At 64.9% G+C, this 49,577-nt stretch carries 53 protein-coding genes, 1 tRNA gene, 1 pseudogene and 1 riboswitch (1 of these 56 cut by a window edge); of the genes and pseudogenes, 34 read left to right on the top strand and 21 right to left on the bottom strand.

Annotated elements, in window-relative coordinates; translation table 11 throughout:
• On the top strand, positions 1–97 hold a 97-nt coding region (locus BMW66_RS20760), incomplete at its 5' end, for an EF-Tu C-terminal domain-related protein (RefSeq protein WP_139196161.1).
• 143 nt (positions 98–240) lie between these two features.
• Positions 241–316 (top strand) — tRNA-Trp (locus BMW66_RS11790).
• A gap of 49 nt (positions 317–365) precedes the next feature.
• Here BMW66_RS11790 and BMW66_RS11785 read toward each other — a convergent pair.
• The 3 genes from BMW66_RS11785 to BMW66_RS11775 form a co-directional block, all read right to left on the bottom strand.
• A complete protein-coding gene (locus BMW66_RS11785) occupies positions 366–2,612 on the bottom strand; it encodes a TRAP transporter permease (RefSeq protein WP_093118710.1) in 2,247 nt (748 codons plus the stop codon).
• A gap of 111 nt (positions 2,613–2,723) precedes the next feature.
• Entirely contained in the window at positions 2,724–3,704 is a 981-nt protein-coding gene (locus BMW66_RS11780) for a TAXI family TRAP transporter solute-binding subunit (protein ID WP_093118708.1), read from the bottom strand.
• Positions 3,705–3,855: 151 nt separating this feature from the next.
• Positions 3,856–4,317 carry an Lrp/AsnC family transcriptional regulator gene (locus BMW66_RS11775; RefSeq protein WP_093118706.1) on the bottom strand — a complete coding sequence of 154 codons (462 nt, stop codon included), beginning with the start codon at positions 4,315–4,317 and terminating at the stop codon, positions 3,856–3,858.
• 166 nt (positions 4,318–4,483) lie between these two features.
• Between BMW66_RS11775 and BMW66_RS11770 the strand changes: the two genes are divergently transcribed.
• The 7 genes from BMW66_RS11770 (at position 4,484) to rlmH (ending at position 11,360) form a co-directional block, all read left to right on the top strand.
• Positions 4,484–5,731 (top strand): thiamine pyrophosphate-dependent enzyme, encoded by a 1,248-nt coding sequence (locus BMW66_RS11770; protein ID WP_093118704.1) that lies wholly within the window; start codon positions 4,484–4,486, stop codon positions 5,729–5,731.
• A gap of 2 nt (positions 5,732–5,733) precedes the next feature.
• Positions 5,734–6,747 (top strand): alpha-ketoacid dehydrogenase subunit beta, encoded by a 1,014-nt coding sequence (locus BMW66_RS11765; protein ID WP_093118702.1) that lies wholly within the window; start codon positions 5,734–5,736, stop codon positions 6,745–6,747.
• A 1-nt stretch (position 6,748) separates the two neighbouring features.
• Complete coding sequence (locus tag BMW66_RS11760; RefSeq protein ID WP_093118700.1) at positions 6,749–8,020, top strand: dihydrolipoamide acetyltransferase family protein; 1,272 nt, start codon at positions 6,749–6,751, stop codon at positions 8,018–8,020.
• Positions 8,021–8,024: 4 nt separating this feature from the next.
• Positions 8,025–9,398, top strand: coding sequence for a dihydrolipoyl dehydrogenase (lpdA, locus tag BMW66_RS11755; protein ID WP_093118698.1), 1,374 nt, complete (start codon positions 8,025–8,027; stop codon positions 9,396–9,398).
• A gap of 14 nt (positions 9,399–9,412) precedes the next feature.
• Entirely contained in the window at positions 9,413–10,294 is an 882-nt protein-coding gene (locus BMW66_RS11750; protein ID WP_093118696.1) for a branched-chain amino acid aminotransferase, read from the top strand.
• A 177-nt stretch (positions 10,295–10,471) separates the two neighbouring features.
• Entirely contained in the window at positions 10,472–10,852 is a 381-nt protein-coding gene (gene rsfS, locus BMW66_RS11745) for a ribosome silencing factor (protein WP_245729462.1), read from the top strand.
• Between the two features lie 37 nt (positions 10,853–10,889).
• Positions 10,890–11,360: a 23S rRNA (pseudouridine(1915)-N(3))-methyltransferase RlmH gene (gene rlmH, locus BMW66_RS11740; protein WP_093118734.1), complete on the top strand. Its 471-nt coding sequence runs from the start codon at positions 10,890–10,892 to the stop codon at positions 11,358–11,360.
• 188 nt (positions 11,361–11,548) lie between these two features.
• Here the strand turns inward: rlmH and BMW66_RS11735 are convergent, their stop codons facing one another.
• Together BMW66_RS11735 and BMW66_RS11730 are read right to left on the bottom strand one after the other, a co-directional pair.
• Positions 11,549–12,418 (bottom strand): class I SAM-dependent methyltransferase, encoded by an 870-nt coding sequence (locus BMW66_RS11735; RefSeq protein ID WP_093118692.1) that lies wholly within the window; start codon positions 12,416–12,418, stop codon positions 11,549–11,551.
• A gap of 34 nt (positions 12,419–12,452) precedes the next feature.
• Complete coding sequence (locus BMW66_RS11730; RefSeq protein ID WP_175483226.1) at positions 12,453–12,923, bottom strand: nuclear transport factor 2 family protein; 471 nt, start codon at positions 12,921–12,923, stop codon at positions 12,453–12,455.
• Positions 12,924–13,029: 106 nt separating this feature from the next.
• Here BMW66_RS11730 and BMW66_RS11725 point away from each other — a divergent pair, with 106 nt between their 5' ends.
• Positions 13,030–14,040: a GlxA family transcriptional regulator gene (locus BMW66_RS11725; RefSeq protein ID WP_093118688.1), complete on the top strand. Its 1,011-nt coding sequence runs from the start codon at positions 13,030–13,032 to the stop codon at positions 14,038–14,040.
• Between the two features lie 84 nt (positions 14,041–14,124).
• Here BMW66_RS11725 and BMW66_RS11720 read toward each other — a convergent pair whose 3' ends face one another.
• Positions 14,125–15,210, bottom strand: a complete 1,086-nt coding sequence (locus BMW66_RS11720) for a GGDEF domain-containing protein (protein ID WP_093118686.1) — start codon at positions 15,208–15,210, stop codon at positions 14,125–14,127.
• 382 nt (positions 15,211–15,592) lie between these two features.
• Here BMW66_RS11720 and BMW66_RS20335 point away from each other — a divergent pair, with 382 nt between their 5' ends.
• Together BMW66_RS20335 and truA are read left to right on the top strand one after the other, a co-directional pair.
• Positions 15,593–15,802 carry a hypothetical protein gene (locus BMW66_RS20335; RefSeq protein WP_175483225.1) on the top strand — a complete coding sequence of 70 codons (210 nt, stop codon included), beginning with the start codon at positions 15,593–15,595 and terminating at the stop codon, positions 15,800–15,802.
• Positions 15,803–16,164: 362 nt separating this feature from the next.
• Positions 16,165–16,947 carry a tRNA pseudouridine(38-40) synthase TruA gene (gene truA, locus BMW66_RS11715; RefSeq protein ID WP_093118732.1) on the top strand — a complete coding sequence of 261 codons (783 nt, stop codon included), beginning with the start codon at positions 16,165–16,167 and terminating at the stop codon, positions 16,945–16,947.
• A gap of 2 nt (positions 16,948–16,949) precedes the next feature.
• Here the strand turns inward: truA and BMW66_RS11710 are convergent, their stop codons facing one another.
• Positions 16,950–17,405 (bottom strand): hypothetical protein, encoded by a 456-nt coding sequence (locus BMW66_RS11710; protein ID WP_093118684.1) that lies wholly within the window; start codon positions 17,403–17,405, stop codon positions 16,950–16,952.
• A gap of 117 nt (positions 17,406–17,522) precedes the next feature.
• Positions 17,523–18,473, bottom strand: a complete 951-nt coding sequence (locus BMW66_RS11705) for an L-threonylcarbamoyladenylate synthase (protein ID WP_093118682.1) — start codon at positions 18,471–18,473, stop codon at positions 17,523–17,525.
• A gap of 123 nt (positions 18,474–18,596) precedes the next feature.
• Here BMW66_RS11705 and BMW66_RS11700 point away from each other — a divergent pair, with 123 nt between their 5' ends.
• From BMW66_RS11700 to BMW66_RS11685, 4 genes are all read left to right on the top strand, one after another.
• Positions 18,597–20,318 (top strand): acyl-CoA dehydrogenase, encoded by a 1,722-nt coding sequence (locus BMW66_RS11700; protein WP_093118680.1) that lies wholly within the window; start codon positions 18,597–18,599, stop codon positions 20,316–20,318.
• A complete protein-coding gene (locus BMW66_RS11695; protein WP_093118678.1) occupies positions 20,315–21,361 on the top strand; it encodes an MBL fold metallo-hydrolase in 1,047 nt (348 codons plus the stop codon). The genes BMW66_RS11700 and BMW66_RS11695 overlap by 4 nt, the downstream gene beginning before the upstream one ends.
• Positions 21,362–21,486: 125 nt before the next feature.
• Positions 21,487–21,627 (top strand): aa3-type cytochrome c oxidase subunit IV, encoded by a 141-nt coding sequence (locus BMW66_RS11690; protein WP_093118675.1) that lies wholly within the window; start codon positions 21,487–21,489, stop codon positions 21,625–21,627.
• A gap of 40 nt (positions 21,628–21,667) precedes the next feature.
• Positions 21,668–22,297, top strand: a complete 630-nt coding sequence (locus BMW66_RS11685) for a hypothetical protein (protein WP_245729461.1) — start codon at positions 21,668–21,670, stop codon at positions 22,295–22,297.
• A gap of 13 nt (positions 22,298–22,310) precedes the next feature.
• On the opposite strand, the gene BMW66_RS11680 is transcribed toward BMW66_RS11685, so the two are convergent.
• Both BMW66_RS11680 and BMW66_RS11675 read right to left on the bottom strand, forming a co-directional pair.
• Complete coding sequence (locus tag BMW66_RS11680) at positions 22,311–22,637, bottom strand: AzlD domain-containing protein (RefSeq protein ID WP_093118673.1); 327 nt, start codon at positions 22,635–22,637, stop codon at positions 22,311–22,313.
• On the bottom strand, positions 22,634–23,350 hold the full coding sequence (locus BMW66_RS11675; RefSeq protein WP_093118671.1) for an AzlC family ABC transporter permease: 717 nt from the start codon (positions 23,348–23,350) through the stop codon (positions 22,634–22,636). The genes BMW66_RS11680 and BMW66_RS11675 overlap by 4 nt, the downstream gene beginning before the upstream one ends.
• Before the next feature lie 58 nt (positions 23,351–23,408).
• Between BMW66_RS11675 and BMW66_RS11670 the strand changes: the two genes are divergently transcribed.
• The 4 genes from BMW66_RS11670 to BMW66_RS11655 are packed head-to-tail and all read left to right on the top strand — an operon-like array spanning position 23,409 to position 27,506.
• The gene (locus tag BMW66_RS11670; protein WP_425441324.1) at positions 23,409–24,296 is read left to right on the top strand and encodes a formate dehydrogenase accessory sulfurtransferase FdhD; all 888 of its coding nucleotides are present in this window, start codon (positions 23,409–23,411) and stop codon (positions 24,294–24,296) included.
• Entirely contained in the window at positions 24,293–24,916 is a 624-nt protein-coding gene (gene mobA, locus BMW66_RS11665) for a molybdenum cofactor guanylyltransferase MobA (protein WP_093118666.1), read from the top strand. Before BMW66_RS11670 ends, mobA begins: the two co-directional genes overlap by 4 nt.
• Complete coding sequence (mobB, locus tag BMW66_RS11660; RefSeq protein ID WP_093118664.1) at positions 24,913–25,404, top strand: molybdopterin-guanine dinucleotide biosynthesis protein B; 492 nt, start codon at positions 24,913–24,915, stop codon at positions 25,402–25,404. Before mobA ends, mobB begins: the two co-directional genes overlap by 4 nt.
• 20 nt (positions 25,405–25,424) lie before the next feature.
• The gene (locus BMW66_RS11655) at positions 25,425–27,506 is read left to right on the top strand and encodes a molybdenum cofactor synthesis domain-containing protein (protein ID WP_175483228.1); all 2,082 of its coding nucleotides are present in this window, start codon (positions 25,425–25,427) and stop codon (positions 27,504–27,506) included.
• Between the two features lie 109 nt (positions 27,507–27,615).
• On the opposite strand, the gene BMW66_RS11650 is transcribed toward BMW66_RS11655, so the two are convergent.
• On the bottom strand, positions 27,616–28,647 hold the full coding sequence (locus BMW66_RS11650; RefSeq protein ID WP_093118662.1) for a hypothetical protein: 1,032 nt from the start codon (positions 28,645–28,647) through the stop codon (positions 27,616–27,618).
• A 29-nt stretch (positions 28,648–28,676) separates the two neighbouring features.
• The gene (gene greA, locus BMW66_RS11645; protein ID WP_093118660.1) at positions 28,677–29,147 is read right to left on the bottom strand and encodes a transcription elongation factor GreA; all 471 of its coding nucleotides are present in this window, start codon (positions 29,145–29,147) and stop codon (positions 28,677–28,679) included.
• A gap of 252 nt (positions 29,148–29,399) precedes the next feature.
• Between greA and BMW66_RS11640 the strand changes: the two genes are divergently transcribed.
• Positions 29,400–31,046, top strand: a complete 1,647-nt coding sequence (locus tag BMW66_RS11640; protein ID WP_093118658.1) for an electron transfer flavoprotein-ubiquinone oxidoreductase — start codon at positions 29,400–29,402, stop codon at positions 31,044–31,046.
• Between the two features lie 6 nt (positions 31,047–31,052).
• Here the strand turns inward: BMW66_RS11640 and BMW66_RS11635 are convergent, their stop codons facing one another.
• Positions 31,053–31,910 (bottom strand): LytTR family DNA-binding domain-containing protein, encoded by an 858-nt coding sequence (locus BMW66_RS11635; protein ID WP_175483224.1) that lies wholly within the window; start codon positions 31,908–31,910, stop codon positions 31,053–31,055.
• Between the two features lie 340 nt (positions 31,911–32,250).
• Between BMW66_RS11635 and BMW66_RS11630 the strand changes: the two genes are divergently transcribed.
• Together BMW66_RS11630 and BMW66_RS11625 are read left to right on the top strand one after the other, a co-directional pair.
• Positions 32,251–33,894 (top strand): tetratricopeptide repeat protein, encoded by a 1,644-nt coding sequence (locus BMW66_RS11630; protein ID WP_245729460.1) that lies wholly within the window; start codon positions 32,251–32,253, stop codon positions 33,892–33,894.
• The gene (locus BMW66_RS11625) at positions 33,884–34,732 is read left to right on the top strand and encodes a 4-(cytidine 5'-diphospho)-2-C-methyl-D-erythritol kinase (protein ID WP_093118653.1); all 849 of its coding nucleotides are present in this window, start codon (positions 33,884–33,886) and stop codon (positions 34,730–34,732) included. The genes BMW66_RS11630 and BMW66_RS11625 overlap by 11 nt, the downstream gene beginning before the upstream one ends.
• A 6-nt stretch (positions 34,733–34,738) precedes the next feature.
• On the opposite strand, the gene BMW66_RS11620 is transcribed toward BMW66_RS11625, so the two are convergent.
• Positions 34,739–35,740: a polyprenyl synthetase family protein gene (locus BMW66_RS11620; RefSeq protein ID WP_093118651.1), complete on the bottom strand. Its 1,002-nt coding sequence runs from the start codon at positions 35,738–35,740 to the stop codon at positions 34,739–34,741.
• 56 nt (positions 35,741–35,796) lie between these two features.
• On the opposite strand from BMW66_RS11620, the gene BMW66_RS11615 reads away from it, so the two are divergent.
• From BMW66_RS11615 to BMW66_RS11605, 3 genes are all read left to right on the top strand, one after another.
• Entirely contained in the window at positions 35,797–36,012 is a 216-nt protein-coding gene (locus tag BMW66_RS11615) for a putative signal transducing protein (protein ID WP_093118649.1), read from the top strand.
• Positions 35,990–36,784, top strand: coding sequence for a tRNA1(Val) (adenine(37)-N6)-methyltransferase (locus tag BMW66_RS11610; RefSeq protein WP_093118646.1), 795 nt, complete (start codon positions 35,990–35,992; stop codon positions 36,782–36,784). Before BMW66_RS11615 ends, BMW66_RS11610 begins: the two co-directional genes overlap by 23 nt.
• Before the next feature lie 286 nt (positions 36,785–37,070).
• Complete coding sequence (locus tag BMW66_RS11605) at positions 37,071–37,235, top strand: YdcH family protein (protein WP_093118644.1); 165 nt, start codon at positions 37,071–37,073, stop codon at positions 37,233–37,235.
• Between the two features lie 3 nt (positions 37,236–37,238).
• On the opposite strand, the pseudogene yddG reads toward BMW66_RS11605, so the two are convergent.
• The 6 genes and pseudogenes from yddG to BMW66_RS11575 all read right to left on the bottom strand — a co-directional run bounded on the left by yddG (position 37,239) and on the right by BMW66_RS11575 (position 42,575).
• Positions 37,239–38,101: pseudogene (gene yddG / locus BMW66_RS11600) on the bottom strand (aromatic amino acid exporter YddG).
• A gap of 74 nt (positions 38,102–38,175) precedes the next feature.
• The gene (gene phbB, locus BMW66_RS11595; protein WP_093118642.1) at positions 38,176–38,898 is read right to left on the bottom strand and encodes an acetoacetyl-CoA reductase; all 723 of its coding nucleotides are present in this window, start codon (positions 38,896–38,898) and stop codon (positions 38,176–38,178) included.
• A 216-nt stretch (positions 38,899–39,114) separates the two neighbouring features.
• A complete protein-coding gene (locus BMW66_RS11590) occupies positions 39,115–40,290 on the bottom strand; it encodes an acetyl-CoA C-acetyltransferase (protein WP_093118640.1) in 1,176 nt (391 codons plus the stop codon).
• A gap of 129 nt (positions 40,291–40,419) precedes the next feature.
• Positions 40,420–41,262: an EAL domain-containing protein gene (locus BMW66_RS11585; protein ID WP_093118638.1), complete on the bottom strand. Its 843-nt coding sequence runs from the start codon at positions 41,260–41,262 to the stop codon at positions 40,420–40,422.
• A 285-nt stretch (positions 41,263–41,547) separates the two neighbouring features.
• Positions 41,548–41,937, bottom strand: coding sequence for a hypothetical protein (locus BMW66_RS11580; RefSeq protein ID WP_093118636.1), 390 nt, complete (start codon positions 41,935–41,937; stop codon positions 41,548–41,550).
• A 62-nt stretch (positions 41,938–41,999) separates the two neighbouring features.
• Entirely contained in the window at positions 42,000–42,575 is a 576-nt protein-coding gene (locus BMW66_RS11575; protein ID WP_093118634.1) for a TlpA disulfide reductase family protein, read from the bottom strand.
• A gap of 21 nt (positions 42,576–42,596) precedes the next feature.
• Between BMW66_RS11575 and argH the strand changes: the two genes are divergently transcribed.
• The 4 genes from argH (at position 42,597) to gltX (ending at position 46,084) form a co-directional block, all read left to right on the top strand.
• A complete protein-coding gene (gene argH, locus BMW66_RS11570) occupies positions 42,597–43,988 on the top strand; it encodes an argininosuccinate lyase (RefSeq protein ID WP_093118632.1) in 1,392 nt (463 codons plus the stop codon).
• Positions 43,985–44,137 (top strand): argininosuccinate lyase, encoded by a 153-nt coding sequence (locus BMW66_RS20030; RefSeq protein ID WP_139196160.1) that lies wholly within the window; start codon positions 43,985–43,987, stop codon positions 44,135–44,137. Before argH ends, BMW66_RS20030 begins: the two co-directional genes overlap by 4 nt.
• Positions 44,138–44,371: 234 nt before the next feature.
• Positions 44,372–44,689, top strand: coding sequence for a DUF2834 domain-containing protein (locus BMW66_RS11565; protein ID WP_093118630.1), 318 nt, complete (start codon positions 44,372–44,374; stop codon positions 44,687–44,689).
• A gap of 69 nt (positions 44,690–44,758) precedes the next feature.
• Positions 44,759–46,084: a glutamate--tRNA ligase gene (gltX, locus tag BMW66_RS11560; RefSeq protein WP_093118628.1), complete on the top strand. Its 1,326-nt coding sequence runs from the start codon at positions 44,759–44,761 to the stop codon at positions 46,082–46,084.
• A gap of 56 nt (positions 46,085–46,140) precedes the next feature.
• On the opposite strand, the gene BMW66_RS11555 is transcribed toward gltX, so the two are convergent.
• Entirely contained in the window at positions 46,141–46,704 is a 564-nt protein-coding gene (locus BMW66_RS11555) for a gamma-glutamylcyclotransferase family protein (RefSeq protein WP_093118626.1), read from the bottom strand.
• A gap of 93 nt (positions 46,705–46,797) precedes the next feature.
• Between BMW66_RS11555 and BMW66_RS11550 the strand changes: the two genes are divergently transcribed.
• The 4 genes from BMW66_RS11550 to gcvP all read left to right on the top strand — a co-directional run.
• On the top strand, positions 46,798–47,244 hold the full coding sequence (locus BMW66_RS11550) for an RrF2 family transcriptional regulator (protein ID WP_093118724.1): 447 nt from the start codon (positions 46,798–46,800) through the stop codon (positions 47,242–47,244).
• Positions 47,245–47,292: 48 nt separating this feature from the next.
• Positions 47,293–47,380: riboswitch (glycine riboswitch) on the top strand.
• A gap of 128 nt (positions 47,381–47,508) precedes the next feature.
• Entirely contained in the window at positions 47,509–48,633 is a 1,125-nt protein-coding gene (gene gcvT, locus BMW66_RS11545) for a glycine cleavage system aminomethyltransferase GcvT (RefSeq protein WP_093118624.1), read from the top strand.
• 20 nt (positions 48,634–48,653) lie between these two features.
• Entirely contained in the window at positions 48,654–49,013 is a 360-nt protein-coding gene (gene gcvH / locus BMW66_RS11540) for a glycine cleavage system protein GcvH (protein ID WP_093118622.1), read from the top strand.
• Between the two features lie 133 nt (positions 49,014–49,146).
• Positions 49,147–49,577: the beginning of an aminomethyl-transferring glycine dehydrogenase gene (gene gcvP, locus BMW66_RS11535; RefSeq protein WP_093118722.1), read on the top strand. It continues 2,422 nt past the right edge of the window; the window shows 431 of its 2,853 coding nt (coding positions 1–431); the start codon lies at positions 49,147–49,149; its stop codon lies off the right edge, out of view.

Raw genomic sequence — 49,577 nt, 5'->3', positions numbered from 1 at the left:
GATCGCGCCGATCGCCATGGAAGACGGGCTGCGCTTTGCCATCCGCGAAGGCGGCCGCACCGTCGGCTCCGGCGTCGTGTCCAAAATCCTTGAGTGATCACGGGACCATAGAGATGCAAAGACCGCCCTTCGGGGCGGTCTTTTTCGTTCGGCCCGCGCGCGCGGTCGCAGAAATTGCGGGAATTGCGCGAAAGAACCTTGCACTGGATCGGCAGGTGCCCTAATCCGGCACCCGGTCATAGGGGTATAGCTCAGTTGGTAGAGCGACGGTCTCCAAAACCGTAGGTCCCGGGTTCGAGTCCTGGTGCCCCTGCCACTCCTTGCGACATTGCGCCCGCTGCGGGGTGTTGGCGCGGCGGTCCGCGTCAGTCCGAGCCGCGCACCAGATCGGTGGGCCGGACAATCCGTTTTTGCACCACGAAGGCCAGAATGGCCACGGCAAGCCCCACGGCATCGGTCACGAAGCCGCCGGCGATCATCGCCAGAGCGCCCGCGATCAGCACCACGCGCAGCCATGCCGCCACCGGCCCGAAGAACCAGCCCTGCACCCCGGAGGCGAGCAGGAAAATCCCCGCCGCCGCCGAGACGAAGACATGCGCGATCTCGAACCATGTCCCCTGCATCAGCATGGCCGAGGAATAGAAGAACATGAACGGCACCACGAAGGCCGCGATCCCGATCTTGAACGACGCGATGGAGGTTTCCATCGGGTTGGCCCCGGAAATCCCCGCCGCCGCATAGCTGGCCAGCGCCACGGGCGGCGTGATGGCCGAGACCACCGCGAAATAGAACACGAAGAAATGCGCCGTGAGCTGCGGGATGCCGAGGTTCACGAGACCCGGCGCCACCACGGAGGCGGCCACCGCATAGGCGGCGGTGGTGGGCATGCCCATGCCCAGCATGATGGCGATGCACATGGCGAAGAAGAGCGCGAGAAGCTGGCTGAACCCGGCGAGCCCGAGCAGCAGGCTTGAAAAGCGCGCGCCCACCCCGGTCAGGGAGATGACGCCGACGATGATGCCCGCGCAGGCGCAGACCGCGATGATCTGGATCGACATGATACCGGCGGTTTCGAACGCCTTGCCGATGCTGAAAAGGCCCATGCGATAGGGCGTGAGCCAGGACACCACGGCGGCGGAGGCCGTCGCCAGCGTGCCGGCCCGGATCACCGAATAGCCCATGAAAAGCGCGGCGATCAGGATGATGATCGGCAGGAACAGGAAGACCTTGCGCATGAGATCACCCAGCTTGGGCAACTGGTCGCTGCGCATGCCGCGCATTCCCAGCTTGGCCGCCTCGAAATCGACCATGAAGAAGATGGAGAGAAAATAGAGGATCGCGGGGATGATGGCGGCCAGCGAGATCTCGACATAGGGAATGCCGGTGATCTCGGCCATGATGAAGGCGCCGGCCCCCATGATCGGCGGCATGATCTGCCCGCCGGTGGAGGCCGCGGCCTCGATCGCGCCGGAGGTTCTGCGGTTGTAGCCCACGCGCTTCATCAGCGGGATCGTGAGCGAGCCTGTCGCCACCACGTTGCCCGCCGATGTGCCGTTGATCATGCCCATCAGGCCGCTGGCGAAGATGGAGACCTTGGCAGGGCCGCCCCGCGATCGGCCCGCCGTGGCAAAGGCAAAATTGACGAAATACTCCCCCACGCGCGAGGATTGCAGGAAGGCCGCGAAGATGATGAACAGGATGATATAGGTCGAGGAGACCGCCGTTGTCGGGCCGAGGATGCCCGCGTCGGTGTAGACCTGGCTGAAGAACCGTTGCCAGCTTATGCGAGGCGAGTTCAGGAAGCCGGGCAGGTAGTGCCCGACAAAGACGTAGATCAGGAACACCACCGAGATGATCACCAGCGCCAGACCCGCCACGCGGCGGGTCAGTTCCATGATCAGAAGGCTGCCGGCGATCGCGGCCAGCGACATGCCGATGGGGGCGAACGGCGTGCCGGTGGAGTTGCGCATCAACGTGCCGAAAATGGTGATCAGGTAGGTCGCCACCGCCACGGCACAGACCAGCAGCACCAGATCCGGGGCCGAGAACCCGTGGCGCTGACGCTTGTGGAACCATGAGGCGACGATGCCGCCAACCGTGGCCACCAGAAGCGGCACGCCGAACCACCACGTCTCGTTGAACCGGATGCGCGCATCCATGCCGTTCCACATCACGCCGCTGGCAATCTCCATCTGGAAGGAGATCGCCGCCGCGAGGGACACGATGGCGGGCATCATCAGGATATAGGCGATATAGCGCAGAGTGTGCGTTTCATCGCGGGCGCTTTCGGCAAAGCTGCGCGCGCCGTAAAGCGTGAAGCCGAGCGCAAGCGCCCCGGCGATATGAACGATGCGGAAATTCCATGTCTCGAGCGGGAAGGACGGCAGAAAGCCGATATCGACAACCCCGCCGGTCATGTTCGAGATCGACAGACCGTTCAGGGCGGCCATGTGAAACATTGCGTAGAGCATCGCGGCCACGGCCACGACATTTGCGCCGGACCCTTCGAACAGGCGGCGGTTAGCCTCTATCGGGTCCACGTCCACATCCACGTTTTCCACGACAAGGGGCGCGTCGTTGCCGGTATCGGTGTCCTCGGTTTGCGTGCTCATGGCGAATGTCCCTTACCTGCGATTCGATGTCGCTTGCCGCCTGCGGAGGACCGCGCCCCGGCGAGGGGGGCGCGGCTCTTGATCAGACCCGTTTCAGGGTCGCCCGGCCGATCAGTTGCCGTGGATCATGTCGTCGGGGATGCTGGCGCCGTTCTCGTTGAACCACCGGGCCGCGCCGGGGTGCCACATCAGAACCTTGTTCTTGTCCCAGTTGTCGGGCGTGGTGGAGCGGGCCGCGCGGTGAATGGCCACCATCCGGTCATTGTCCGACATCACCACATTCGTGGCCTCGTAGACGAAGCTTTCCGGCAGATCGCAATTGGCGATGGCGAAGTTCCACATCGACACGGCGCGCGCCGGCTCGTCCAGCGAGGTGTAGGTGTCGGCCGGGATCGTGAATTCGGAGACGGGGAACGCCTCCAGGATCTGGGCCTGTTCCTCCTCGGTGAACTCGATGATGTTCACGTCGGTCTGCACCTCAAGCTGGCTGACGGCGGGAATCGGGATGCCCGCGGCAAAAGCGATCACGTCGAGCAGGCCATCCTGCAACTGCCCGCCAAGGTCGGTCCAGCCGCCATTGCGGCGATCGAAGTTGACGCCAAGCTCTTCCAGCATCCGCGGGAAGTAGGTGTCCGAAGTGGAGCCCGCCGGGCCGAAGCCGATCTTGGCCCCGTCGGGGATGTCGGAAATCGATTCGATCCCCGAGGAGCTGAGCGCGGTGACCGAGAAGGGCGTCTGGTACATCGGGAACATGGCGCAGGCCATATCCATTTCCAGACCCGGCGCGATCGGGTTCGTGCCGCCCAGCGATTCCGCCGCCGGACCCATCGTCGTCATGCCGAAGGCGGCCTCTCCGGTGTGGACAAGGGCCATGTTCTGCATCGGCCCGCCTGTCACTTCGCCGCCGCCGGACATGCCCAGCTCATCCGCGACAAGGTTGGCCCAGCCAGAGCCATAGGCGAAATAGGTGCCGCCCTGGCTCGCGGTGCCGACGGTGAAGCTCGAGGGCCAGTCGGAGCGATCTTGCGCCTGCGCGGCGACGGTGCTGCCGATCAGCATGGCAGCGATGCCAGCGATTCTGGATAGTGTCATTGTTTCCTCCTCCAGGTTTTGCGGCCGTCACTCTGTGCGACCGCCTTCGAAACTAGGGCTTTCGGGCGATCAAGGGAAGGATGAAACAGAAGGCGATGCTGTCTCGCCGGTCTATGGGGTGTGGGCCCCGGCCTTTTGCGGGTTGCTGTGGTTATGGCACGAAGCTGGTTTCGCTCTTGTAGCAGCGCAGCGAGAAGACCGAGCGGGAATGGCGGATTCCGGCGATGGAGTAGAGCTTGTCCTTGAGGAACTGCTCATACCCGCGCGTGCCGCTGACCGCGACCTTGATGAACACGTCGAACTCCCCAGAGGTGATATGCGCCTCCAGCACTTCGGGGAATTGCGCGAGGCGTCTGCACACATCCTCGAGCTGATAGCCTTCGTTGCGTTCCAGCGAAATCTCCACCAGCGCGGTTTCCGGCGCGCCCAGGGCGTCGTGATTGATGCGGGCAGTGTAGCCCTGAATCAGGCCCGATTTCTCAAGCTTGCGCACGCGCTGCCAGCATTGGCTGGCCGACAGGCCCACGCGTTCGGCAAGCTGTGCGTTGGGCTGGCGTCCGTCGCGGTGCAGTTCCCTGAGGATGCGGCGGTCGATTTCGGGAATGTTCGTCATTGGGTGTCCTGTGGCGAATTATCTTTCGAAAGATCCCGCAAGTTCCGAACGATCTCAAGAAATTTTGAACAGATCGCTGAATTTCAAAAGAACATTTTGCCGGTGTTCCCGTATCATCGACCCGAAGGCAGGCCGGAGCGGGCCCTGCCGGAAGGGGAGCAGCGGCATGAGTGAGAAGCAGCAAGACGGCCCGAGGTTGACGTTTCCGCATCCGCCCGCGCGCCCCGGTGAGCGCGCGGATTTCTCAAGCCTCGACATACCGGAGGCGGGCGCGCTCGACGTGCCGCCGCCAGAGATCGATTCCATCGCCTCGCGCCCCTATGCGAACGGAATGATCCGGGTGCTGAACGATGCGGGCGAGGCGGTCGGCCCCTGGGCCGATTATGTGGGGCAGGTGAGCGACGAGGCGTTGCTCGACGGGATGCGCGACATGATGAGAACGCGCGCCATCGACACGCGGATGCTCAATGCGCAGCGGCAGGGCAAGACATCCTTCTACCTGCAATGCACCGGCGAAGAGGCCATCGGCGTCGGGTTCCAGCGGCAGCTTCAGGCGGGAGATATGAATTTTCCCACCTATCGGCAGCAATCGCTTCTGGTGGCGGCGGGCTATCCGCTCGAAGCCCTGATGGGGCAGATCTATTCGAACGATTTCGATCCGTTGCAGGGGCGGCAGTTGCCGATCATGCACTCGGCGCGCGATTATGGGTATTTCTCGGTTTCGGGCAATCTGGGCACGCAGTATGTGCAGGCGGTCGGCTGGGCGATGGCCAACGCGCTGACGCGCAACGGACAGATCGCGGCCGGCTGGATCGGGGACGGGGCGACGGCCTCAAACGATTATCACAGCGGGTTGCTCACGGCTTCGACCTACCGGCCGCCGGTGATCCTCAATATCGTGAACAACCAATGGGCCATTTCCACCTATACCGGCGAGGCGCTTGGCGGGGCGCGGACCTATGCGTCGCGGGCGCGTGGCTATGGTATCCCGGCGCTGCGGGTGGACGGGAACGACTACCTCGCGGTGCTGGGCGTGGCGAAATGGGCCGTGGCGCGGGTGCGCGCGGGGCATGGGCCGGTGGCGATCGAGTGGTTCACCTATCGCGTGGCGGCGCATTCCACCTCTGACGATCCGAGCGCCTATCGCCCCAAGGACGAGGCCCGGTCGTGGCCGCTTGGCGATCCCATCGAGCGGCTGAAGACCCATCTGATCGCGCGCGGCGCATGGTCGGAGGAGCGCCACGCGCAGACGGAGGCGCAGATCACCGACGAGGTGCGCACGGTGCAGAAGGAGGTCGAGAGCCACGGCACGCTGGTCGATCCGCAACCGATGTCGTCGGCCTCGATCCTGAAGGGGGTTTATGCCGAGATGCCGCCGCATCTGATCCGGCAGCGGCAGGACATGGGGGTCTGAGCATGACGGCGATGACGATGATCGAGGCCCTGCGCAGCGCGATGGACGTGATGCTCGCACGTGATGAGCGGGTGGTGATCTTTGGCGAGGATGTCGGCTATTTCGGCGGGGTGTTCCGCTGCACGCAGGGGTTGCAGAAGAAATACGGCGAAGAGCGGGTGTTCGACACGCCGATCAACGAAAGCGCCATCGCGGGCATGGCGATCGGCATGGCGGCGCAGGGGATGCGGCCCTGCGCGGAAATCCAGTTCGCCGATTACATGTATCCCGCCTATGACCAGATCACGCAGGAGGCGGCGCGCATCCGCCACCGCTCCAATGGTGATTTCACCTGTCCGTTGACGATCCGGATGCCGACGGGCGGCGGCATCTATGGCGGGCAAACCCACAGCCAGAGTCCCGAGGCGCTGTTCACCCATGTTGCCGGGCTCAAGGTGGTGCAGCCCTCCACGCCTTATGACGCCAAGGGGCTCTTGATCGCGTCGATCGAAGACCCCGATCCAGTGATTTTCCTCGAGCCCAAGCGGCTTTATAACGGGCCGTTCGACGGCGATCACACCGCGACATCGCAGGGCTGGGCGCAGCATCCGGCGGGCGATGTGCCCGAGGAGTATTACCGCATCGATCTTGGCAAGGCGTCGGTGCGCCGCGAGGGGGCGGCGCTGACGATCCTGGCCTATGGCACGATGGTCTTCGTGGCCGAGCGCGCGGTGCGCGACACCGGGGTGGATGCCGAGATCATCGACCTGCGCACGCTTCTGCCGCTCGATCTGGAGACGATCCGCGCGAGCGTGGAGAAGACCGGGCGCTGTCTGGTGCTGCATGAGGCGACGCGCACGTCGGGCTTTGGCGGCGAACTGATCGCGGAGGTGCAGGAGGCCTGTTTCTGGCACCTTGAGGCGCCCATCGTGCGGGTGACGGGCTGGGACGCGCCCTATCCGCATGCGCAGGAATGGGACTACTTTCCGGGGCCGAAGCGCGCGGCGCGCGGGATCGCCCGGGTGATGGAGGCGTGACATGCAGACCGTGAGCGTGAAGCTGTCCGATGTGGGCGAGGGCGTGACCGAGGCGGAGCTTGTCGAATGGCACGTCAAGCCCGGCGACATGGTGCGCGAGGACGACGTGCTTGCCGCGGTGATGACCGACAAGGCCACGGTGGAAATCCCGTCGCTTTGCGATGGCAAGGTGGTCTGGACCGGCGGCGAGATTGGCGAGCGGATCGCTGTCGGCTCCGAGCTGGTGCGGATCGAGACCGATCAGGAGGTGGACCCCGAGGCGCAGGAGCCGCCCGCGCCCGAAGAATCGCCGACCGCGACGCGGGAGCCTGAGACGGAGCCGGAGGAGATGGAGGCGCGTCCCGCTCCCGACACCCCGACACGGCCCGCCGCCCCGCGCCCCGCGCAGGTGGGCGCGCCGCGTCCCGAGGGCGTCAGGCCGCTGGCCGCGCCGGCGGTGCGGGCGCGCGCGCGGGAGGCGGGGATCGACCTGCGGCAGGTGGCCGGGACCGGCCCGGCGGGGCGGATCACCCATGACGATCTTGATGCGGTGTTCGCCGTGCCCACCGGCGGGCGGGCGCCCAGGGCACGGCGCTCGGGCGCGCAGGAGGTGAAGGTGATCGGCCTGCGCCGCCGGATCGCGGACCGCATGGCGCTGGCCAATCAGCGCATCGCCCATATCACCGTGGTCGAGGAGGTCGATGTCACCGCGCTGGAGGAGCTTCGGGCGCAGATGAACGACACGCGCGGCGACAAGCCGAAGCTGACGATCCTGCCGTTCATCGTCGCGGCGCTGGCGCGCGCGGTGGAGGATCACCCCGAGATGAACGCGCATTTCGACGACGAGGCCGGGGTGATCACGCGGCACAACGCGCTTCATGCCGGGATCGCCACGCAGACAGACGGCGGGCTGATGGTGCCGGTGCTGCACCACGCGGAGGCGATGGGGATTTATGAGACGGCGGCGGAGATCGCGCGGCTGTCGCAGGCGGCGCGCGACGGCAAGGCGACGCGTGATGACCTGACGGGATCGACGATCACCGTCACCTCTCTGGGGCCGCTGGGGGCGATTGCCACAACGCCGATCATCAATCATCCCGAGGTGGCCATTCTGGGCGTGAACAAGATCGCCACACGCCCGCATTGGGACGGCAACGGGTTCGTGCCGCGCCGGATGATGAACCTTTCGGCCAGCTTCGACCACCGGGTGATCGACGGCTGGAACGCGGCGGTGTTCGTGCAGCGGATGCGGGCGCTGTTGCAAACCCCGGCGCTGATATTCATGGAGGACTGAGGCCATGCGCGATCTGACGTGTCAGGTGCTGATCATCGGGGCGGGGCCGGGCGGCTATGTCTGCGCGATCCGCGCGGGGCAGCTTGGCCTCGATACCGTGGTGGTGGAGAAGGAGGCGCCGGGGGGCACCTGTCTCAACGTGGGCTGCATCCCGTCCAAGGCGCTGATCCATACCGCCGACGAGTTTTTCCGGATGGCGGGCGCGGCGGAGGGGCCGCTTGGCATTTCCTCCAGCGACGTGACGCTCGATCTGGGAAAGACGCAGGAGTGGAAGGACGGCGTGGTGCAGCGCCTGACCGGCGGGGTGGCCGGGTTGATGAAGGCGGCAGGCGTGCGTCATGTCGCCGGGCGCGCCCGCGTCGAGGACGGCAAGACCGTGGTTGTCGAGGGCGAGGACGGCCCGCTGCGCATCCGCTGCGAGAGCCTTGTCATCGCCACGGGCGCGGCGCCGGTGGAGGTGCCCGCGCTGCCCTTTGGCGGGCAGGTGATCACATCGACCGAGGCGCTGGAGCTACGCGAGGTGCCAGAGCGGCTTGCCATGGTGGGGGGCGGCTACATCGGGCTGGAGATTGGCACGGCGTTTGCGAAGATGGGCAGCAAGGTCGCGGTGGTGGAAGCCGAAAAACGTATCCTGCCGCAATATGACGCCGCGCTGACGAAACCCGTTGCCGCGCGGCTGGAGGCGCTTGGCGTGGAATTGCATCTGGAGGCGACGGCCACCGGGCTGAGCGAGGCGGGCGCGCTCATGGTGGAGACGGCGGGCAACGTCACCGAATTGCCTGCCGACAAGGTGCTGGTGACGGTGGGGCGGCGGCCGGTGCTGGACGGGTTCGGGCTGGGCGATCTGGGGCTGTCGCGCGACGGGCCGTTCCTGCGCATCGACGAGGTGTGCGCCACATCGATGCGCGGCGTTTATGCCATCGGCGACGTGACCGGCGCGCCGATGCTGGCCCATCGGGCCATCGCGCAGGGCAAGCTGGTGGCCGAACATCTTGCGGGCCATTCGGTGGGCTGGGACAAGCGCGCGGTCGCGGCGGTCTGCTTCACCGATCCCGAAGTGGTCGTCGTCGGCGCTCTGCCCGGAGAGGTCGAGGGCGCGGAGGTTAGCCAGTTCCCGTTTCAGGCGAATGGCCGGGCCCTGACGATGGAGCGGACGGACGGGTTCGTGCGGGTGGTTCATGCTCCCGACACGGGGCTTGTCCTTGGTCTTCAGGCGGTGGGCGCAGGGGTGTCGGAACTGGCGGGCGAATTCGCGCTGGCGCTTGAGATGGCGGCGACGCTCACCGACATCGCAGAGACCATTCACGCCCATCCGACATTGGGCGAAACCGTGCAGGAGGCCGCAATGGGCGGGCTGGGCGCGGCGCTGCACATCTGAGAAGGAGCAAGGGTATGGCAGTCGGAAAAGGCAGGGTGCTGACGTGGTTCGACGGCGCGTGGCAGGACGGCAATCAGCCGATCATCCGGGCCGCCGACCATGTGGCCTGGCTTGGCAGCCAGGTGTTCGACGGGGCGCGCATGTTCGAGGGCGTGATGCCCGATCTCGACCTGCATTGCGCCCGTCTCATCCGGTCCGCGGAGGCGCTTGGCATGGTGCCGAACACGACCGGGCCGGCCCTGACCGACATCGTGCGGGAGGGGGCGGCGCGCTTTTCGCCGAACGCGGAGCTTTATATCAGGCCGATGATGTGGGCCTGCGACAGCGCGGGCGGGGTGATCGACCTCGACCCCGAGTCCACCGCCTTCGCTGTCTGCATCGAGGAGATGGCGATGCCGCCGATCGAGGGGTTCTCGCTCACCGTGTCGCCCTATTGCCGGCCGCGGCAGGACATGGCGCTGACCGAGGCGAAAGCCGGCTCTCTTTATCCCAACAACGCCCGGATCATGGCCCATGCGCGCAAGCGCGGGTTCTCCAACGCGCTGTCGCTCGACATCGACGGGAACGTGGCGGAGACGGCCTCCACCAACGTGTTCATGGTGCGCGGCGGGGTCGTCTTCACGCCGGAGCCGACGGGCTGTTTTCTCAACGGGCTGACGCGGCAGCGGGTGATCGGCCTTCTGCGCGAGGATGGGGTGGAGGTGGTCGAAACCACGCTTCGCGTGGAGGATTTCCACGCGGCGGAAGAGATTTTCGCCACCGGCAACATCGCCAAGGTCATGCCGGTGTCGCGGTTCGAGACGCGCGATCTGGGCATCGGGCCGGTGACGCGGCGGGCGCGTGCGCTGTATTGGGATTTCGCGTGGTCCTGCGCCCATCGGCACGAGGCGGCCTGAAGCCGCGCATATCGGCACAAGACCGCCGGAAAGGGCTGGCGGAGCGGTGCGGGATGGGGTAACTGCGCGTCTGCTCATTGAGAATTCGCCGAGGCGATGCTACATTGAGTCCATGCCCGGCACCGGGGCTTTGCGGTGCGCGGAAAGGAGGGCAGATCTCTGTCTTTACATACTGACGTGGCACATGCTGCTGACGATACCCGGCGAGAGCCAGCCGGGGCGGATACGACAAGCGAGAAGCTGTTGGACCGCATCCTTTCTTCCCTGACAGAAGACAAGGCCGAGGACATCGTGCAGATCGACCTGCGCGGCAAATCGGCCATGGCGGATTACATGGTGATCTGCTCGGGCCGGTCCTCGCGGCAGGTCACGTCCATGTCGGAGAAGCTGGTGGATCGGCTCAAGCAGGAGTTCGGCCGGGCGAGCAAGGTCGAGGGCAAGCAGACCGGCGATTGGGTGCTGATCGACACGGGCGATGTGATCGTCCACGTCTTCCGGCCCGAAGTGCGCGAGTTCTACCAGCTTGAGAAGATGTGGATGCCGGCGGGCATGGCCTGAGCCGGCGGCATTTGCGGCGCGGAGAGAGCGGATGTCTCTGAAGGTGCATGTCTGCGCCGTGGGCCGGATGCGGTCTGGCCCCGAAAAAGACCTTTTTGATGAATACCTTACACGGTTCGACAAGACCGGGCGGGCGCTTGGCCTCGGCCCGGCGCGCCTGCATGAGGTCGAGGACCGCAAGGGCGGCGGCATGTCGGCGGAGGCCGCGCTCTTGCAGGGCGCGATCCCCGGCGGCGCTGTGGTTTGCGCGCTCGATGAGCGGGGGCGAGTCATGTCCTCGCCCGAGTTCGCGCAGATGCTGGCGCGCTGGCGCGATGAGGGGCGCGGCGACGTGGCCTTTGTCATCGGCGGGGCGGACGGCCTTGCGCCGGAGCTGCGCGAGGGGGCCGACGCGGCGCTGTCGCTGGGCAGGATGGTCTGGCCGCATATGCTCGCCCGCGTGATGCTCAGCGAACAACTCTACCGCGCCGCCTCGATCCTGGCGGGAAGCCCCTATCACCGCCTGTAGGGGCGACTCACCCCAAGTCCTTGTTAACGCGGCAAATCCCCATGCGGTAAAACGTCGGTATTTTGTCGGTATCGCGTCGGTGCCGGTGGCCCCGGATCCGCCCAGTTAACAGGGCGATCTTAGGGAAATCGTCACACAGGTTGAGATCGGGTGAATAGCGGGACAAAGCTCTTGGCCGTCGCGCGCAGTCAGCGCGGATTGCGCGCCGTCACCTTCCACGAGCCGGAGGACATGACGATGCCTTCGGGCCTTTCGAAAGGGGCGAGTTCGCGCTTCAGGGCGGCGACGATGTCTTCATGGCGCTGCTCAGCAATTGTGCCCGCCTCGCGATAGATCTCGCCCGCCGGTCCGATTGCGAGTTGAAAGTCCACGGCATCGTCGAGCGATTTGCCCATCACCACCGGCGCGTCCACGCGCTCGAACGCGATCGCCTCGAAGCCGGCCGCTTCGAGTTGCCGCCTGACCACGGACTGGTCCGCCATCGAGAACGGGCCGGGGCCGCAGGTGTCGGCGTCGTCCTCGGGCGCGGGAAGGAACCGCAGGATCACCTGTTTCGGCAGGTTCATGCACGGGTTGTCCTCCAGCGCGCGCCACACGATCATTGTCATTGTGCCGCCCGGCTTGAGTGCCGCGCGCATGTTGCGCAATCCGGCGACAGGGTTCTCGAAGAATTGTGTCCCGAAGCGCGAAAAGCAGGCATCGTGGACCGGCTCGAACCGATGCGTCAGCACGTCCGCCTCCACAAAGGTCAGGTTGGAGATTCCGGCGGCCGCAGCCTCGCGCCGGCCAAAGTCGAGAAAGGCGTCGCAGCAGTCGATGCCGAGAACGGCGCCGGACCAGCCGACCCGACGGGCCAGTTCGATTGCCGTGTCCCCGAACCCGCAGCCGATGTCGACGACCCTGTCGCCTTCCTCAAGGCCGAGAGTCGGCAGCACCTGATCGCTGTGGTTCGATGTCCCCTCGGCGAGAATGTGCCGGAAGCGAATGAACTTGGGAACGAGCACCCGGTTCCAGAAATCGACGTATTCGCTGGCCTCTTGCATCGTTGCTGTTGTCATGTCTGTGGTCTCCCTTGAACATCGGGGGCGCGGATCATTGCGCCGGCGGCTCCGGTATCACGGCGTTGACGAGGGTGCGCTGCACGATCCAGTCGCCATCCACCTTTTCGAGGATCGCTAGGTGATAACCTTCAAGCGGTTCGCCTTGCGGGTTCGTGATCGTGTAGCGGGCGATATCCCACGCCGTGTCGCCAATGACTTCGATTTCGATCGTCTCGACGGTCATGTCGCTGAAACCGGCCTCGAAGTTCTGCCTGTAGCGTTCCTCCACCGCGGCGCGGCCTTCGAAGATTTTCCCGAGCGGCCCGTAGTAGACGACCTCTTCGTCGAACAGTTCGGACAGGGCAACGGCATCCTCCTCGTTGAAGCGCGCCTCGTACTGCTGCAGCCTGTCGTCGATGGCTTGCCGCTCGTCGGGATTGGCGAGAGCCGCGCCGGATTGCGTCAGTGCCACCGCGAGCGCAGGGCCCGCCGCGATCAGGGTCATGCTTGCCAAGTGTTTCATCGTTGTCTCCCGTGTTTCGTTGCTCCGGGAAGTCTGGCGGTTGAGGGCGATCAGGATAAGTGCGAGACTCGGCACCATCGGTCCATTTCCGTCGTGGAGGACAAGAATGACCGAAAATCTGCCCCTGCATGTGAGCCTGGTTGCCGTTCCGGGAACCCTGGCGATGCCGATTGCCGGCCTTTACGAGGTGCTCACGGCCTTTCCGATCGTGGCGCAGTTTCATGAAGGCGTGCCTGCGTCCCCGCCCTTCGCGGTCGACATCGTCGGGACAGCGCGGTCGACCGTGGCCGCGGGAAGCGGCCTGCCGATCACGATCCAGCGCGCGGTGGACGAGGTCGAGCAAACCGGCATCGTCATAGTGCCGATGATGGCCGTTGACGAAGGCTGGACAACCGGATGCCACCCAGATCTCGTGGCGTGGATGCAAAGGATGCACGCGCAGGGGGCGATGCTGTGCTCGGCCTGCACCGGGCTTGGGCTGCTGGCGGAAACCGGGCTTCTCGATGGCCGGCAGGCGACGACCCATTGGGCCTTCGGACCCGGTTTCCGGCAGGCGTTCCCCAACGTCGAGTTGCGCGTTGACGAGGTGCTCGTCACCGCCGGCGCGCGCGAGGAATTCGCCATGTCGGGCGGGGCGGCCTCTTGGCAGGATCTCGTTCTCTACCTGATCGGCCGTTTCGTCAGCCCCGTCGCCGCGCAGGCGGTCGCGAAGTTCGAGCTGCTCGAGCGGCACGCCGAGGGTCAGGCCCCCTACCTGCCGTTCCTGCCACAGACCCAGCACGGCGATGGCATGGTGCGCGGGATGCAGGACTGGCTGGAGACGAATTTCTCGGTGGCCAGCCCGGTCGCGGAGATGACAGGCAGATCGGGTCTTTCACCGCGCGCCTTCGAGAGGCGGTTCAAGCGCGCGACGGGGCTTTCCCCCATCGGCTACGTCCAACAGGTGCGTATCGACGCGGCGAAGCGCAGGCTGGAGCAGACCGACCTGCCCATAGACCAGATCAGCTGGGACGTCGGCTACGAGGACGCTGCGGCCTTCCGGCGCCTTTTCAAGCGCATCGCCCGCGTGTCCCCCGGCAGCTACCGCCGCAAGTTCGCGACAGACAGGCCCGCATAGTCGTTCAGAAATGGCGCGTCTTGTTCGCTGAAGAATCGTCAGGCCGCAATCTTCGCGGTGACGGAGCCAATGATCAGACTTTCCCTAGACGGCATTCAACGCCTTGGTAGCAAGAGAGGTCTCACTATTCGACACTGACTGATTTTTGCCATCCGCTTTGGCATGGTACAAGGATCGATCGGCAATCTCTAACGCGGCTTCCAATCTCTGAGGCTCTTGACTCCAGCATACGCCAATACTCACAGTCAAACTCAGATCGAAATTGAACTCATTCATTCCAAACTTGGCTATGGAGTCCTGGATTCGATCGATTATCGTTTTCACATCGCTGACAGCTATATCAGGCAGGCACAGGATAAACTCGTCCCCCCCGAAACGGGCGGACAGATCGCCGTCACGAATACTGTGCTGAAGGATTTGGGAAACGCCAACCAAAACCCTGTCACCAACAATATGCCCGTAGGTGTCGTTGACGTCTTTGAAGCGGTCCAGGTCAACGATAATGAGGGCTATGCCCGAAGATGTCCGGGACAAGATGGACGTCTCGTACTTCTTCTCAAAAGCTCGACGATTCATCGCGCCAGTCAATGGGTCAAATGACGCTTGATCGAGCAATTCCCTCTCTCGTTCTTTCTGGTGGTGGTGACGTTCGAGCAAGCCCCCCAGAATCATTGCACCTACGATATTTGTCATAACCAGAATCGGAACTGCTGTCGTAAAAATGTCCTGCCAATGATCACGAGGCAGCAGGAAGGTGGAGATGTAGGATAGGCTGATGGTCAAGCCCAGAATGACGAAGTGCACTTGACGCTTGCGCTCTATATTCCGCGTATAATGCCTCCAGACGAGCCCTGCACATCCGGCGACAAAAAGTGAAAAAATGCAAACGTAAGCCGATGGGGCAGCCTCATAGTATCGGGTGGTGGCCGCCATGAAAAATGTGATTATGCCAGCCAACGGGCCAAAAATCGCAGCGGCAACACCAACAAAAAGGTTGCGTGGATCGTTCTGAACCCCGCTCGCGTGCATGATCGGTTGAAGGGAAACAAGCACAGCACCTGCACCGAGGATGATGCCAAAGAATATTTGTTGAACGATACTTTGGGAAATCAATTTGAACGCGCCATAGGAGGCCACCGCGATCAACGCCATCAATCCGGCCAGGTTCATTATCGATATGAGATAGTGAGTTGTCACCGCAGTGTATTTCGAACAAAATGAATTGCTGCGGTTTTGAACTTTGTTGAGATTTGGCGTTTCAGGTATTTATAGACCGACATGACAGGGTCTTTCATCTACGTCTATTTTTTGTTCTTTTGTGCCTGAGAGAATCCACGGAGCTGGATTTCAAACGATCCCGGCTGCTCAGCCTAGTCATGTTTCACGACTGGTGGGAACTGACCAGATGGACGGGTTCGCGACTGCGGCAACCTGACCGGATGGACGGGTTGCGACTGCTGTCCGCGGGCGATTTCACCTCCGCGAAGACCGTCACGCGGCTGAAAACAGGCCGCTCCCGCAGGGGCAGGCAGGCCCCTTCATCCGGGGGGCCATGGGCGCACCGGATCAGGACGCGGGCGAGCGTTCTGTGCTCGCCCGCCAATCGACTTACTTGACCTTCGTCGCACCTATCGAGACCGGCTTCGCGGCGCCGGTATTGGCTGTCGCCAAAGTCTTGGATTTCTCCTGCTTCGGCTTCTTGATTTCCTTGTTTCCGCGCTTGTTGTTGCCTTTTCCCATCACGACCTCACATGTTGAATAACCGGCCCGGCGACACGCCGGGCGGGGCGATCTCAGGAAAATCACGGTTGCCTGATCAGCGTCAGGGCGATGATTTAGATGAGTTGCGTACGTTCTCTGATCGAGGACCGACGCCATTATAAAATATGCTCTGTTCGCGGTCTTGCAAGGCTCTGAATGGGTTTGTCACGATCTGATGCCCTTCAAGGGCGTGCTTGGGCCTTCTTCCGCTCGACGTGACCTGCCATTGAGCGTTCATCCTGAGGCGGGGTTTCCCCTGGACCGGGCTGGTGTATGCCAGTCGCCTCCCGATGCTTGGAACGCCGCTTTGGCCCGGACGTCCCCGATATGGACCTTCGCGCGAAGCGGCGCTATGGCGGGGGGATGCCGAGATTTGCGCTCAGGGTGGAATATGATGGCGGCCCCTTTGCCGGATGGCAGAGGCAGGCCGATCAGCCTTCGATTCAGGGGGCGATAGAGGCGGCGCTGGCGCGGCTGGAGCCGGGGCCGCATGCCATTGCCGCCGCCGGGCGGACCGATGCGGGCGTGCATGGGCTGGCGCAGGTGGCGCATTGCGATCTGCAAAAGGACTGGGAGCCGTTTCGCCTGTCAGAGGCGCTCAACCATCATCTCAAGCCCGCGCCGGTGGCGATTGTGGGGGCCGCGCGGGTGGCGGAGGACTGGCACGCGCGGTTCACGGCCGTCGAGCGGCGGTATCTTTACCGTATCCTGCTGCGGCGCGCGCCGGCGACGCATCTGCGCGGGCTGGTCTGGCGGGTCGGGCGCGATCTGGATGTGGGCGCGATGCAGGCGGGGGCCGATCACCTTGTCGGGCATCATGATTTCACCACCTTTCGCTCGTCGATCTGTCAGGCGGCCAGCCCGGTCAAGACGCTGGACGCGCTGCGGGTGGAGCTTGTGGAGGATCTCTGGGGGCCCGAGGTCCGGTTTCATGTGCGCGCGCGGTCTTTCCTGCACAATCAGGTGCGCAGTTTCGTCGGCACGCTGGAGCGGGTGGGCGCGGGGCGCTGGCGGCCCGAGGATGTGGGCGTGGCGCTTGCGGCGCGCGACCGCGCCGCCTGCGGGCCAGTGGCGCCGCCGCAGGGGCTTTACCTCGCCGGGGTGGTCTATCCCGACGATCCGTTCGGTGCCGGGCAATCGCGGTAGCGTCAGCCGGTTTCGTCCTGGAGATGCGCCTTCATGTCGAGCAGCACCTGTTGCAGCGCGACCGCCTCTTGCAACAGGCGTTTGCTTTCGTTGTTGGTGATGATCCCGTTCTCGGTTGCCTGGTTGTATTCGGCCATCAGGATGGCAAACCTCTGCGCCAGCTTGATCACATCGGCGTTGAGGCGACCGGGGGCGACATTGTGATTCAGCTTGTCATACGACAGCGTGATGGCGTTCAATTCGGCCAGCGCGGCGGTGACATGGGGATATTTCGCCTGCTTTTCGAGGGTGGCGACGGTGTCCACCGGAATGAAGCGTTCGGAATGGTCGGGCATGGTGGAATAGTAGCGTCCCAACGTGGCCTTGGATTTGCCGGTAATGGCGCAGGCGGTTTCGATGCCGATATCCTTGACCAGAGCTTCGGTGTGTTTCTTCAGGTAGCTGCCGATGCTGTCCATGTTGACCTGTCTCCGGAATGTTCCCCCCTTCCGAGCGTCGAAGGGGAAATTGCCGGCTCATTTCCCATGAAAGGGTCGCGCGGGAGGTGGTAATTGTAAAGGGTTGTCTGGCGGCCATCAGCCCGGCGGGCGTGGCGCGGCGGCGCGGCGCAGACGGTCGTTGATGGCGCGGCCCAGACCTCTGTCGGGGATGGGTGAGACGGCGATGGCGCGCGCGCCTTGCGCGTCGAGCGCGTGCAGGTGGTGGAACAGGTTGGCCGCCGCCTCCACCAGATCGCCCGCGCGGCTGAGGTTGAGGGCGCAGTCCACCAGGCCGAAGCCAAGCAGCACCTCGCCCTCACGCGCGGCGCCAGCGTTCAGGCGCAGCGGCGCGTCGGGAGCGTAGTGCGAGCTCATCTGTCCCGGCGCGGTGAGCGGATCGCCGGTGTGGCGGTCGGCCAGCGGTTGCCCCAACGCGGCCTCCAGCGCCTCTTGCGGCAGACCGCCCGGGCGCAGCAGAACGGGGGTCTCGCCATCCAGCCCGACGATGGTGCTTTCCAGTCCCACATCGCAGGGGCCGCCGTCGAGGATCGCCTCGATCCGGCCATCCAGCCCGGCCTTCACATGCGCGGCGGTGGTCGGGCTGATCCGGCCCGAGGGGTTGGCCGAGGGCGCGGCGAGCGGGCCGCCGAATTCCGTCAGAAGCGCGCGGGCGACCGGGTGGGCGGGCACGCGCACCGCCAGTGTCGGCAGCCCGGCGGTGACAAGCGGCGACAGCCCGGCCCCGGCCTTCAGCGGCAGTACGAGCGTCAGCGGGCCGGGCCAGAAGGCACGGGCCAGAGCATCGGCGCGGTGCGGCCACTCCACGTAATCGCGCGCGGCGTCCGGATCCGGCAGGTGCACGATCAGCGGGTTAAAGCGCGGGCGGCCCTTGGCCTCGAAGATCCGGGCGACGGCGGTATCATTGCGCGCGTCCCCGGCCAGACCGTAGACCGTTTCCGTCGGCATGGCGACAAGACCGCCCGCGCGCAGGATCGCGGCGGCGCGCGCATGGCCTGCGCTGTCGGGGCGGAGCGTTTCGGTTTGCATGGATGGCGCGGGCCTTCGGTGACGCTGCGTTTTGCTTTGACCGGGCGGCGCGGGGCCTTACCCTGTGGTGTGAAACTGCATACAAGTGCGGGTCGTCAAAGCCAAGCCGGATTGGAGCAAACCATGCCCTATCGCGCCCCTGTCGCGGATTACACCTTTCTGTTCGATCATGTCGTGGGCCTTGGTCAGGTCATCGGAACCGAGACCTTCGCCGAGGCCGACCGCGACACGGTGGATGCCATCCTGTCGGAAGCGGGCCGCATGTGCGAAGAGGTCATGTATCCGGTCTGGCGCAATGGCGATCTGCATCCTGCGGTGCTTGAGAACGGTGTCGTGCGCACCTCGCCCGGCTTTGCCGAAGCCTATGGCAAGATCGCCGAGGGCGGCTGGATCTCCACCAGCGCGGGGGCGGAGCATGGCGGCATGGGTCTGCCGCTGACCGTGACCACCGCCGTGAACGAGATGATGGCGCAATCGTGCCTGTCGCTGCAACTCAACCCGCTGATGACTCAGGGCCAGATCGAGGCGCTGGAGGCGCACGCGAGCGACGAGCTCAAGGCGCTTTACCTGCCCAAGCTGATTTCCGGCGAATGGTCGGGCACGATGAACCTGACAGAGCCGCAGGCCGGCTCGGACGTGGGCGCGCTTCGCACGAGGGCGGAGCCGAACGGTGACGGCACCCATGCGATCACCGGGCAGAAGATCTATATCTCGTGGGGGGACAATGATTTCACCGGCAATGTCTGCCACCTGGTGCTGGCGCGGCTGCCGGACGCGGTGCCCGGCAGCAAGGGGATCAGCCTGTTCATGGTGCCCAAGTACATCCCCGACGAAAGCGGCAATCCCGGCAAGGCCAATACGCTCAAGGTGGTGAGCCTTGAGCACAAGATGGGCCTGCACGGATCGCCCACCGCGGTGATGCAGTACGATGGCGCGACCGGCTGGCTTGTCGGAGAGCCGCACGACGGGCTGAAGGCGATGTTCACCATGATGAACAACGCGCGCCTTGGCGTCGGCGGACAGGGGATCGGCGTGGCCGAGGCGGCCTATCAGCACGCGCTGGCCTATGCGCAGGATCGCAAGCAGGGCCGCAGCCCCATCGAGGGTGGCACCGGAATGATCGTCGATCATGCCGATGTGCGGCGGATGCTTCTGACGATGAAGGCGGATGTCTTTGCCGCGCGGGCGATCGCTCTGTCGTGCGCGGTGGCGATCGACATGGGCCACGCCACCGGCGAGGCGGACTGGACGGCGCGCGCCGCCTTCCTGACGCCGATTGCCAAGGCCTTCGGAACCGACACGGGCATCCGCGTGTCCGAGATCGGCGTGCAGGTGCATGGCGGCATGGGCTATATAGAGGAAACCGGCGCGGCGCAGTTTTCCCGCGATGTGCGCGTGACCGCGATCTACGAGGGCACCAACGGCATTCAGGCGATGGACCTCGTGGCGCGCAAGATGATGGACGGCGGCGAGGCGGCTTTTGCCCTGCTGGACGAGATCGAGGGGTTCGCCGAATCGGTGCGCGGCAAGCTGCCGGATCTGGCAGAGCCGGTGTGGCAGGCGGCCGAGACCCTGCGCGAGGCGACCGAATGGCTGATCGAGCAGGACGATTTCAATGACCGTTTCGCCGGGGCGGTGCCCTATCTGACCGCCTTCGCGCGGGTTCTGGGCGGGCATTACCACTTGCAGGCGGCGATGGCGGCGGGTTACGACAGCCCGCGCGCCCGACTGGCGCGGTTCTACATCACCCGTCTGCTGCCCGAACATGCCGGACTTCTGGCCCATGTGCGTCAGGGGGCGGAGGGGCTTTATGCCCTCAGCGCAGAGGATCTTGCCGCATTATGACTACCGCCGCCGCCCCCGCCATCCGCTATCCATGGGACACACCGCCGGAGCCGGGCACCGCCCGCGAGGTGGCCGAGGGGGTGCTTTGGATTCGCCTGCCACTGCCTTTCGCGCTCGACCACGTCAATATCTATGCCTTCGACGAGGGTGACGGCTGGACCATCATCGACACCGGGATCGGAACGGACGAGAGCCGCGCGATCTGGACCGCGCTGCTACAAGAGGGCGCGCTCAAGGGCAAACCGGTCACGCGCGTGATCCTGACCCATCACCATCCCGATCATGTCGGCCTTGCCGGGTGGTTCCAGAGCGAGCATGGCGCGGAGCTTTGGGCGACGCGGACAAGCTGGCTTTTCGCGCGGATGCTGCAACTTGACGTGCATGCGGTGCCCAAGCAGGAAACGCTTGATTTCTGGCGCAGCGCCGGGATGGACGAAGAGCTGTTTCACAAGCGGGCCAGCGAGCGGCCCTTCAACTTTGCCGATGTGGTGGCGCCGATGCCGCTTGGCTTTCGCCGGATTCAGCAGGATGACGTGATCACCATCGGCGGGCGCGACTGGGATGTTCATATCGGTCACGGCCACGCGCCAGAGCAGGCCACATTCTGGAGCCGGGATGACAACCTCGTGCTGTCGGGCGATCAGATCCTGCCGTCGATCAGCTCCAACATCGGGGTCTATGCGACAGAGCCCCACGCCGACCCGCTGGGCGAGTGGCTTGAAAGCTGCGAACGGCTGTCGCGGCTGGCCCGCCCCGATCAGATCGCGCTTGGCGGGCACAAGGTGCCCTTTACCGGCCTTCCGCTACGAATGCGGCAGTTGATCGAAAACCACGAGGGTGCGCTGTCGCGGCTTCGGGCGTTTCTGACCGAGGAGCGCACCGCCGCGGAGTGTTTCGTGCCGGTCTTCAAGCGCGAGATCCGGGGCGAGGCCTATGGCCTTGCGCTGGTGGAGGCGATTGCCCATCTCAACCACCTGTTGCATCAGGGCGACGTGCGCCGCCGCCGCCGGGACGATGGCGCCTGGCTCTGGCAAATGGTCTGAGGGTTGCGTGCCTCGGGGTTCGATCACATATTTGCGGCAGGGTGCCCATGCGCGATTGACCTCGTGACAGAGCTGCGCGAATACAGTAACCAACTGCCCAAACGCATACGAGAGGAACCGTGAACATGGCCGAGCAAGAGCACAAGCATGGCGAAATGAATACCGAGGTTCAGGAGCAGACCTTCGCCGGCTTCGTCAGGTGGATGATGTGGGCCGCGGGCGGGGTGATCGCCATCCTGATCTTCCTGGCGATTTTCAACAGTTGATTGCCTTGCATAGCGCGGGCAGGGCCTGACCATGTATATCATGCTTCGCATCCTTTCGCTGCTGGCCGCGCTTGTTTCGGTGACAGCCTGCACCACCCCCAACAAGGGCGGCGCCTCCCCCGAAGAGGTGTCCAGGGCCATTTTCCGGCATGACGGGCCGCCCAAGCTCACGCTTTACACGATGCTCAACAACGATACCGGAGCGGGCGCGCACAGCTCCATCCTGATCAACGGATCGCAGCGCGTCGCCTTCGATCCCGCGGGATCGTTCCGTAAGGAGGGGATCGTATCGCATGACGATGTCGTCTACGGCATGACCCCTTACATGGTTGACGTCTACACCCGCTTTCACGCGCGCAAGACCTATCACGTCGTGGTGCAGGAGCTGGAAGTCAGCCCACAGGTGGCAGAGATGGCGTTGCAGAAGGCGCTTGCCTATGGCCCGGTGAGCCAGGCGCAATGCGCCTATGCCACCTCCGACCTGCTGTCGCAACTTCCCGGTTTCGGCGACATCGGGCGCACTTATTTTCCCAAGCGCCTGATCGACGATTTCGCCGCCAAGGGGGCCACCATACAGCGGCTTTACGAATACGACGACGACGACAAGACGAAAGTTCTGCGCAATTTCGTGCCAGAGGATTACGCGGCGATGAAACGCGCTGGTGGCTGAGCAGACGACGGTTTCAGAACAGGAATATCCCAGCGTAGAGCGTGGCCGCCCCGCAGAAGATCGACAAGAGCACGTTTTTCGTGGTGATCCCGACCGCCAGCGTGACGAGCGCGGCGGTCAGACGCGGTATATCGGTGCTGCCGCCCGTGGCGGCCGGCCAGATTACCAGCGGGGCCACCAGCCCGGGCAGGACCGCCACCGCCGTATAGCGCAGATGCCGCAGCACCCAGCGTGGCAGGGGCCGGTCCCCGATCACCCCCAGAAAGAAAAAGCGCAACGCGAAACTGCCCAGTCCAAGCCCGATGATCACGATCCAGAGTGTGCCGGTGTCGATGGTCATACCTTCATCCCCCGCCGTTCCATCCAGAGCTCGGCCTGCGCGCCGGTGATCATTCCGCCGATCCCGGCGACAAGAAGCCCCGAGTTGTACGGGAGCCCGGCAAGAACAAGCGCCAGCGTCACCGACATGAGCGCGGCGGCGACATGGGCCCCCGTGCGCAGCATCGGCGCGGTCAGCGCGATGAAGGTGATCGGCACTGCGAAATCGAGTGCCATCTCCGGCGGGATCTTCTGCCCCACCAGCGCCCCGATCAGGGTGAAGAGATACCAGTTCGGGCAGATCGGCGTGACCACTCCGAAGAAATAGGCCATCTTCTCGCGCAGGCTCATGTCGCGGTCGCGTTCGTATTTCACGATCCCCATGGCATAGCTCTGATCGACGAGGAAATAGGCCGCGAAGGCCCGCTGCCACAAGGGCGCGGCGCCCAGATGCGGCACGAGAGAGGCCGAATACATCGCCATGCGCAGGTTCACCGCCAGCGCCGAGGCCAGAACGATCACCGTGGGCGCATTCTCCGTCAGAAGCTGCAATGCGGTGAACTGCGATGCCCCGGCAATCACCAGAACCGAAAACGCCATTGTTTCCAGAAGGTTGAGGCCCGCCTCCGTCGCCACCACGCCGAACAGAAGCGCAAAGGGCGCGACCACCAGAACAAAGGGCGCGCCGTCGCGCACGCCCTGCCAATAGGCCGAATTGGTGGTGGAGGATGCCATGTAAAGCCTCTAGAGTCGGAGCCGGAAAATCCCTACCCGCCAAAACGGAGAGATGCAATTGACCCGCAGCAGTGACGTCGCGCAGCACTATGTGATTGCCCCCGATCCGCAGGCGGAGCGTCTGACCCGCGCCGTCACCGGCACCGATCAGCAGGGCGAGGCCGTGGAGATCCGCGTGGTGGAGGAACGCCCCCTGACCATCTTTCTCAACGCGCGGGAAATCGTCACCGCGATGACCATCGGCGACTATCCCGATTACCTCGCGCTGGGGTTCCTGCGCAATCAGGGGATGCTGCGCGACAGCGACACGGTCACCGGCGTGGATTACGACGAGGATCTGGAGACCGTGGTGGTGCGCACCGCGGAGCAGACCAGCCACGAGGACAAGCTCGCCAAGAAGACCCGCACCAGCGGCTGCGCGGTGGGCACGGTCTTTGGCGACATGATGGAGGGGCTGGAGGATCTGACGCTTCCGCCGGCGCAGGTGAAAACCTCCGATCTTTATGCGCTGGCCCACACGATCAACCGCACGCCCTCGCTTTACCTCGAGGCGGGGGCGATCCACGGCACGGTGCTGTGCCGGGAGGGGCGCCCGCTTGTCTACATGGAGGACGTGGGCCGGCACAACGCGGTGGACAAGATCGCCGGCTGGATGTTCTCCGAAGGGATCGGCGCGGCGGACAAGATCCTTTACACCACCGGGCGGTTGACGTCGGAGATGGTGATCAAGACCGCGCTCATGGGCATCCCGGTGCTTGCCTCGCGCTCCGGCTTCACCGCGTGGGGGGTGGAGATCGCGCAGCAGGTCGGGCTGACGCTGATCGGGCGGATGCGCGGGCAACGCTTCGTCTGCCTGTCGGGCGAAGAGCGTCTTGTGCGCGACGCGGACCCCTCCGCCGTGCCCGACGAGGCGCGCAAGCACAGCCGCAAGGGGGCGCGGACTTGAAACAGCCACTGGGCGTGATCCTCGCGGGTGGGCTGGCCACGCGCATGGGCGGCGGCGACAAGGGGCGGCTCGATCTTGGCGGGCGGTCGATCCTTGAACATGTCATCGACCGGCTGGCGCCGCAGGTGGCGGGGCTCGCGCTCAACGCCAATGGCGATGCGGGTCGGTTCGACGATCTTGGCCTGCCGGTGCTGCCCGACAGTATCGAGGGCTTTGCCGGACCGCTGGCGGGGGTTCTGGCCGGGCTCGACTGGGCCGCCGGGCAGGGGGGCGAGGCGATCGTGACCGCCGCCGCCGACACGCCGTTTTTCCCCTGCGATCTGGTGCCGCGCCTGCTTCTGGCGGCCGAAGGGTGCGCGCATCCGCTGGCGCTTGCGGCGACGGAGGATGAGACCGGCCGGATCTGGCATCAGCCGACCTTCGGGCTCTGGCCGGTCGCGCTGCGCGACGATCTGCGCGCGGCGCTTCGGGGCGGGCTGCGCAAGGTGGTGATCTGGACGCAGGCGCATGACGCGGGCACGGCGGTGTTCGATACCGGCGCGGGCGATCCGTTCTTCAACGTGAACACGCCCGACGACCTGGATCAGGCGCGGCGCTTGATGGGGAAGGGCCGGGAATGAGGATCTACGGGGTCACCGGCTGGAAGAACGCCGGCAAGACCGGGTTGATGGAGCGGCTGGTGACAGAGATCACCGGGCGCGGGTTTTCCGTCTCCACCGTGAAACACGCCCATCACAGCTTCGACGTGGATCAACCCGGCAAGGACAGCCACCGCCACAGAAGCGCCGGCGCGCGCGAGGTGCTTTTGGCCTCGGGGCGGCGGTGGGCGCTCATGCATGAGCTTGACGGCGAGCAGGAACCGCCGCTTTCGGAGCTTCTGGCGCGGCTCGCGCCGGTCGATCTGGTGCTGGTGGAGGGCTACAAGCGCGACAGTCACCCCAAGGTGGAGGCGCACCGCGCCGAGACCGGAAACCCGCTCATCGCGCCGGACGAGCCGACAGTGCGCGCCGTGGCCTCGGATGTGCCGCTGACGCTTGACCGGCCTGTGTTCGATCTGGACGATACCCGTGCGATTGCCGACTTCATCCTGCGGGAGGTGGGGTTGTGATACCGTTCAACACGGTTGCGATGGTCGACTGGTCGGGGGGTAATGATACAGGGCCGACACCGCGAAAGGATGCGATCTGGCTGGGGCTGGTTCGAGATGGTGTGGAGTTGCCCCCGCGTTATCTGCGAAATCGTGCGGTGGCCGAAGCTGCGCTGACTGAACTGATCGAGGGTGAATGCTCCGCTGGTCGTAGGCTCCTGCTTGGCTTCGATTTTCCGTTCGGTTTCCCGAAGGGGTTCGCGGCAGGACTGACAGGATGTCCGGACCCTTTCGCTGTTTGGGAATGGTTGGAGGCGCGGATTGAGGATACGCCCCGTGCCAACACCCGCTTTGATCTGGCTGGGGAGATTAACGCGCGCTTTCCCGGGACTGGTCCTTTCTGGTTCAATGGTCTGAAACGCGACATTGCTCACCTGCCGCGCCAAAACACGCGGAGGGGTCACGGTCTTCCAGACCGGCGAGTTGTCGAGAACATTGCGCGCGGCGCTTTCACGTGCTGGCAGATGGGGGGTGCCGGGGCCGTGGGCGGACAGGTGTTGACCGGGCTTCCAGTACTCAACAGGCTACGCCATCGCTTTGACGGACAGTTGGCGGTCTGGCCTTTTGAGCCACTCAGTTCCCCTGTGGCTGTGGTGGAAGTCTGGCCAACGCTGATCAACGGAGCCGTCAAGAAAGCGTCGGCTCTGGGCGGTATCCGCGATGCGCATCAAGTGCGCCTTCTCGCGCGCGCCGTTGCCCGCTTGTCTCTGGATGATCTGTCGGACATGCTGGATGTATCCGCTCCTGAGGAGGGATGGATCATGGGATTGGGCCACGAGGACAAACTCGAGAAGGCGGCTTCCGGTGGTTTGCACCCACCCCCCCTTCGGGACGATTGCTTTGCTCTGCCGGCGGGGGTGGACTGGGCGCCCGTGGACGAGGCGCATGAGCTGTTGCGCGGGCGGCTCGGCCCCGTGACAGGGGCGGTGCGGCTGGCGGCGGTGCAGACGCTCGGCCGCGTTCTGGCGGAGCCGGTGCGGGCCGCGCGGGCCAACCCGCCGCAGCCCAACAGCGCGGTGGATGGCTATGCCTTCGCTCATTCGGATACGGGCGCGGGCGCGCAGGTGTTGCCGCTGGCGCCGGGCCGGTCTGCGGCGGGGGTGCCCTATGGCGCGGCGCTGCCCGGCGGTCATGCGCTGCGTATCCTGACGGGCGCGAGCCTGCCGGAGGGGGCCGACACGGTGATCCTGCAAGAGGATGTGACGCGCGGCGAGGGGGAGATCGCCTTTCGCGGGCCAGTAAAGCGCGGCGCCAATACCCGCGAGGCCGGGGAGGATGTGGCCGAAGGGGCGCAGATCCTGCCGGCGGGCCGGGTGATCACCCCCGCTGATCTGGCATTGATGGCCGCGACGGGCGTGGGTGACGTGACGGTGCGCGAGGCGCTCCGGGTGGCAGTGATCTCCACCGGGGACGAACTGGCCGAGGCGGGCGGCCCGGCCAGCGGGCATCAGATCTACGACGCAAACCGGCCCATGCTTCTGGCCATGCTGGAGCGGTTCGGCGCGGTGCCGCGCGACATGGGCCGCGTGCCCGACGACCGCGCCGCGCTGCGTGCCGCGCTGGACAAGGCAGCCGATGGGGCCGATGCGATCCTGACGTCGGGGGGCGCGTCGGCCGGCGACGAGGATCACGTCTCCGCGCTTCTGGGTGGGACGGGATCGCGCGCGCTGTGGCGCATCGCCATCAAGCCGGGGCGCCCGCTGGCGCTTGGCCTGTGGCGCGGCGTTCCGGTTTTCGGCCTGCCGGGCAACCCGGTGGCGGCGATGGTCTGCACGCTCGTCTTTGCCCGTCCGGCGCTGGGGCTTCTGGCCGGTCAGGGCTGGAGCCTGCCGGAGCCGATGCTGCTTCCGGCGGGATTCGCCAAGTCGAAGAAACCGGGGCGGCGGGAGTTTCTGCGCGCCCGGCTGCGCGATGGCCGGGTCGAGGTGTTCGCCTCCGAAGGGTCGGGCCGGATCAGCGGGCTGAGCTGGGCCGAGGGGCTGGTGGAGCTTGAGGACGGCGCGCGCGAGATCGCACCGGGCGATGCGGTGCGTTACTACCCCTATTCGGCCTTTGGGCTGTGACGGGTCGTCTGACCTGAATGTGCGCCTTCGGCGCGCAGGGCACGCTCTGATCCGCCTTGCGGCCGATCAGAGCCGTGGGCGGCTTCGCAATGGAGCGGGCCGCGCCGTGTCAGTCGAAGATGCCCGCCACGCGGCCCAGCAGCATGAAGGCGCGCGCGGTGCGGGTGTCCGAAAGCGCGGCGATATCGGTATCGCTGGCGGTTTCCTCGAATTCCACGAAGCTTTTGTCGAAGCGGCGCAGGAAGTGATGCGCCGCGTCCCGGAAGATCGGATCCTGCTTCATCCGCCCCGCCGTGAGTGCCAGAGAGGAGCGGTCGCGGATACCGCCGAGCGCCGCGACCGCGCGGCCCCGCTCGCCTTTGGCGAAGTGGCGCCAGATTTCGGGACGGGCGGGATCGGGCCGCAGATCGTCCATGTAGATGCCGTCCTGGCTCAGCAGGGTGAGCACATCCTGCGCCGCCTGAATGAGCTGTGCGGCCTGTCGGTCCTTCAGGGCCCGGCGCAGCGCGGCAAAGCCATCCTCGTCGTCTTCGGTTTCGGGGAAATTCAGCGCGCGTATGAAATCGGCGCGCGGCAGCGGCGGCGACAGCGCCTCCGCCGGGGTGCCGAGTGCGAGCAGCCCCTGGTTTTCTGCCGCTTTCGCCGTGGTTCCGGGCGCCGCGGCCGGGTCCTTGCGGATGCCGCCGGTGTCGCGGGTGGTGGTGAACTGCGCCAGCGCCGTCTCGGTCTTGCGCTGCGCCGCCGCGATTTCGTCGAGTTTTCTGGCCACCGACGGTTCGAGGCTCATCTTGCTGCCATGGCCCTGCATCTGCGCCATATAGGTCTGGCGCATGTCATCGATCGCGGCCTGAAGGCGGCGGCTTTCCTCGCGCATCACCCGCGAGGAACGGGCCGCCGTGGCCGCGACCCAGATCATCGCCACCGGCAGGAAAATCGCCAGCAGCGTGATCAGGAACCGCAACATGTCGGGTGCCGGCCCATCCTCGCCGGGGCGCCCGAGCACCAGAAAGAACACCACCGTCGCGCCAAGCCACAGCAGGCTGAGCATGATGGCGGCCAGTTCGATGCCGGTCACGCGCGGCTCTGCCGGGCGATCATAGAGGCCAAGCGGCGTCGGGCGCGATTCGGTATCCTCTGGCATGGGGCGGTCCTGCGATCGTGAAACTGCGATTAGCGGTAGGCGATGCTCAGCACCTCATAGCTCTTTTCCCCGCCGGGGGTGCGCACCTCGACGCTGTCGCCCTCTTCCTTCCCGATGAGGGCACGGGCGATGGGTGACTTGATGTTGAGCAGGCCCTTTTCGATGTTGGCCTCGTGTTCGCCCACGATCTGCCAGGTCTTTTCCTCGTCGGTATCCTCATCCACGAGAGTCACCGTCGCACCGAACTTGATCGAGCCCGAGAGGCTGGTCGGATCAATCACCTCGGCCAGGCCAAGGGCCCCCTCGATTTCCTTGATCCGGCCCTCGATGAAGGACTGTTTCTCGCGCGCGGAGTGATACTCCGCGTTCTCCGACAGGTCGCCATGTTCGCGGGCCTCGGCGATGGCACTGATGATCGCGGGGCGTTCCACGCTCTTGAGCTGTTTCAATTCTGTTTCCAGCGCCGCATAGCCGGCGCGGGTCATCGGTATCTTTTCCATGGGTATCGGTCCCGATCGTGAGGGGCGGGCGGTCCCGCGGCCCGTTGGTTTTGGTTACGTCTGAACAGAGTGCATTGAGCTGTCCTTCAAAAGCAAGGGCAGAGCGGCATTGCAAGCGTAAAACCGTGCCCAACCCCGGCCCCGCATCGTTTTATGGGCGCGTGCCGTCGTGTTCCGATTGACCATGCGGGCCTTGTCACGCTACGCAAGCGCGACCTAAAATTACCCGCACCCGCAGGGAAAGGACGCCAGATGGCCGAAATTGAACGCGAAGCGATGGAATATGACGTGGTAATCGTGGGCGCCGGGCCGGCCGGCCTGTCGGCCGCGATCCGTCTCAAGCAGCTTGACGCCGATCTTGAGGTTGTCGTGCTCGAAAAGGGGTCCGAGGTGGGCGCGCATATCCTGTCCGGCGCGGTTCTGGACCCGAGCGGCCTCAATGCCCTGATTCCCGACTGGAAGGAAAAGGGCGCGCCGGTCAACGTGCCGGTGAGCGAGGACAATTTCTACATGCTGGGCGAGGCGGGCCAGATCCGCGTGCCCAATTTCCCGATGCCGCCGCTGATGAACAACCACGGCAACTACATCGTCTCGATGGGCAATGTCTGCCGCTGGATGGCCGAGCAGGCCGAGGAACTGGGGGTGGAGATTTTCCCCGGCATGTCCTGCTCCGAGATTGTCTATGGCGACGACGGCGAGGTGAAGGGCGTCGTGGCGGGCGAATTCGGCAAGGAGGCCGACGGCAGCCAGGGCCCCAACTATGAGCCGGGCATGGAGCTGCATGGCAAATACGTCTTCCTGTCCGAAGGGGTGCGTGGCTCTCTGTCGAAAGAGGTGATCGACAGGTTCGATCTCTCCGCCGGCAAGGAACCGCAGAAATTCGGCCTTGGCATGAAGGAGATATGGGAGATCGATCCCGACAAGCACCGCGAGGGCACCGTCACCCACACGATGGGCTGGCCGCTTGGCTCCAACGCGGGGGGCGGGTCATTCATCTATCATATCGACAACAATCAGGTTTACGTGGGCTTCGTGGTGCACCTCAATTACCGCAACCCGTATCTTTACCCCTACATGGAATTCCAGCGGTTCAAGCATCATCCCATGGTCGCGGAGCTTCTGGAGGGCGGCAAGCGCATCGCCTATGGCGCGCGCGCGATCACCGAGGGCGGGTATCAGTCCATGCCGAAGATGGTGGCGCCGGGGGTGGCGCTTCTTGGCTGTTCGGTGGGCATGGTCAACGTGCCGCGTATCAAGGGAAACCACAACGCGATGCTTTCGGGCAAGGCGGCGGCAGAGGCGGCCCACGCCGCGCTTCAGGCGGGGCGCCGGTCCGATGAGCTGAGCGACTATGAGGCCGAAGTGCGCGAGGGCGCGATTGGCAAGGATCTCAAAAAGGTTCGCAACGTGAAGCCGATGTGGTCGAAATGGGGGCTGCTGCCGTCGCTCGCGGTCGGCGGGTTCGACATGTGGACCAACACGCTCGGCTTTTCGGTCTTCGGCACGATGAAGCACGGCAAGAACGATGCCGAGGCGACAGAAGAGGCCGACAAGCATGCTCCGATCCACTACCCCAAGCCCGATGGCAAACTGTCCTTTGATCGGCTGACCAATGTGTCCTTCTCGATGACCAACCACGAGGAAAACCAGCCCTGTCACCTGACCCTGAAGGACCCTAGCGTTCCGATCGACGTGAACCTGCCGAAATATGCCGAGCCGGCGCAACGGTATTGTCCGGCGGCCGTTTACGAGGTCGTGGAAAAGGACGCGGGGCCGGAATTCGTGATCAACTTCCAGAACTGCGTTCACTGCAAGACCTGCGACATCAAGGATCCCAGCCAGAACATCAACTGGGTCACGCCGCAGGGCGGCGACGGGCCGAACTATCCCAACATGTAAGGGCGATCAGGAGGCGGCGAGGCCCGCCTCCTTTTCCTCCAGCATTGCCAGAACCATCTTGCGGTAAGAGGCGCTCACCGGCAGGCTGCGCCCGTCGGAAAGATGCAGCAGGTGCCGCCGCCCGTCCCGGCTCAGCGATTGCGCGAAGGCCTGGGCGGCCCAGTGCGAGCGGTGGGTGCGCGCGCCGGGATGACCGTCGAGAAGGTCAATGGCATCCGATAGCCGCATCAGGATCAGCTCGGTTCCGGTTTCGGTCGTCACCGCGACATAGTGATCCTGCATCGACAGGGAGATGATGCGCCCCTCGCGAACGTTCGGGCGCAGGCGGTGATACAGACGGGGCAGCGCGCCCGGCGTGTCATCCACGTTGGCGGGGGGCGATAGCAGGGCGTCGGGCCGCACGCCGGCGGCGTCCCCGCCCCGCATCTCTGAGCGCAGGCGGCGTTCGATCATGGCCGGGGCAAGATATTGAACGCCGGTAATCATCGTGCCGATCATGGTCACATAAAACCAGAATTGCGGAAACAGGCTTGCGTCGATGCCGTGGTCGCGGAACTGGGCGTTGCTGAAGATCACGACCGCGGCGCCCGGTATCGCGCCCAGGGCGGAGCCCAGCAGAACGAAGGCGGATTTCGATAGCAGGTTTTGCCCGGCCAATCCGAACAGATAGCCGGTGCAGACATGAATGAAAACGCCGGGCCCCGCCAGCATGATTGACCAATAGGTCAATCGCTCCCAAAATCCGAAATCCCAGAATGTGCCGAACGGTCCCGTCAGCGTCAGCAGGGCAAGCGCTCCGAAGAAAGGAATCACCGTTCGGCCGGGGGCGAGCCTGCGGCGGAGATTGCTTGAAAAGTCACGCATCGTGAAATTGTAACTTTCATTCATCTACGAATAAATTAACGGCTTTGCGAAGGTGTCATAGCACGATCACCGCCCTTTGGAATAGTCTTGGTGATTGTGAGTGATCCGGAACGCAGGATTGATTATATCTGTGGCCGGAATGTTGATGAGTGGGTTTGTATCAGTAAACTATTGGTTAGGGGCGGCATTTCGATGCCGTCCCGCATTGCAGGGCACGTCGCGCGGCAGTAGTGTCAGGTTCAAATCCCCCGTCACGGAGATCCGCGTGCCCGTCCGTTCCCCATTGAATTTCGCATTATTCGCCGTTGCCTTGTGTCTTGGAACGGTTCCCGTCGCCCCCTTGGCGCAGGGACTGGCCGGCCCCTATCTCGCCGGGCGCCAGGCGGTGATCGCCAGCGACTACCGCGCCGCGGCGGAGTATTACACCCGCGCGCTGGCGCGTGATCCGTCCAATCCGATCCTGCTCGACAATGCGCTGTTGTCTCATATGTCGCTGGGGCAGTTCGAAAAGGCCGTGCCGATCGCCCGGAAGATGGAGTCCGATGAGCTTGACAGCCAGATCGCTCATATGGCCGTCACCGCAAGCCTGATCGCGGAGGGGGACTATGACGCGGTGCTCGCGCGCATGAAGCCGGAGTTCGGCACCGGCCCGCTGGTGGATGGACTGGTGGCCGCATGGGCCCAGATCGGCAGCGGCAACATGTCCGGCGCGCTTGAAGCGTTCGACGAGGTGGCCGAGCAGCGTGGTCTGGCGGGATTCGCCGCATATCACAAGGCGCTGGCGCTGGCCTCGGTCGGTGATTTCGAAGGCGCCGAGGAGATCTATGCCAGCGATCAGGCCGGCGCCATCCAGATGACCCGCCGCGGCGCCATGGCGCGCTTTGAGGTGCTGAGTCAGCTTGACCGCAACGAGGATGCGGTTGCCATGCTCGACGACACCTTCGGCGGCGGGCTCGATCCGGCGCTGCGCGACATGCGCGAGCGTCTGGTGGCTGGCGAGATGCTGCCTTTCACCCATGTGCGCAGCGCCCGCGACGGCATGGCCGAGGTGTTCTATTCCGTCGCCGGCGCGCTTCAGGCCGAGGCAGAGCCGAATTACACCCTCGTCTATACCCGCGTGGCCGAATACCTGCGGCCCGATCACGTCGATGCCCTTTTGCTGAGCGCCAACCTGCTAGAGCAACTTGAACGTCACGAGCTTGCCACCGCCGCCTATCGCCGCGTGCCCGCCGATCATCCGGCGTTTCATGCCGCCGAACTGGGCCGCGCCGAGGCGCTGCGCCGGTCGGATCGCCCCGATGCCGCCGTCGAGGTGCTGGAACAACTCGCCCGCACACATGGCGATATTCCCACGGTTCATTCCTCGCTCGGCGACCTGATGCGTCAGGAAAAGGATTTCGCCGCCGCCGTCGCCGCCTATGACCGCGCGCTGGAGAAGTCGGACGAGGAGGACAACAACCGCTGGTTCATCTTCTACGCCCGCGGCATCAGCCATGAACGCCTCGATCAATGGGAGCAGGCGGAGGCCGATTTCCGCGCCGCGCTGGAACTCAATCCCGGTCAGCCTCTCGTGCTCAACTATCTCGGGTATTCCATGGTGGAAAAGCAGATCAAGCTCGATGAGGCACTGGCGATGATCGAAGAGGCGGTCGCGGCCCGTCCCGACAGCGGCTTCATCGTCGATTCGCTGGGCTGGGTGCTCTACCGGCTGGGCCGTTACCCCGAGGCCGTGGGACACATGGAACATGCCGCCGAACTCCTGCCCACCGATCCGGTGGTGAACGACCATCTGGGCGATGTCTACTGGGCCGTGGGCCGCAAGCTGGAGGCGGAATTCCAATGGCGCCGCGCGCTCAGCTTCGTGGACGAGGACAGCGCCGAAGAGGCCAAGCCCGACCGCATCCGCCGCAAGCTTGAGGTCGGTCTCGACCGCGTGCTGGAGGAAGAGGGCGAACCGCCGCTGTTGCTGGTCAATGGCAACTGAGGCGTTCGCCCCGGCCAAGATCAACCTGACACTGCATGTCACCGGCCAGCGCGCCGATGGCTATCACCTGCTCGATTCGCTGGTGGTGTTCTGCGATGTCGGCGACACCCTGAGCGCCGCGCCGGCCGACAGGCTGAGCCTGCGTGTCGATGGCCCGATGGCGGCGGGGGTGCCCGATGACGCCTCCAACCTCGTGATGCGGGCGGCGCGGTTTCTCGATCTCTCGCGGGGCGCGGCGATGATGCTGACCAAACGTCTGCCGGTGGCCTCCGGCATCGGCGGCGGGTCTTCGGATGCGGCGGCGGCGCTACGCGCGCTCTCGGCGCTCTGGGATGTGCCGCTGCCCTCTCCGGAGGAGACCCTGCCGCTCGGGGCCGATGTGCCGGTCTGCATGACCCCGCGCCCGCAGCGGATACGGGGCGTGGGCGCGCGGCTTTGCCCGGTACCCGATCTGCCCACCGCCGATCTGGTGCTGGTCAACCCGCGCCTGCCGGTCCCCACGCCAGCGGTGTTCGGTGCCCTGACGCGCCGCGACCGCTCACCCATGCCGGAAGAGCTGCCCCGCTGGCCCGATGCCGCCGCGCTGGCCGAATGGCTGGGCACGATGCGCAATGATCTTGAGGCGCCCGCGATCCGGGTGCAGCCCGCGATCGCCGATGTGCTGCGCGTCCTGCGGGCCGAAAAACCGCTTCATGCCGCCATGTCGGGGTCGGGCGCCACCTGCTATGCGCTGCTGCCAGCGGGGCAGGGGGCGGGGCTTGCCGAGACGCTCAAGGCCGCGCACCCCGGCTGGTGGGTGGCCTCCGGCGCGATCCTGCGGGACACAGGCGCCGCCTGAACGGCGTCAGTTGACCCGCGCCACCACGTAATCGCTCAGCGCGATGAGAAGCGTGCGCAGCTCGCTCTCGGGTAGGGTCTGCATCGCCGTCTTGGCCTTGGCCGCCCATGACAGCGCATCGTCCCGCGTCGCCTCCAGCGCGCCATGCCGGTGCAGCAGCGTCAGCGCATGATCGAGGTCGCCCTCTTCCTGACGCCCTTTCTCGATCACCCGCTGCCAGAAGGCGCGCTCTTCGCCATCGGCCAGCGCCACCGCCTTGATCACCGGCAGCGTCAGCTTGCGTTCGCGGAAATCGTCACCCACGTTCTTGCCCGTGGCCTTCGGATCGCCCTGATAATCGAGCAGGTCATCGACGATCTGGAACGCGATACCAAGCGCATCGCCATAGTCGAACAGCGCCTGCACCTGCGCGTCGTCCGCACCGGCGATCACGCCCCCCACCTCCGTCGCCGCGGAGAAAAGCGCCGCGGTCTTGCCGCGCACGACCTTGAGATACACATCCTCGTCGGTGCGCAGATCCCGCGCCGCCGTCAGTTGCAGCACCTCGCCCTCCGCGATCGTGGCCGAGGCATTGGCCAGAATGTCGAGCACCCGAAGATTGCCGGTCTCCACCATCAACTGGAAGGACCGCGAAAACAGGTAATCCCCGACCAGCACAGAGGATTTGTTGTCCCACAGAAGGTTCGCCGTGGGCCGCCCGCGCCGCTGCGCGCTTTCGTCCACCACGTCGTCATGCAGAAGCGTGGCGGTGTGGATGAACTCCACCGTGGCGGCCAGATGCACATGATACGGGCCGTCATAGCCGCAAATGCGCGCCGCCGCGAGTGTCAGCATCGGTCGAAGCCGCTTGCCCCCCGCGTTGACAAGATGCGCCGTCACCTCCGGTATGCGCGGCGCGTGTTCAGAGGCCATGCGCGCCCGGATCAGCGCGTTCACGGCGTCCATGTCCTCGGACAGAATGGCGCTCAGCGCCTCATGCGGTTTGGTGGCAGCGCGGTCCAGGCTCATCACACTCCTGTCACGGGGACTCGACATTGCCGCGCCCCCGCCCTTACATCCCCGTTATGAAAGAGCTTCTGCGCAGCAACGACCCGACGGTCATCGCCTTTGCCTCCGCCCTTCTCAGAGGCGAGGGTATAGACTGCTTTGAAATGGACGTAAATATGAGCGTGCTCGAAGGCTCCATCGGCATATTGCCGCGCCGCATGATGGTGCGGGCCGAGGATCATGAGCGCGCCCAGCGTGTGATGCGCGACAATGACCTTCCCACCGGCGCCTGATCCGCGCGCCGCACCGGCGGCGGCGATCACCGAGAATGGCTTTCTCGGCGGGCGGCTGCGTGTGCGACAGCCCGCGCGCGGCTATCGCGCCGGGGTGGATCCGGTCCTGCTCGCCGCCTCCGTGCCCGCGCGGGCCGGACAATCGGTGCTGGAGCTGGGCTGCGGCGTGGGCACGGCGCTTCTGTGTCTGGGCGCGCGGGTGCCGGGCCTGTCGCTCACCGGGGTGGAGGTGCAGCCGGGGTATGCCGCGCTTGCACGCGAGAACGCGGCGCTGAACGGTGTGGAGATGGTCGTGGAGGAGGCCGACCTTGCCGCCCTGCCGCCCGACCTGCGCCAGCGGCGATTCAATCACGTGATCGCCAACCCCCCCTATTTTTCGCGCACCGCCAGCACCCCCGCGCAGGATACCGGCCGCGAGGTCGCGATGGGAGAGGCGACGCCGCTGGCCGCTTGGGTCGAGGTGGCGGCGCGGCGGCTCGCGCCGAAGGGACATGCCAGTTTCATCCACCGGGCCGAACGCCTGCCCGATCTGCTCGCCGCGCTTTCGGCACGGCTCGGATCGGTGGAGGTGATCCCGCTTCTGCCGCGCGCCGGGCGGGCGGCGTCTCTGGTGATCTGCCGCGCGCGCAAGGGCGGGCGCGCGGCGTTCCGGCTTCATGCCGGGGTGGTGATGCACGCGGGGGATCGTCACGACGAAGACCGCGAAAGCTACACCCTGCCGATCCGCGCAGTCCTGCGCGATGGCGCGGCGCTGCCTCTCGCGGAAGATTAGGCAACGCGCGGAGCGTTAACCCGGCGAATGTCGGCACACCATACCGACGCAATACCGACGTTTTACCGACGTGATACCGAAACCGGGTTTTTCCGCGATGTCAGGACGTTAACCCTGATTCGCCGACGGGGACGGACTCAGGTGTTTGAAACAGTTTTTTGACGCTGGGGGAGAACTGTCGGCAAGATTCCGATCTGTTGCAGATTTTCAACGATTGGAACGTGACAGATCAGATCTTTTGTGCTGCACTGATGGGGCCGAACAGCAACCCAGAGGAGGATCTCCCATGAGCCTGAGTTCGCATTTGCAGGAATTGAAGCGCAAGCACGAAACCCTTTCCGAGAAGGTCGAGGCCGCGCAGCGCTCCCCGAGTGTGGATGACCTGCAAGTCGCTGAATTAAAAAAACAAAAACTCCGCCTCAAGGAAGAGATCGCACGCCTTTCGATCTGATCGTCAGGCGCGGAAACTGGTGCGCGCGGCCAGTGCCGCGCCACCCGTGATCAGTAGGGCCGCCAGCGCCAGCGACCAGCTTGGTGCGGCGATTCCAATTAGGACAAGAACCCCGGTGGAGAGCAGCGGGGCAGCATAGGCCAGTGTGCCCAGAAGCTGAATATCGCCGCGCTTCATGCCCACATCCCAGACATAGAACGCTAATCCAACCGGCCCAAGCCCCAGCGCTAGCGCCGAGGACCATCCGATAACACCTTGTGGCCAAACGGTTTTTTCAAACAACAGGTGGAGAACGGCCGACAGGATCGCGCTGGCAAGGCAAAAGATCGTCACCGCCTCTGTCGGCACATGCCCCATCCGGCGCGACAGAACCGAATAGCCCGACCATGTCACCGCGCAGCCCAATGCCAGCAGGTATCCGGGAAGGGCGGCCGGGTCGATCCCCTCACCACCGCCCCCGATGATCAACGCTGCCCCCCGAAGCCACACAGCGCCCCCAGCAGGTGCCCGGGGCGAAGCCGCTCTCCGGGCAGGAGGCCGGAAAAGATCACGATCAGAAGCGGCCAGAGGTAGGCAATCAGCCCGGCCTGCGCCGGTGGGGCAAGGCGCAGGGCGCTGAAATACAGCGCGTGATACCCGAAAAGGCCAATCGTGCCAAACGCATAGACGCGCCATGACAATCCGTGCAATCGCGCGATCCCGCCATTCCGCGCGGTCCATATCGCCCCAAGCGTCCCGCCCAGCGTGAAACAGATCGCATTGAGCAACAGCGGCGGCGCTGGCTCAGTTCCGACAGTGAACAGCGCCAGCAACGCCCAGAGAAGCACAGCGACAAAGCCAATCAGCGTGGCGCGGGGGCGGCGGATCATGCGGTGGGAACTCTTCCGGCAGCGTCTTCTTCAGACGCCCAGAAACCCGGATTATCCCCCGGACGCAAGACCTATACGAAAAACTGGCCCCCATTGGCCGAGATGGTCGAGCCATTGATAAAGCTCGAGTCGTCTGACGCGAGAAATGTCACGCAGCGCGCGATTTCTTCCGGCTCCCCCAACCGCCCGGCGGGGATCATGCTGATGATCTTTTCGCGCACCTTCTCCGGCACGGCCATGACCATTTCAGTGGCGATATAGCCGGGACAGATGGCGTTCGCGGTGATGCCTTTTGCAGCGCCCTCCTGTGCCAGTGACTTGATGATCCCAAGATCGCCTGCCTTCGTCGCGGCGTAGTTCACCTGCGCGAATTGTCCCTTTTGACCGTTGATGGAGCTGATGACGATGATCCGTCCGAAGCCGCGCTCGCGCATACCGGGCCAGATCGGGTGAATGGTGTTGAACACGCCGGTCAGGTTGGTGTCGATCACCTCTTTCCATTGCTCCGGTGTCATCTTGTGAAACGGTGCGTCGCGGGTGATGCCGGCATTGGCCACCACGATGTCGATGGGGCCAAGCTCTTCCTCGACCCTGGCGATGCCGGCCTGGCTCGCCTCGTAGTCGGCCACGTTCCACTTGTAGGTCTTGATGCCGGTGGCGTCGCTGAAGGCCGCCGCCTTCTCATCATTGCCAGCATATGTCGCGGCGACGGTGTAGCCGTCGGCTTTCAGTGCCTTGGAAATCGCTTCGCCGATGCCGCGCGAGCCGCCGGTGACAAGTGCTACTCTGGCCATGGTGTTCCTCCAATCTAGTGTGGTTTTCAGGTAATTCTGTTACGCATAATTACCCCGGAGTGCAATAATGTTGCGCACATAAATCCAATCCGGGTGATTTCTCCATGATTTCTTTGACAGTAACATGTAGCAGCCCAAAAAAAAGACGCCGCTGAGGCGTCTTGTCGCGAGGGCGGGCTTTCGCCCGCCATCGCGTGATCTGGTGGTATCTGACTGCTACGGGCGCTCAAGGCACATGGCCACGCCCATGCCGCCTCCGATGCATAGCGTGGCGAGGCCCTTCTTGGCATTCCGGCGCTTCATTTCGAACAGAAGGGTATTGAGGATTCGCGCGCCGCTTGCGCCGATTGGGTGGCCGATGGCAATCGCGCCGCCATTGACATTCACGATCTCCGGATCCCAGCCCATGTCCTTGTTGACTGCACATGCCTGCGCGGCGAAGGCTTCGTTGGCTTCCACAAGGTCGAGATCCCCGACGGACCAACCGGCCTTCTCAAGTGCCTTGCGGCTGGCCTGAATCGGGCCCACGCCCATGATCGACGGGTCGATTCCGGCCGTGGCATAGGAAGCGATGCGCGCAAGGGGTTCGATCCCGCGCTTCTCGGCCTCATCCGCGCTCATGAGCAGTGCACCCGCCGCACCGTCGTTGATGCCAGAGGCGTTCGCGGCGGTCACGGACCCGTCCTTGGCGAATGCAGGGCGCAGTTTTTGCATCACATCCATGGTCGCGCCGTGGCGGATGTACTCATCCTTGTTCACCACGATTTCACCCTTGCGCGTCTTGACAGTGAAAGGGATCACCTCGTCATCGAACTTGCCCGCGTTCTGCGCCGCCTCGGCCCGGTTCTGGCTGGTGACGGCGAATTCGTCCTGCATGTCGCGGGAAATCTGCCACTTCTCGGCGACATTCTCCGCAGTCTGGCCCATGTGATAGCCGTTGAACGCATCCCAGAGGCCATCGCGAATCATGGTGTCGATATACTTCATATCGCCCATCTTGACGCCCGCGCGGAGGTAGGCGGCATGGGGGCTCAGAGTCATGTTCTCCTGTCCGCCGGCGGCCACGATGGCGGCATCGCCAAGCTGAATATGCTGGGCGGCAAGAGCCACAGCCCGCAGACCGGAGCCGCAGACCTGATTGATGCCCCAGGCGGCGCTTTCGATCGGCAAGCCGGCGTTGATATGCGCCTGACGGGCCGGATTCTGACCCTGACCGGCGGTCAACACCTGACCAAGGATGGTCTCGGACACCTCGGATTTGTCGATACCGGCACGTTCCACGATGGCTTCGAGCATGGCGGCGCCAAGGTCATGCGCGGGCGTATTTGCGAAAGAGCCGCTGAAGCTGCCCACGGCGGTGCGGGCGGCAGAGGCGATCACGATATTGGTCATTGGCAATTCCTTTGCAATGTGACGAGACCTTGGGCGCGGTGCCCAACGTTGCATCATCTCATAGCGGATTTGCCGCATTGCGGCAAGAATGTCGCCGCCGCCGCACGATGCGCAGCTTTCATGGTCGGGTCAGGCCACGTTGGTGCGCCCCCTTGGCATTTTCCACGGCGGCGTGACCGAGGGGGCGCCGAACAGAAACCCCTGAAGGCAGTCAAACCCAAGCGACGACAGGGTTGCCGCGTCGCCGGGATTTTCCACCCGGCTGGCCACGCTGTACATGTCGAACTGCCGGGCAATGGTGGCAATGGCACCGGCAATGCTCTGGTTCTCGGTGTCATGCTCGATGTTGCGCGAAAACTGACCGTCGAGTTTCAGAATATCGAAGAAGAACTCCTTGAAATGACGAAAGGATGTCAGGCCCGCGCCGAAATCGTCCAAAGCGAAGGCGATGCCCTTGGGCTGCTGTTCATCCATGAAGTCCAGCACCAGTTCCGGCATTGTCAGCGCCGATTCCTCCGAGATTTCCAGGATCAGCCGCGCGCCGATGTCGGGCTTGCGTGCCAGCCCGCGACGCAGGCTTTCGTTCCAGCGCTTGTATCCGATGGAGCGCGCCGACATGTTCACCGAAAGCCGGATCTGCGGCTGCCGGATCAGGGTGGCAAGGCTCAGTTCAAGCGCTAGGCAATCCAGCTGCCGGCCAAGATCATCGGTTGTCACGGCGGTCATGAAATCCTTGGCCGGGATGACGCGGCCGGTTTCGTCGAGAACGCGAATCAGACCCTCATAGAAGGCGGGCAGCGTAGGTTCATGGGCGGTCATCACCGGCTGATAGGCGAGCATGACCTGCTTGTGCGTGATCGCGGCGCGCACCATGTCCATCGTGGCGCGGTCGCGGCTGGTCACGGCATAGTCCAGCGGGTTCGACTGGCCGGGCGGCAGATCGGCCATCCGGGCCTTGTTGCGGAGAGCCATCGCAAGCTCCTGTTTGTGATCGCTGTCACGCTAGGGCCGCAAGGGTGAAGACGGGCTTAAGGAAACAATTTGAGACGAGATTGATGGGGCGATGCGGTCGGAATTGCGCGAGACGGGGTTAACCACCTGTGATCAATGAAAAACCGCCGGCTGCATCGCGTCGGCAAAACGTCGGTATTGCGTCGGTGTCATTGTCCGGATCGGCCTTGCGGCCTTGGCTCAACAGGCCGCGCGTTGCTTCTTCATCGCTTCACAGGCGATCATCCGGACAGGCAAGTCCGACGATCAGAGCGGTGACATCAGGTTGAGCCAATGGCGCAAGTCGGTCTCATGGAGCGCGATGGCGATCTGTGGTGCGGCAGGGTCGCGGAAATGAATGCGCAGGCCCGGCGGTGCCTCGACCACGTCGAAGTCGACAAGCTCTCGCGCCGTGATGCCCGCGTGTTCGCTCCAGACCAGTCCCGGCCCGCGCCGCGTGCGGACAAGTGCGACGCGGCCATCGCGCGACAGCGTCGCGTCCACCGGGTCCGTGCCGGGAAATGCGCGATCATAGGCGGCTAGTGCAAACTCCGGATCATCAATGCGTCGTCGCGCCGACCGTCCGGCAAGGCGCGGCAGCACGGCAATGGAGGCGATACCCGCCACGCACAGAACGATCAGGATTTCCAGCGGCATCCGCGCCTCCCCTTTTCAGCATAAGGCGCGGATGAGGGCGGTTTGTCAAAGGGGATGCGGGCCTATGCCTCGCCGTCGATGAGCGCGGTCAGAATGTCCCTTGTGCTTTGCGAGTTCCAGTCGGCGTCACCCTGAAGGCGCGCGATCTCCTGCCCGTCGCGGTTGAGGATCACGGTGACCGGCAGGCCGAACACCCCCATGCCGCGCGCCACCGTCATGTTCGGATCGCGGTGCAGCGGGAGGTTCTCGGCGCCGATCTCGGACAGGAATTTCTTCATGGCGGGCAAGAGGTTGCGGCCCGTCGCCAGTGTCACCACTTCGAACTCCTCGCCGCCGAACTCCGATTGCAGGTCGGACAGCATGGGCATTTCCTTGCGGCAGGGCGCGCACCATGTGGCCCAGAAATTCAGCAGCACGATCTTGCCCTTGTAATCGGCCAGTGTCATCGGGCCGTCCTCGGTCTCGAAGCTGTCGGTGGACACCTCGCGCGGGGTGGAATGGAAGTTGAGCTTGCGCATGTCGCCCTCGCGCAGCGCCTCCAGCGCGGCGGGGTCGGCGGCATGGAGCGGGGCGACTGTGGCGGCGATTGCAACGATGCTGAGGGCCGTATAAACCAGCGCGGACCAGATGCGTTTCATTCTCCCTCCGAAGGGTTAGCCATGACCAAAGACAGCTCGAACCAGATGTGGGGCGGCCGATTCGCCGCGGGGCCGGACGCGATCATGGAGGCGATCAACGCCTCGATCGGGTTCGACAAGCGGCTCGCGGCGCAGGATATTGCCGGCTCTCGCGCCCATGCCGCGATGCTGGCGACACAGGGTATCGTGAGTGATAACGATGCCGAAGCGATCCGGGAAGGGCTGCTCACGGTCTTGTCAGAAATTGAGGGCGGGACATTCGAATTTTCCACCGCGCTGGAGGACATCCACATGAACGTGGAGGCGCGTCTGAAAGAGATCATTGGAGAGCCGGCCGGGCGGTTGCACACGGGCCGGTCGCGCAACGATCAGGTGGCGACGGATTTCAAGCTTTGGGTGCGCGATCAGATCGACGCGGCGGTGAGCGGCCTTGAGGCTTTGCAGCGCGCCCTTCTGACGCAGGCGGAGGTAGGCGCGGACTGGGTGATGCCGGGCTTCACCCACCTTCAGACGGCCCAGCCGGTGACATGGGGCCATCACATGATGGCCTATGTGGAGATGTTCGGCCGCGACGCGTCGCGCTTGGCCGATGCGCGGGCGCGGATGAACGAATGCCCGCTGGGCGCGGCGGCGTTGGCGGGGACATCGTTCCCCATAGACCGGGAGGCGACGGCGCGGGATCTGGGCTTCGACCGGCCCGCAGCCAACTCTCTCGACGCGGTGAGCGACCGGGATTTTGCCCTTGAATTTCTGGGGGTTGCGTCGATCTGCGCCATGCACCTGAGCCGTATGGCCGAAGAGCTTGTGATCTGGTCCTCGGCGCAGTTCCGTTTTGTCACCCTGTCGGATCGTTTCTCCACCGGCTCGTCGATCATGCCGCAGAAGAAGAACCCAGACGCCGCCGAACTGATCCGGGCCAAGATCGGGCGGATCTTCGGGGCGAATGTGGCGCTCATGATGGTGATGAAGGGGCTGCCGCTGGCCTATTCCAAGGACATGCAGGAGGACAAGGAACAGGTCTTCGACGCCGCCGACAACCTCATGCTGGCGCTGGCCGCGATGGAGGGGATGGTGCGCGATATGGCGGCCAACCGCGCGGCGCTTCACGCGGCGGCGGGCAGCGGGTTTTCGACCGCGACGGACCTTGCCGACTGGCTGGTGCGGGTGCTGAACATGCCTTTCCGCGAGGCGCATCATGTCACCGGAAGCCTTGTGGCGCTGGCGGAATCACGAGGTTGCGATTTGCCGGATCTGAGCCTTGAGGATATGCAGGGCGTGCATGGCGCCATCACCGCCGACGTGTTCGGGGTGCTTGGGGTCGAGAATTCGGTGGCGTCCCGCGTGTCCTATGGCGGAACCGCGCCGGAGCAGGTGCGCGCGCAGGTCGCGCGCTGGAAGGAGCGTCTGGGATGAAGACCCTCATGGCCCTGATCATCGCCGCCGTTGTCGCGGGCTGCGGCGTGGATGGGGCGCCGGTGGCGCCAACGCGCGGCGCGCAGGCCGAGACCGCCCCCGAGGGGGTTTCCGTGTCGGGGAATGCGCAGGTCGGGGTGGTCTTCTGACCCTTTGCTGCGAATAAGGGTTAATGCCCTGTTTTCACTGAAAAAGCCGTTTCGGTATCACGTCGGTAAAACGTCGGTATTGCGTCGGTGTCGAAGTCCGGATTGCCCGCGTTCACCGCCCCGTTAAGAGATCGGGCGTTGCCGTCCAGGGCCGGGGTGCGAACGCTGAAAGGCGATTGACCTGCGGCCCGCAGGGGCTAGCCTGTGCACGATCCATATGAAGGGAGAGCGGGCATGTCGCCGTTGCGGATGATTTTCCTCGGGCTGGCGATCTGGGGGGCGGTGCATCCGATGATGTATTTCCTGCCCTGGCTGCTGGACAATGGCGCCGACCTGTCGGGGCTGGTTGCAGCGTGGAAGGTGAGCGCGGCAACTACCGGGCTTTACTGGGATCTGGTGATCGCGGCGGTGGCGCTGACGGTCTGGATCGTGGCGGAGGTCGCGGTGCGGCGCAACTGGATCGCGCTGCTGGCGATCCCGGCGACGTTCCTGATCGGGGTGAGCTGCGGGTTGCCGCTTTACCTGTTCCTGCGGTCGGCACCGGTGCGGTAGGCGTCCGAGCGGGATTTCTGGACAAGGCGCGGCAATTGTGGAATGAGCGCGACGGATACGGAGACAGCCATGACAACCACACGTTTCGCCCCATCGCCCACGGGATACATTCACGTCGGGAACCTGCGCACCGCGCTGATGAACTATCTCATCGCGCGCAAGGCGGGGGGGACGTTCATCCTTCGGATCGACGACACCGACCCGGAGCGGTCAAAGCAGGAATATGTCGATGCGATCCAGCGGGATCTGGAATGGCTGGGCCTGACGTGGGACCGGATGGAGCGGCAGTCCGAGCGGCTTGACCGCTATGCGGAGGCGGCGGACCAGCTGCGCGAAATGGGGCGCTTCTACGAGTGTTTCGAAACCCCGGGCGAGCTTGACCTCAAGCGCAAGAAGCAGCTCAACATGGGGCGGCCGCCGGTCTATGACCGCGCGGCGCTCGACCTGTCGGAGGCCGAAAGGGACGCGCTGCGCGCGGAGCGGGGCGAAGGGCACTGGCGTTTCAAGCTCCGGCAGGAGCGGATCGAGTGGACCGACGGCATCCTTGGCGATCTGTCGATCGACGCCGCCAGCGTGAGCGATCCGGTGCTGATCCGGGGCGACGGACAGGTGCTTTACACGCTGGCGTCGGTCGTGGATGACACCGAGATGGGGGTCACGCATGTGGTGCGCGGGTCGGACCATGTGACCAATACCGCCACGCAGATCCAGATCATTGAGGCATTGGGCGGATCGGTGCCGCAGTTCGCGCATCACTCGCTTCTGACCGGGCCGCAGGGGGAATCGCTGTCCAAGCGTCTGGGGGTGCTGTCGCTGCGCGATCTGCGCGAGGCGGGGGTGGAGCCGTCGGCGCTCTTGTCGCTGATGGCGCGACTTGGTTCGTCGCAGCCGGTGGAGTTGCGCCATTCGCTCGACGAGATCGCCGAAGGGTTCGACCTGTCGCAGTTCGGCGCGGCGCCAACGAAATTCGATGTCGAGGATCTTTATACGCTCACCGCGCGGGTGCTGCACGATCTGCCGCTGGAAGCGGTGGCCGGGGATGTGGCGGCGGCGGGCGTGCCGGATGATCTTGCGCCGCTGTTCTGGGAGGTCACGCGCGAGAATATCACCACGCGCAAGGATCTGGCCGCCTGGTGGGAGATGTTCGCCAATGGCGCGGAGCCGGTGATCGACGACGAGGACCGGGAGTTCGTGGCGCAGGCGATGGCACTTCTGCCCGAAGGGCCGTTCGACGATGAGACATGGGGCAAGTGGACGGCGGAGGTGAAATCCGCCACGGGCCGCAAGGGGCGAGCGCTGTTCATGCCGCTGCGCAAGGCGCTGACCGGGCAGAGCCACGGGCCGGAGATGTCGGCGGTGATGCCCTTGCTTCAGGTGATCAAGGCACGCGGCTGAGGCCGGAGCATGGCACCGAGGGGGCGGCGGCGCTGCCTTCGGACGTGTCCCGTTGATCAGCGCAGCACATGCGCGCCGAGCGCGCGGAGCTGATCGTCCACGAAGGCGCGTTCGCCGCGACTCAGGTTCTGGGCGCGCGGGTAGCGGGGCGCGGCGCGGTCATCGACAATGGGGGCCGACCAGCCCGAGGTGGTGCGAAAGAACGCCTCCGCCCCCTCTTCCCCGAATTCGCGCAGGTAGCCCTGCACGACCACGTCGAGATAGCTTAGCAGGATGGGCTGCTCGCGGAGCGGGCGCGGGTGCTTGCCTTCGGGCACGGTGTAGACCGCGATCTCGATGGGATCGGGGCGGGGGTGGCGCACCGCGGGCGTGACAGGGGCGCGGTCGTAGCCGTCCTCTCGCGCGTCGAGCGCGGCCCAGTCGCCGCCGGGGACATGCGCGATCAGCCCGTCGATTTCCGCCTGCGGGTCGGGAATGGCGGTCAGATAGGCCACCGGGCGCAGATCCGTATGGCGCCATGTGCGGCGCCAGCCCGAAAGCCGGGCCGGGTGCGCATCGGTATAGGTGTGGGTCGCACGGTTGACGAGGCTGCCGTAGCCGAAGAAATGAGGAACTGTCATGGGCCGCAGGGTGCCACAGGTTTGACCCATGTCAATTCGGTTCTCCGCGGCATCTGCATAATGGGTTGGTCAAAGGGGAGGCTCGGGCCGGTCGTGCGCATCACAAAGAGAACCAATATCGCCATCAGGGTGCTGATGTATTGCGCCGCGCATGACGGGGAGTTGGTCACGAAATCCGAGATCGCGACCGTCTGCAACGCGTCCGAGAACCATCTGGCGCAGGTGATCAACCGGCTTGCGCAGCTTGGGTTTATCAGCACGCAACGCGGGCGCAACGGCGGGCTGATGCTGGCGCGGCCGGCCACGCAGATCGAGATCGGCGCGGTGTTCCGCGAGCTGGAGGGGCCGGTGCCGATGGCCGAATGCTTTGCCGATGTGGACAATTCCTGCCCGCTGACCGACGCCTGCCGGCTGCGCGGGGCGCTGGAGGATGCGGCCGAGGCGTTCTATGCGCGGCTCGACAAGGTGTCGCTGGATGCGCTGGTCTGCGGCAATGGCGCGCTGCTGGATATTCTCGCGCCGAAGGCCTGCCCGGCCTGAATGGCTCCGGGGTCTTGCCCCGGGGGGCGCCGCGCTCTAGGTTGGCGGCAAGGTGAATCGGGAGAACCGGATACGTCCGGTGCCGAAGGAGCAACCGCCCCGGAAACTCTCAGGCCGCAGGGACCGCTTCACCGCACAGAACTCTGGAGAGAGGCGCGAAGGCGTCCGCCGAAGGGATAACGATCTCAGGCGAAAGGACAGAGGGGGCATCATGCGCGGGGCCGGTGGCCCTGTGGATTCAGGATGCCGGAAAGGGGGCGGGATTTGACCGAACTGCTTGAGACGCCGCTGCATGGGCTGCATGTCGCGCTTGGGGCGAAAATGGTGCCCTTCGCGGGCTATGCGATGCCGGTGCACTATCCGCTTGGCGTGATGAAGGAACACCTGCACACGCGCGCGGCGGCGGGCCTGTTCGATGTGAGCCACATGGGGCAGGTGATTCTGCGCGGGGTCGACTACGACACCATTGCGCGCGCCTTAGAGGCGATGGTGCCGATGGATGTGCTGGGCCTGGAGCCGGGACGGCAGCGTTACGGGCTTTTCACCAATGAGCGCGGCGGGATCGAGGACGATCTGATGTTCGCCAACCGGGGCGAGCATCTGTTCGTGGTGGTCAATGCGGCCTGCAAGGCGGACGATATCGCGCGGATGCGCGCGGCGCTGCCCGCCGAGGTGACGGTGGAGCCGGTGACCGACCGGGCGCTTGTGGCGCTTCAGGGGCCGAAGGCGGAGGCGGCGCTGTCGCGGCTGGCGCCGGGTGTCGCGGAGATGCGGTTCATGGATGTGGCCACGCATGACATCGCGGGGGCGGAGTGCTGGATCTCGCGCTCGGGCTATACCGGCGAGGACGGGTTCGAGATTTCCGTGCCCGAGGCGGCGGCGGAGGCGCTGGCGCGCGCATTGATCGAGATGGACGAGGTGGAGGCCATCGGCCTTGGCGCGCGCGACAGCCTGCGGCTGGAGGCGGGGCTGTGCCTTTACGGTCACGACATCGACGCGGGCACCACGCCGATCGAGGCGGGGCTGGTCTGGTCGATCCAGAAGGTGCGCCGCGCGGGAGGGGACCGCGAGGGCGGGTTTCCCGGCGCGGCACCGATCCTGCGCCAGATTGCGGAGGGCGCGCCGCGCCGGCGTGTCGGGCTGCGGCCCGAGGGGCGGGCGCCGATGCGCGAGGGCACGGCGCTCTTCGCGGCGCCCGAGGGCGGCGAGGCCATCGGCGCGGTGTCGTCGGGCGGCTTCGGGCCAAGTGTTGGCGGGCCCGTGGCGATGGGCTATGTTCCCGAGCAGAGCAGGGCGGAGGGCACGACGCTCTGGGGCGAGGTGCGCGGCAAGAGGATGCCGGTGAATGTGGTCAGGCTGCCGCATGTCCCGGCCAATTTCAAACGTTGAGACAGACAGGAGACCGGGACATGAAATTCACCGAGGAACACGAATGGATGCGCGTCGAGGGCGACGTGGTGGTCGTGGGCATCACCGAGCACGCCGCCGAGCAGCTGGGCGATGTGGTCTTTGTCGAGCTGCCGGAGGTGGAAACCGTCGTCAGCAAGGATGACGAGGTCTGCGTGATCGAGAGCGTGAAGGCGGCCAGCGATATCCTGTCGCCCCTCGATGGCGAGATCGTGGAGGTCAATGACGTCATCGTGACCGATCCCGGCAAGGTGAACGAGGATCCGATGGGCGATGCGTGGTTCTTCAAGATCAAGGTCGAGGACATGAGCCAGCTCGACGAATACCTGGACGAGGCCGCCTACAAGAAATTGGTGGGATAACCTGCTCTTGCCGGGTGCTCGCTCCCCCGGCGTGGGCATATGACCCGGCGGGATCGTCCGGGGATATCAGACAGGATGCGCGGGTCGCGCCGGTGGCGCCCCGCGCCGGGATTTTGCAATGGAGGCCGCGCATATGGCGTTCGAACCGACAGACTACCTGCCCTATGATTTTGCCAACCGGCGCCATATCGGCCCCTCGCCCGAGGAAATGGCCGAGATGCTGCAAACCGTGGGGGCGGCGGATCTCGAGGCGCTGATCGACGAGACGGTGCCCGCCTCGATCCGGCAGAAGGCCCCGCTTGAGACCGGGCGCGCCATGTCCGAGCGTGAGCTTCTGCATCACATGCGGATCACCGCCTCCAAGAACGAGGTGTTCACCTCTCTGATCGGGCAGGGTTATCACGGGACGGTCACGCCCCCCGCGATCCAGCGCAACATCCTTGAAAACCCGGCGTGGTATACCGCCTATACCCCCTATCAGCCGGAGATCAGCCAGGGCCGTCTGGAGGCGCTGCTGAATTATCAGACGATGGTGTCCGACCTGACCGGGCTGGAGATCGCCAA

Source organism: Salinihabitans flavidus (assembly GCF_900110425.1).
GTDB classification, from domain to species: domain Bacteria; phylum Pseudomonadota; class Alphaproteobacteria; order Rhodobacterales; family Rhodobacteraceae; genus Salinihabitans; species Salinihabitans flavidus.
Note: the sequence above shows the minus strand (reverse complement) of the source record. Positions and strands in the feature narration are given on the sequence as shown.

Excerpts from the sequence above, each read along its gene's own strand:
- BMW66_RS11710 (WP_093118684.1), bottom strand. The coding sequence starts at position 17,405 with ATGGACAGCATCGGCAGCTACCTGAAGAAACACACCGAAGCTCTGGTC.
- BMW66_RS11610 (WP_093118646.1), top strand. The coding sequence starts at position 35,990 with ATGACCTTCCCACCGGCGCCTGATCCGCGCGCCGCACCGGCGGCGGCG.
- BMW66_RS11640 (WP_093118658.1), top strand. The coding sequence starts at position 29,400 with ATGGCCGAAATTGAACGCGAAGCGATGGAATATGACGTGGTAATCGTG.
- phbB (WP_093118642.1), bottom strand. The coding sequence starts at position 38,898 with ATGGCCAGAGTAGCACTTGTCACCGGCGGCTCGCGCGGCATCGGCGAA.
- BMW66_RS11730 (WP_175483226.1), bottom strand. The coding sequence starts at position 12,923 with ATGAAACACTTGGCAAGCATGACCCTGATCGCGGCGGGCCCTGCGCTC.
- BMW66_RS11720 (WP_093118686.1), bottom strand. The coding sequence starts at position 15,210 with ATGAACCTGGCCGGATTGATGGCGTTGATCGCGGTGGCCTCCTATGGC.
- BMW66_RS11760 (WP_093118700.1), top strand. The coding sequence starts at position 6,749 with ATGCAGACCGTGAGCGTGAAGCTGTCCGATGTGGGCGAGGGCGTGACC.
- argH (WP_093118632.1), top strand. The coding sequence starts at position 42,597 with ATGACCAAAGACAGCTCGAACCAGATGTGGGGCGGCCGATTCGCCGCG.
- BMW66_RS11775 (WP_093118706.1), bottom strand. The coding sequence starts at position 4,317 with ATGACGAACATTCCCGAAATCGACCGCCGCATCCTCAGGGAACTGCAC.
- BMW66_RS11680 (WP_093118673.1), bottom strand. The coding sequence starts at position 22,637 with ATGACCATCGACACCGGCACACTCTGGATCGTGATCATCGGGCTTGGA.
- BMW66_RS11695 (WP_093118678.1), top strand. The coding sequence starts at position 20,315 with ATGACTACCGCCGCCGCCCCCGCCATCCGCTATCCATGGGACACACCG.
- BMW66_RS20030 (WP_139196160.1), top strand. The coding sequence starts at position 43,985 with ATGAAGACCCTCATGGCCCTGATCATCGCCGCCGTTGTCGCGGGCTGC.
- BMW66_RS11750 (WP_093118696.1), top strand. The coding sequence starts at position 9,413 with ATGGCAGTCGGAAAAGGCAGGGTGCTGACGTGGTTCGACGGCGCGTGG.
- BMW66_RS11700 (WP_093118680.1), top strand. The coding sequence starts at position 18,597 with ATGCCCTATCGCGCCCCTGTCGCGGATTACACCTTTCTGTTCGATCAT.
- mobB (WP_093118664.1), top strand. The coding sequence starts at position 24,913 with ATGAGGATCTACGGGGTCACCGGCTGGAAGAACGCCGGCAAGACCGGG.
- BMW66_RS11585 (WP_093118638.1), bottom strand. The coding sequence starts at position 41,262 with ATGGCTCTCCGCAACAAGGCCCGGATGGCCGATCTGCCGCCCGGCCAG.
- BMW66_RS11650 (WP_093118662.1), bottom strand. The coding sequence starts at position 28,647 with ATGCCAGAGGATACCGAATCGCGCCCGACGCCGCTTGGCCTCTATGAT.
- BMW66_RS11555 (WP_093118626.1), bottom strand. The coding sequence starts at position 46,704 with ATGACAGTTCCTCATTTCTTCGGCTACGGCAGCCTCGTCAACCGTGCG.
- BMW66_RS11765 (WP_093118702.1), top strand. The coding sequence starts at position 5,734 with ATGACGGCGATGACGATGATCGAGGCCCTGCGCAGCGCGATGGACGTG.
- BMW66_RS11690 (WP_093118675.1), top strand. The coding sequence starts at position 21,487 with ATGGCCGAGCAAGAGCACAAGCATGGCGAAATGAATACCGAGGTTCAG.
- gcvH (WP_093118622.1), top strand. The coding sequence starts at position 48,654 with ATGAAATTCACCGAGGAACACGAATGGATGCGCGTCGAGGGCGACGTG.
- BMW66_RS11725 (WP_093118688.1), top strand. The coding sequence starts at position 13,030 with ATGACCGAAAATCTGCCCCTGCATGTGAGCCTGGTTGCCGTTCCGGGA.
- BMW66_RS11735 (WP_093118692.1), bottom strand. The coding sequence starts at position 12,418 with ATGACAACAGCAACGATGCAAGAGGCCAGCGAATACGTCGATTTCTGG.
- BMW66_RS11705 (WP_093118682.1), bottom strand. The coding sequence starts at position 18,473 with ATGCAAACCGAAACGCTCCGCCCCGACAGCGCAGGCCATGCGCGCGCC.
- BMW66_RS11575 (WP_093118634.1), bottom strand. The coding sequence starts at position 42,575 with ATGAAACGCATCTGGTCCGCGCTGGTTTATACGGCCCTCAGCATCGTT.
- BMW66_RS11605 (WP_093118644.1), top strand. The coding sequence starts at position 37,071 with ATGAGCCTGAGTTCGCATTTGCAGGAATTGAAGCGCAAGCACGAAACC.
- BMW66_RS11565 (WP_093118630.1), top strand. The coding sequence starts at position 44,372 with ATGTCGCCGTTGCGGATGATTTTCCTCGGGCTGGCGATCTGGGGGGCG.
- lpdA (WP_093118698.1), top strand. The coding sequence starts at position 8,025 with ATGCGCGATCTGACGTGTCAGGTGCTGATCATCGGGGCGGGGCCGGGC.
- BMW66_RS11785 (WP_093118710.1), bottom strand. The coding sequence starts at position 2,612 with ATGAGCACGCAAACCGAGGACACCGATACCGGCAACGACGCGCCCCTT.
- BMW66_RS11615 (WP_093118649.1), top strand. The coding sequence starts at position 35,797 with ATGAAAGAGCTTCTGCGCAGCAACGACCCGACGGTCATCGCCTTTGCC.
- BMW66_RS11675 (WP_093118671.1), bottom strand. The coding sequence starts at position 23,350 with ATGGCATCCTCCACCACCAATTCGGCCTATTGGCAGGGCGTGCGCGAC.
- BMW66_RS11685 (WP_245729461.1), top strand. The coding sequence starts at position 21,668 with ATGCTTCGCATCCTTTCGCTGCTGGCCGCGCTTGTTTCGGTGACAGCC.
- BMW66_RS11580 (WP_093118636.1), bottom strand. The coding sequence starts at position 41,937 with ATGCCGCTGGAAATCCTGATCGTTCTGTGCGTGGCGGGTATCGCCTCC.
- BMW66_RS20335 (WP_175483225.1), top strand. The coding sequence starts at position 15,593 with ATGGGCGCACCGGATCAGGACGCGGGCGAGCGTTCTGTGCTCGCCCGC.
- BMW66_RS11590 (WP_093118640.1), bottom strand. The coding sequence starts at position 40,290 with ATGACCAATATCGTGATCGCCTCTGCCGCCCGCACCGCCGTGGGCAGC.
- BMW66_RS11780 (WP_093118708.1), bottom strand. The coding sequence starts at position 3,704 with ATGACACTATCCAGAATCGCTGGCATCGCTGCCATGCTGATCGGCAGC.
- BMW66_RS11625 (WP_093118653.1), top strand. The coding sequence starts at position 33,884 with ATGGCAACTGAGGCGTTCGCCCCGGCCAAGATCAACCTGACACTGCAT.
- BMW66_RS11655 (WP_175483228.1), top strand. The coding sequence starts at position 25,425 with ATGGTCGACTGGTCGGGGGGTAATGATACAGGGCCGACACCGCGAAAG.
- BMW66_RS11770 (WP_093118704.1), top strand. The coding sequence starts at position 4,484 with ATGAGTGAGAAGCAGCAAGACGGCCCGAGGTTGACGTTTCCGCATCCG.
- greA (WP_093118660.1), bottom strand. The coding sequence starts at position 29,147 with ATGGAAAAGATACCGATGACCCGCGCCGGCTATGCGGCGCTGGAAACA.
- truA (WP_093118732.1), top strand. The coding sequence starts at position 16,165 with ATGCCGAGATTTGCGCTCAGGGTGGAATATGATGGCGGCCCCTTTGCC.
- BMW66_RS11620 (WP_093118651.1), bottom strand. The coding sequence starts at position 35,740 with ATGAGCCTGGACCGCGCTGCCACCAAACCGCATGAGGCGCTGAGCGCC.
- BMW66_RS11635 (WP_175483224.1), bottom strand. The coding sequence starts at position 31,910 with ATGCGTGACTTTTCAAGCAATCTCCGCCGCAGGCTCGCCCCCGGCCGA.
- gltX (WP_093118628.1), top strand. The coding sequence starts at position 44,759 with ATGACAACCACACGTTTCGCCCCATCGCCCACGGGATACATTCACGTC.